Below are 57,671 nucleotides of genomic sequence, written 5' to 3'. Positions count from 1 at the left end.
CTGTGCAGTACAAGGGACATTTGCTCCTGTGCCCCAGTAGAGGAAACGGGGTGACTCAGCCATACCCCAGATCTGGGCGCCGTTGCGTTTTGGTTCACCCGCGGAGCAGACGCCATCAACCAGCTCGGGGTAGGGTTCACCAACGCCATTAAAGCACTCATCCACTGGGGCTTTGAACAGCTTATCGAACCGGGGTTTAACCCTTTTACAATGCTTGCCAGGGTGCCCCAAGGATTCTTCGCCGTTTCCGCTCCATTGTGCGTTGGCACCGGGTGCAACCAATGTCGCCAGAAATATTGAGAGTGCAAAACAAGATGTGACTTTCATAAGCATCCCTTCCTCTACTACAGACCGCTATGGCGGGTGATACTACGGGTCAAAAGGCAGGTTTGAGTAGAATATGCCAATCCACATGGGAGAGTAATATTCCCTAAAAAGTAGAGATTAGGATGTCACTAGAGGCAAGAATATTGGCTAGATTATTTCCTCCTCAATAGTACCAGTCAGATTGATATTTGAGATAGCAGGATACTATAGCGATGATGCGCTTGTTAAAATTTTGTTACTTAATGAGGTGGTCGCCAATTTTAGTGTGGGCTTGCCGATCTTTCTTAAGGCGGCTAGTACAACAGGTTGGTGTGTTATCAAATAGGGAAGGTTGTATTAGGTGCTTTATAAATTTAATTTGGTGTAACGGGAAGAGTAAGGAGTATGGTATTGGCTGTCCCTAAAATTCTCAGTATATTTTTAATCCGTCTAAAAACTGGTTTTCACTAGATAAAATGAAAGAAGAAACTGGATTCTTTGTAGGCAAATCGCTGGCTTCTTGGGATGAGGCCGGCTCCATTCATTGGGAAGTCAATAAGCAGCTGCTCGAACAAGTCTCAGACTCTAAATTTAATGCTTTGGAGAAGGATTTCGATACATTAGTAAGTGGTTATGATATTTGCGGAAAATCAGTGGTACAAATTTGCTGCAACAATGCAAAAGATCTGATATCCATAAAAAAGAAAGGAGCTGGCCGCTGCGTCGGTATTGATGGATCTCAAGCCTTTGTCGATCAAGCCAAGCTTCTGGCAAAAGCCGCGGGATATCCAGGTATGGAGATTGTATGTTCTAACATCTACGAGTTACCAGAAAAGCATATTGGTCAATTTGACTTTGCAGTTATTACCATTGGCGTACTCAACTGGATGCCGGACCTAAAGCGATTTATGCGTATTTGTGCTTCGCTGCTGAAGCCAGGCGGCTATCTTTTGATGGAGGAGATTCATCCTGTTTTGAATATGTATGAAGAAGGTAACCCTTCACAAATTGCGATGTCATACTTTAATCGAGAGCCACAGCGGGATGATCAAGGGTTGGATTATTTTAGTGGTAGGAAGTATCAGGCAAAAGAAAATTATAATTTTCACCATACATTGGCCGATGTGCTGATGGCAGCAATTGCTTGTAATCTATCATTGAAAAACTTTATAGAGCTGGGTAAGAATATTGGGAATTGGTGTGGAGATCTAGAGGAATCTGAGTTTGTGCCGCCTATGGCAATGCTGGCCAGCTGGCAGAAGCAATTCTAAATGACAAAACCGTGGCTATTGGAGCCTTATTGTTAATTACTAAGGAAAGCGAATGTATCAGTTGTTTATAGCAAATAAAAACTATTCATCATGGTCACTGCGGCCCTGGTTGTTAATGCACCACCTGGAAATTCCCTTTAATGAGCAGTTGGCGACTTTTGAAGAGGGGGGAAGCTGGGAGAAATTCCATAGTTTTTCCCCTACTGGATTGGTGCCCTGTTTGATTGATGGCGATATTACCGTTTGGGATTCCCTTGCCATAGTGGAGTATGTTGCAGAAGATTTTCCGCAGGTTTGGCCCATCGATAGACTGGCAAGAAGCTGGGCACGGAGTGCTTGCGCTGAGATGCACTCTGGTTTTTCGGTTTTAAGGAACATCTGCGCTATGAATTGTGGTTTGATTGTGGAGCTGGTTGAGATTCCACCGCAACTACAGAAAGATATTAGTCGCATTGATGAGCTTTGGCAGGAAGGCTTGCAGCGATTTGGTGGGCCTTTCCTTACCGGGGGAGAATTTACAGCGGTGGACGCCTTCTTTGCGCCAGTTGCTATCCGCGCACAGAACTATGGGTTGCCATTTAGTAATGCAGCTAAACAGTATATTGATCAGTTGCTAAGTTTACCTTCTATGAAAAAATGGATCTCAGATGCGCTGCAGGAGCCCTGGAGAGAAATGCTGCATGAGGAAGAGGCTCGAAATATGGGTGTTGTGATTGAGGACTTGCGTAGCTAATAATTATTTTTAATATTGATGTAGCATGTCACAAGCGTGATTACAGCTAAAGTCGCGTTTGTGACTGTTAAGGAAGTTTTTTTACTCAAATAGAAAGTCTTTTTCGTGGTTGTTTTACGCATTTGGGGCTTCGGGTGAGAAACACATTATTCGCCCAGTTGTTTGAAGAATCTCATACCTCTGATTCGAATGGGTCATAAAGATCAAAGATGGTATGAGCTAGCACTACATTTTTATTATCAGTGGCTCCTTATTCCGATGAAAAATTGTGGGATATTTAGTTTTTCTTTTTAGAGTTATTTAAATGTTAATTTGAGATTTAATACTCGATTTTTAATTTATTCACTTATATCGATCATTGAATCTTTGAACTGGGATTGTTTTGCCTGGTAAGGCTTCTTCACTTTTAATAAATATTAAGACCCTGCACTTTAATGGCGGAAGTAACTTCTTTAACAGTGTGTTATGTACAGTGTGTATAAATCTTCTTGAATTAACCTCTCTAAGGCCCGGGGGTGCGATTCGCTGTGTAATCAGGAGATATCAGGCCTGCTTCTTCCTTCTTTGAGCGGGAGCTGAGGCTTTGTACTGACATTTGATGGGTACAAAGAAGGCCTGAGGCTTCTTTGGTAGATAACGGATCAGCTATTTGACCATAAAGTCATACTTTTGATGCATTATAAACTATTTACTTAAAAAGTCGTTATCAAGAAAGCAGACGGAGTACTTGCCTGGGCGGCGTTTCATAGGTTGATCAGGTGTTGGAGGTTGTCGTGGAAATCTCTCTGTTTACCGCAGCTTCAGGCATCTGAGGCGGTAAAGTTGGCCTGGGTGGGGCATCTGGGGTTAAACTCTCGACCTTAAAACTATTACAAAACTCTATCTTAGAGGAGATAGCAAATGCGTCAGACAATGATCGCACTAGCCGTAGCCGCATCCCTGGCGGTTGTGGGCGGTTGTGGTGAAAAGGCAAAGCAGGCTGAGGTAGCTAAAGACACTGTGAAAGCTGAAGAGTCCATGGCTGTAACTCCAGAGCACGCCAGTAACATGCTTCTTGCTGAGTGGACTGGTCCCTACGGTGGTGTACCTGCGTTTGACAAGATGAACCTGAAAGATCTCAAGCCCGCGATTGAGAAGGGCATTGAGATCAATTTGGCTGAACTTGAGGCCATTGCTGCCAACCCAGCCAAGCCCACCTTTGCCAATACTATCGTGCCGATGGAGCGCGGCGGCGCCGAATTGGGCCGTGCTACTGCTTACTACGGAATCTGGGCCGCTAATATGTCCTCTCCAGAGTTTCGTAAGGTCCAACAGGAGTTGGCACCTCTGTGGGCTGATTACGAGTCCAAAATTTACCAGAATGAAGCTCTGTTTAATCGTATCAAGGCCATCTACGACCAGCGTAACTCGATGGATCTGGATGCTGAACAAAAACGTGTTGTTGAGCTGATCTATACCCAGTTCTCTACTAACGGTGCCACGGTGCAAGGTGAAGCCAAGGAGCGCTATGCTGAGATCAATAAGCGCCTGGCGGAGCTTTACACCAAGTTTTCCAACAACGTGCTGGCGGATGAGGAAGGCTACGATATCTTCCTGACCAAAGATCAGTTGGCCGGCCTGCCGGAGTCCTTTGTTGCAGCTGCCGCAGCGCTGGCAGAAGAGAAAGGCGAGAAGGGTAAGTACGCGATTACCAATTCCCGCTCCTCTATGGACCCATTCCTGACTTACTCCGATGATCGCGAGCTGCGAAAGCAAGTATGGACCAACTACTACAGCCGTGGCGACAATGGCGATCAGCACGATAACAACGCCATCATCGCTGAAATCCTGAAGCTGCGTGATGAGCGAGTAGGCCTGCAGGGCTTCGATAACTACGCTCAATGGCGTCTGCAGGACCGTATGGCGAAGACTCCTGAGCGCGCTATGGAGCTGATGGAGGCAGTATGGCCAGCAGCAGTTGCCCGAGTGAAAGAAGAAGTGGCTGATATGCAGGCCGTAGCCGATGCCGAAAAAGCCAATATCACCATTGAGCCCTGGGACTACCGCTACTACGCGGAGAAGGTTCGTAAAGCCAAGTACGACCTGAACTCTGATGAAGTGAAGCAGTACCTGCAACTGGACAACTTGCGCGAAGCTATGTTCTACGTGGCTGGTGAGTTGTTTAACTTCAAATTCACCCCGGTAAAAGAAGGCTCAGTGCCGGTATTCCATGAAGACGTTAAAGTCTGGGAAGTGAACGATAAGACCAGTGGCGAGCATATCGGCCTCTGGTATCTGGACCCATTCGCTCGCGCAGGTAAGCGCTCCGGTGCCTGGGCTACTATGTATCGTGACCACTCCACCTTTGATGGCAAGAAGAATGTACTGTCGTCCAACAACTCCAACTTTATCAAAGGCGCACCCGGCGAGCCTGTACTGGTAAGTTGGGATGATGCAGAGACGTTCTTCCATGAGTTTGGCCACGCGCTGCACTTCCTCGCATCCAATGTGACCTACCCAACCTTGAACAGCGGTGTACGTGACTACACCGAGTTCCAGTCTCAGCTGTTGGAGCGCTGGCTGTCCACCGATGCGGTAATCGACAACTACCTGGTGCACTACAAAACTGGCGAGCCGATCCCTGCTGATCTGGTAGCCAAGATCAAGAAAGCAGCCAAATTCAACCAGGGCTTCGCCACTACTGAGTACCTGGCTTCTGCCTTGATTGATATGAAGTTCCATACCGCTAATCCTGAAGGTATCGACCCCGACAAGTTTGAGCGTGAAACACTGGACAAACTGGGTATGCCGAAGGAGCTGGTAATGCGCCACCGCACGCCGCACTTTGGTCATATCTTCTCTGGTGAGGGTTACTCCGCCGGTTACTATGGCTATATGTGGGCTGATGTACTGACCTCTGATGCGTCTGAGGCGTTTGCTGAATCTAAAGGTGGTTTTTACGACAAGGGCGTTGCTGCCAAGCTGGTTGAACACCTGTTTGCACCGCGTAACGCTGTGGACCCCGCAGATGCTTATCGCGCTTTCCGTGGCCGTGACGCCAATATCGAAGCGTTGATGCGTGATCGTGGTTTCCCGGTACCAAAGAAAAAGGAAGGCTGAGAACTTAGTTTCAATAGCTCGTTCACGAAAAAGCCGCATCTTTTGATGCGGCTTTTTTATATGTGGCATATGGAAATATTTGACTCGCAAATAAATAATTCGTAAGCCAATAAGGGGGGCGTGAGTTTATATGCAAGCCTGAACGGGATATTAAAATTCAGGAGTTAAGCAGCAGTTTTTTCGGGCCCTCCAGCAGGCTCTGTGAATCTAGCACTTGTGCTCCTATAGTAGTTGAGCCATGAGTTGAGCCATGGTGAAATAATTTTGTTTTAACAATATAAGTTGACCAAACGTATGGCCAGGGTATAACAAGTAGGTCGGCAATAATCCCGATTGTATTGGATCATATGCGTCCTGCTGCTATAGGGCCAATCTTTCCAGCTGACCAGAGTTTCAGGCCAGCTGCCAGCATCCAGGTTGTTTTATAAGTTGATTATATAAATAGCAGGGGAGGTATTATATCTATTGTAATTTAGATAGTTCTATTGTCGTGAATTTAACCAATATTGTTGAAGCGAAAGCTAATGCTGCTGGAAATGGCAGATGAAAATATGGCTAGGATAAAATATATCCGGCTTAACTCGGAGTTTCCTTTGATCCCTTCTTTCGAGCTGCAAGTACAACCGGTGATATCAAGGCTGTAATAATAACAAAAATAAATAGATTGCCGCTCATAATATTGAAAACTTGATTGATTTCATCGATGGTCATGTTTTGTATGTAGTAACCAAAACCATACTCAAACAAAAATGTGAGAAAAGCCCAAAGTGAACCAAGTATAAAGCAGGTAATTATAGAATCTAACTGAAAATATTTTACAGCCCTGTAGGCTATTGCAAATACAAGTGCTGATAGAGTCAATCCACTTATTGGTAAAGATAGTTTCTCTCCCAAATATGGATTTAAAATACTCTCTCTAAAAAATCCATTTGCAATTGCAGCCATAACCATGACAATCCAAGCAGTAGTGGCTTTAATGAGGAACATGGCTTGACGCATTGTGTGCTATTTTATCACAGGATTCTTAAAGAGAAACTATATTATTGAATGCTTGTTTGAGCAATAGTTTTATCTGGTTCAATTTGAAAACGTTTCTTCTGAAGTAAAATAGATAAACTATCCTTAATTCCGCACTTTTTAGTAAAAATATATATTCTTGATGTCAACGATATTGGCTTGAGCTCTTCCAGTGAAAAAGATCTTGAATCTAAGGTTTTCTGATGGTATGGGTTTCAACTTAGCTGTTTAATTCTATATAGAGCCTAAGCATGTCCTTGTGTTGCAAGTCATTTTCAAAAATTGGCTGATCATAATTATTTAGGAAATAATCCCTGATGACAGCTTCCACTCTAAAGCCATGGCGCTGATAGAAAGTTAACTGATAGCCAAAAGTGCCTGTGCCGAGTTCAACTCTATGGATTCCTTTTGAGGTTAGTTCCGAAAGTGAGAATTCCAGGAGCTTAGTGCCAATTCCTTGTTTTTGTTTCTCTGGGGAAATAGAAATATTGAAAATCTCCGCAATGAATGTATCAACTCTATTTGCAACGCAAATGCCTTTAATATGGTTAGTGTCAATGGCTGCAAAGCACCAGGAACCTGGCAGATAGGAGCGTATATGTTTTTTGGATGGGTCGGCCTCAAGTAAAAGTGAGAGGGGGACATCCTTTTCTGGTATTTGAGTATATTCAATCGTATTTTGATACTTCATATTGTCATATCGTGCACTAGGGTATGTTATCGTTGTCAATGCTTGAAGAGGCTCCCCTTTCCCAGTAATTTTTTTTGCTGGATCTTTTATGGCAAAGTTACTTATCAAGTTCGACAACTTTGCCAGCATTAACGATTTCCTTATAAAAGGGGGGTAGGGTTAGGCCAGTTTCTACAGCTTGCTGCAAAGCTGCTTCGTCATTTTTTACTTTTTGGAGTTTACTGCTTATGGCGTTCAATTGCTGTAAGGGTACGACAATAACTCCAGCTCGGTCTGCAATAATAATGTCACCTGAGCAGATATGGGTTGAATCAAGGTTTACAGGGAGGCCAGCTGATGCCGGGCCGTTTCTAGCTGGTGAATTCGGTGTAACCCCTTTGCAAAACACAGGAAGTGAAAGACGTTCTATTCCTTCTAAATCTCGAACCAACCCATCAGTGACAAATCCTATCACCCCTTTGTTTTTCATCATGCCCAGCACTAAATCGCCAATTACCGCTGTTTGAGTATATGAATCTGTTGAGGCAACCACTATGTCACCAGGTTGCGCTACGTCGAGCGCTCCCAGAACACCAAGATTGTCCGCAGGGCCACATTCGCAGGTGACCGCTATACCGACTATTGAGGAGTCCATTGGTAATATCGGTTTAATAGCATGGTGTAGAGATCCGCGACCATCCATACAGTCGACAATAAATTCTGTTGGCGTATTGCGTAACACATTTATGTCGGCCTGAGATGGGCGGGTAAAGTTACGGTGTAGCTTGAGGGTTGGGCTGTCTTCTATCATGGAAAACGCAGCTATTTAGGATTGATAAGCAAAGATATAAGTACATCAATACCAAAGTGTCAAATTACTTAATTTGTTCCTGCCACTCCTGGGAAAGCTAGTAGTAGCATCGTAAAGGGTTGGCAGTGTGAAGCATTGGATCTGTGATTAATAATTGGGAGTAAAGCTAATATGCTTATCAAGTACTTAGCTCTTCTGGATGCACTCTTCGAGAAACTCTGGATTCGATCATCTTATTATTTCCGGCTTCAGTCAAAAGCCAGTTTCCATCTCTATCAATAGATATCAAGCTTAACGCTATAAATTGAACTCGTATAGAGAATAATACTTGTTGATCTACTTTGAAATCTGAGGCATTCAGTTTACTTGATGTGGATCTATTAAATTCAGTTGCAATGAAATTGCTTACTAAATTTTCATGTGGTGAGCGCGTCAAGTATGGTGAGATGATTGAGAATAATTTACTCCATGTAGTCTCTGTTTTCCAGGTTTTATCAAGTATTTCATAATTGATACTACTTGCGTTAACAGAGTAAGTTCCTGTTATATTAATAGAGTCATGCCAATCTGCTAAGTCGGATAATGGAATAATAAACGAGCTTCTATTTAGGTTTTCGAGTTGCAATTTGAGTGAATCATTTAGCTTTCTTAAATTGTTGAGTTCTATAAGTAAATCTGGTGAGGCTGTTGAATTAGCTCTAACCCATCCTGTAGAGGGGAATATTTTTATTGTTTTATTTAAGCTAAGGGCGACTTCGCCTGGTAACTGCCTTGGGTCTGACCAAAATCGAACCAGTCTCCCACTACTAACTTTTTCTCTAAATTTATTTAGCTTTCTCTCAAGCTCTTCACTTTTTTCAGTCTTTGCTCTGGGTAGTAATTCAGGGGAGTCATGTAATAGAGCAATAACTTTGATTCCTTTGATAACAGCATAGTCAAATTCTTTCTCAGTATAGCTAAGACCGTTATCGGCTATTGATCCATAGCGACCACCAATTATAAGCAGGTAATAGTCACAATCATCTATAACTCTCTGAATGAACTCCCATTGTTCTTCGTCTGCTGCAGGAAATAGCTCCATTCCAGCAGGGATACAATCCATTTCCATCAGGGTCTGAAGAACTTTCTGTCTCTCTTCTTTTAAATCAACATAGGTTGAGCTGACAAAAACTTGATATCTTTTATCCATACTTTAGTGTACTCAGGCTTTTGAAAGATGTTTAAATAGATTTCTGATTAACGACTGTAAAAAAGGATGTAAACATTTTGCAAATGTATGAATATTTTATAAGAACCGAAATTTGTTGCTTAGAATTGCACTGTTTTTAGAGTGTAGGATCGGTTGGTGGTAGTAAAGATATTTAATATCGTGGCTGATCACTGGCTTTATATTCAAAGAACACACTGCAGTTTTATTGCAATTCTTGAGGGAGTAAAAAGCGGTTGTGACATCTAGCACGATTTTTTCTTCCTTGTGTACTTACATTGAACATATTAAGGGGTTCAATGTATCCCCCAGATTTTATCATCAAATGGAAATCATTTGGAGACCAGCAAACTCTATCACTGTCGGCCACTTGTTAAAAGGTCCCATCTGAATATCCTGTAATCTGGTGGGCTATTTTCATCTGTTGATAATCTTTTGAAGGTGGTAAGTCAGCTTTTTCTTACAGACAAACTGTTATTGAGCTTTTTGATGTATGGCAAGATGGTTGCTATCTGCAATATGTCCAAAGTAATATCTAGATCTGATATTTGATGAAGTTAGTTGTTGATCACTTACCTTTAAATTCTGTTTTTAATAATTAGATTTATTTTTTTGGGGGGGGATTAAAGTGGATTTTGATACTTTTGGTTTTATACAATCCAGGTAGGCTTTTATGAGATGGCCTGGCCGCTGAGTCAAAGACTAGGTAAGCCTGGAACCTGAAGTAGAAATGACCTGGGTATTCGAATTTAGAGTACCTAAGATTATACATGAAAACAAGTTTGCTCATTACGCTATAGCATTTGGCTTTTTTAGGTCGTTTGCGGGCTCTTCCTAAAATTCTTGAGTGCTTACTGTAACTTATTGCAAAGGTAGTTCTTCAAAAAAGTACTTTAAGCCACTGCTGTTAAGAAAAGCCCATTATTCTTATCAGAAAGTGGTTTTATAAACCCTTTCCCCCTCAACCCAGGTTTCCATTACTTTTGCTTTCCAGATTTCTTGAGGGTCTATCTCAAAGATATTCTTGTCCAGTAAAATAAAGTCTGCGAATTTTCCAGCTTCAAGGCTGCCAATCATTTTCTCCTGGTGGCTGGCATAGGCTGCGTCAAGGGTGAATGCACGTAGCGCCTGCTCCAGGGTCATTGCTTCCTCGGTGCGCCAACCATCAGTGGGATTTCCCTGGCGGTCACGGCGGGTTACTGCTGCATGGAGTCCGAAAAGGGGATTGGCGGGCTCTACAGGGAAATCGGAGCCGGCAGCGATTGGTGTACCTTGATCTAATAGGGTTTGCCAGGCGTAAGCACCGATCAGGCGTTTCTCTCCCAAACGATCACCAGCCATGTTTTTATCACTGGTGGCATGGGTGGGCTGCATCGAGGCAATCAGATTAAGCTGGGTAAAGCGAGGAATATCCTTCACTTCTATGACCTGTGCGTGCTCCACACGGTGGCGAAGCTGCTTCTGGCTTTCAGCCTTATCCAGTGTCTCCAGGTGATTGAGTACGATATGGTTGGCTCTATCGCCGATGGCATGGACATTCACTTGAAAATCGTTATCGGTAGCTAATTTAAGCAGAGAGAGCATTTTGGTTTCTGGGTAGAGTAGAAGCCCTTTTTCCGATGGACGATCGTGATAGGGTTCCAGTAGCGCTGCACCACGACTGCCCAAGGCACCATCGGCCGATAACTTAATACTGCGCATATACAGTCGATCTTCGGGACCGCCGATATGGCCGGCTTTTAGCAATTTGGCATAGTTGTGGCTGTCTACTGACAACATAGGGTACATCCGCATGGGGATAGCACCTTCTTTAGATAGTTCTCTATAGGCGTTAAGAGTTTTCTCGTTAATACCTGCATCATGCACGCTGGTAAGGCCCAGAGAGAGCGCCTTGGCGAAGGCATTCTGTAGGGATTTCTTTTCTTGGGTGAGAGTGGGGGCTGGAATGGCCTTTTGTAAAAGACCCATTGCATTGTCAATCAAGATGCCTGAAGGTTCGCCTTTGCTATTCCGCAGAATCTCACCGCCTTCCGGCGATTGGGTATTTTTATCTACGCCGGCGAGACGCAGCGCTTTGGCGTTGGTCCAACCGGCATGGCCATCTACCCGCCGTAGCCAGATCGGATGATCAATTTCCAGGGCATCCAATTGGTCGCTCGTGGGAAATTGTTTGCCTGGCCAGGTGACCTGATTCCAGCCTCTTCCTAGGAGCCACTCATTGGGCGCCAAGTGTTCGGCGTGGCGCTTGATGGACTTCAGGGCTTCCTCCAGTGATTGGTCGCGCAGGTCCAGCATAGTATTGAGCTGGCCCAGGCCCAACATATGGCCGTGGGCATCAATTAAACCGGGTAGTAGAGTTTTGCCATTGGCATCAATCTTGTCTGCATCAGGATACTTCTTATTCAGCTCGGTAATGCTGCCAGTTTCCAATACCTTCCCTTGATCGAAGGCCATGGCGCTGAACTGGATCAGGGCTTTATCGGTGGTTTGATAGCCTGAAAAATTGTGTATCACTGTTACAGCTTGGGCGCTGACAGACGAAGCGGCGAGGAGTGCTACAGCCAGAACGCGGGAAAGTCGCATAGTTGATAGCCTTTTTGTTTTAATTGTCAGCTATTCTATGGCGGCTTTAGCTCTTATGGAAAGGCAAACACGGGAAGCGGAATTTACTTCCCGTTGGTGATTGCCAGCTCTCTTATTGATCGGGGTCGATACGCAGTAACCTGCCTTGAGGGCCATCGGTGATCACATAGAGGGTACCATCTGCCCCGATTTCAGAGTCGCGGACTCTCTCGCCAATCACGATGCGTTGTTCACCGGTAAGCGCATCGCCCTCGGGGTCAATGACTCTTAAGTCTTGAGTGACTAATCCTGCTGAAAGCAGGTGTCCACGCCATTGAGGGAAGGCTTTGCCTGTATATACGGTGAGGCCGCCAGGGGCATGGGTATCTATCCAGGCAAGAATAGGGGATACAAATTCCGGATCGGCAATTTTGAAGGAGATATTTGAGCCATCGCGGTAGTCCCTGCCAAAAGTGACCCGTGGCCAGCCGAAGTTGGCTCCTTTTTCAAGTCGATTCAGTTCATCGCCCGCGGCGGGGCCATGTTCATTCGACCATACCACTTTAGTCTCTGGATCAATGGCGAGCCCTTGGGGGTTACGATGGCCAAAGCTCCAGATTTCCGGTTGGGCGCCTTTCATATCAATAAAGGGGTTGTCGTCAGGTACTGAGCCGTCAGGCTTGATACGAATTACAGAGCCAAAATGCGTATGTAGGTTTTGCCCCTGTTCGCGTGCAAATATATCCAGGTATGCCTGCGGGGGATTTCCTCCATCGCCGATGGTCGCCAACAGAGTACCATCGGGTAGGAATGCAAATCGTGAACCGAAATGCCGGTCATTTGTTTTCCCCTGGGCGGCTTTAAATATTTCCTCAAAGTCTTGTAGAGTGTCGTTCTGCCACTTGCCTCGGCCGATGGCAAGACGGTTGTCTTGCGTATTGCCGATTGAGTAACTGAAAAAGAGCAAATTATCCTTTGCAAAGTTGGGACTGGCTGCCACATCCAGGAGGCCGCCTTGGCCCTCAAAGTAAACCTGAACGGGAAAGTCTACGGGATCTGAGAGGTTGCCATCTTTTATGGTGCGTATTTTTCCATTACGCTGAGTGATCAATAAAGCGCCATCCGGCAGCAGTGCAATACCCCAGGGATATTCGATAGGGCCAGCTACCTGGCTCAGCTTTACATTATCAATGACAGGAATCGCACCGCGGGATATGCGTGTATCAGCAAAACAGTTACTTGCGATAATTGCGTAAATAAGTACAACTGTTGTCGCGATTGAGATCCTTCTCACTTTGCCTCCTGAAAAATGTTTCTGGAAGTGGGGTAGTCGGTGGGCGGAAACTCTTGAAGTATATCAGCGGTGAGGCTTCCAATAGATGCGGCAGGGTTGTATGAGTAGCGCCCTCAGTATTACGCTTAAATGTATATACGTCGGTTTAGACTTCCACTGATTGAAATAGCTTGAGGAGGCGGGATAAATGGCCCGCTGGATGATTGTTGCAGGGTTTATCTTGGTGGTCCTTGGTGTGCTGTTGCATTTTGCGCCCGGGCTGTTTAACTGGTTTGGGCGTCTGCCAGGAGATATCCGCGTTGAGTCCGGACGTACACGATTTTACTTTCCCATCGTGTCCATGATTATTATCAGTTTGGTGTTAAGTTTGCTGGTGAATCTCTTTAGACGTTAGTTTTTAAATTTAGCTTGGTAATTGATAAGACAGAACGTAGATAGTGAAATGTAAGAGGAAAGTCCCCACCAAATGAGTAATTGGTGGGGAGGGTGGCTTTAGTGCATATAGCGGAAGCGCATCAGCTTGTAGGGCGGTTTTGCGTTACCAAGACCTGAACTGAAGGCCGGGTGCTGGTGCAGTTGATCCTGAGTGATATAAACCCAGCCGTTGCTTACTGCCAAGCTGTCGGGCCATGAAAGCTGCTTGTCTTGCACCAGAATTTTATAATCGCCTTTTGTGGTTAAACCTATCGCATTATTTTGCAGGTCAGTAACGAGAATCCCATTCCCCGGTGCCATCACAATGCCATCGCTTGGATTCTTTGGTCCAAATTCTTCAATGTTAGAGGCAAGCTTCTTATTGGAAATTCTATGGTCAGCCAGTAGTGCTGCAGGTAAGCGGTATAGGGTATTACCACTTAAGGTGCCGAAATATAACCACTCACCCTGATCATCCAATGCTATGGGGTTCAGGCCAAAGCGTAAGCTTTTACTGGAATTTTCTTTGGTTTTTGCTGATAACAGTACGCCATCAATCACGACATCCTGGTTGGGGGGCATAAAAGCATCGGCGCTCTCCAGTACCCGTCGTGACTGCCCTGTCTTAAGGTCAACTACAATGATCGCCGGTTTAGTAGCGCCGTTGAAGTTACCAAAAGACATATCAGCGATATAAATTTTCTGACGCTTCTCATCCAGGGCAAAATCTTGTGGGAAAGAGTTGGTGAGTAGTGAAGATCTAGAAATTTCCAGTTGCCTGTGCAATTTATTATTTACGCTATCCCAGGCAACTAATTGAGTGGGGGAATTCTCACTACCCATATCCAAAATCCAGACAATCCCTTTACTGTCGGAGTGTATGCCAATAACTGAAGTAAAACCGACCTTACCGGTTTCTGGCCCATCGGCCCAATCGCGGTTGGGGAATGGCTGTTTGGTTCCGTTGGCCATTACTTCCATCACTTTCAATTTTGGTGCATCCAAAGGGTGCATGCTTACCAGAATTCGACCACTGGGAGTGACTGTAACGCCCGCCGCACGGGAGTCCGTAAACTCTGTAACCGTCTGCAGGGCCCCTGACTCAACTGCATAGCTCGAGTAGGATGCAACGCTGCCAATTCCGAGTAGGGCAAATGCAGCAATTAAACTGTTCAGAGATTTCATATTTAACTTTCCAAGTTTGAATTTCGAGAGGTTTTATTGGGTTTTTGATCGTGTGCGGAGCTCGTCCTCTAAAGCGCTCAATTTGCTATTGCCAATGTAAAGCTGTGAGAGGTCTGCCATGGCAGCATCACCAATTCTCTGTTTGGCATCTTTGCGGACGATAAGGGTCGCTTCATCTTGAGTGCCCAATAGCCCTTTGGGTTCTTTGAGGGCACGGATGGTGTAGCGGTTATGTAGAAACTGTGGATGCCATAGAGGAATGACAGTCCACCGGTTCTCTGCAACTGCCTGCTCAAACCGGTCGAAGCAGTCTTCCTCAGATCCGGGGCGAAATTCGTAACCGGCTTTGTCGAGCCCATATGCCTGGATCATCTTTGCGGAAAAACGGCTGATGCCGGCTCCAGGATTGATACCTTGTATCAATCGCTCCATACGGTTCAGTGCCGGTTCATGCAAAAGATCTTCGATAGTGGAAACCGCTTCTTCAGGCACATACTCAGGAACTCCCCAAATACAGTAGGGCTCATAAAGCACAGACACTTTTTCTACCTGATCAAGGAAGGGGTTTAAGTAGATCTCGTGGCTGGACGGCAGCCATGCCGAAGCCAGTAGATCGATTTCCCCTTTATTTAACATGTCGAAAGCGGCCTCGTGAGAGGCAGACTTGAAGCTCACCTCGTGGCCATAAGATTGAAGAATTTTGGCGACTTCCAGAGCGCTGGCCTCATGGAATGACAATGCGATGTGACCAATACGAATGCTTTTATCCATATCTCATCTCCCTGCAATATGCGTTGCTGACCGGATAGTAGTAACTGCTGATAGGAGTATTGTGGTCTCCTATATTTGCCGGATAAACTGTCATTTATCGAAATGAATATCCGGTTTAGACGTACAATGCTTCTTGCTAACCTTTCGCTGTTTCTTCAGATTGTCGAGAAAGGCAGTCTTGTATCCGCTGCACGTGACTCGGGCCTCTCCTCCAGTACAGTATCTGAGCGTCTTGCGGCCCTAGAAGCTCATTTTGGTGTCGTCTTGTTAAACCGAACCACGCGGGCGATCAGTCTCACCGACGAGGGGCGAACTCTGGTTGAGGGAGCCAAGTTGGTTCTTGGCGAAGTTGAGGACCTGGAGTCCCGTATCCGCTTGGGGGCGCAAACCCTTTCGGGAACGATACGGATTAGCGCACCCTGTGACCTTGGGAGGGCAATTGTTGCGCCCGAAATAGACCGTTTCTTACAGGACCATCCGGCGGTTTCGATAGAATTGCTGCTGTCCGACGGCTATGTAGATACCGTTGGTCAGGGTATAGATGTCGCGTTGAGGTTTGGATCCATCACTGACAGTTCACTGCGGGTCAGAACCTTAGGCAGTAAGCAGCGTATTGTTTGTGCCTCTCCGGCCTACCTGGAAAAGTATGGCTCTCCGAAAAAGCCTGAAGATTTAACAAGCCATAACTGCTTAGTAATGCGCTTTGGGGAGAATCTGGACAATAGCTGGCGCTTCAGAGAAGAGGTTAAAGGACAGAAAAGTGAAGTTTCAAGAGCGGTCACGGTGCGGGGAGACCGGATTACCAATGACGGTGAGCTAGCTCGACAGTGGTGCTTGAATGGACTTGGTATCATTTTGAAATCTGAGCTGGATGTCGGCTCGGATATCCGAGCTGGGAGGTTGGTTAGGTTGTTAAGCGAGTACACACCCTCCGCAATACCGCTGCAAATGCTCTTTCCACCGAGTCGCGCTCAGCCCAGACGTGTGGGTGAATTTGCAGATAGGTTGGCGCAGCGCTTTAAATCAATTGAAGTCGCTAATACTTAGTTCCTGAACGGATCTTATGGGAGTGCCGGAGTATTGAATATTTAGAAAATTTCAAAAACTTATATTTTTAGAAAACAGTTAACAGCTAAAAATATTTTTTTAATCTAAATTAAAAAAGGCCGCATGGGGGCGGCCGCAAGGGACTTATAGGAGAGTAGGAGAAAGACTTCTCCAGTAATCAAAAAAAGGTCATCCGTGACCCAGTTGATTACAGCCCCCGAAATTGCGCGAAGCGCAGAGTGACTTGTATTTCAGGGGCTTTGCTGGCCGTGACCAGCGACGGCGCTTCCTTGCGCCGCATCAATCCGGCTATCCACTAATTAGCCGGATTAATAACTTAGAAATCGTACTTAACGGATGCAGAAAAAGTGCGGCCCGGAGCAGAGTTTACGTAGATATCACTGCCTTCCTCCCAGCCAGCTACATTCAGGTAGGGCACATACTCTTTGTCGAGTAGATTGTTGACGGCCAGGTTGAGAGACATCTGCTCCATCAACTGATAACCCAACGTCCAGTCTACAGAACCATAGCCTGGAGCTTCTGTTTCTCCTTCATTTACCCGATCCATACGGTCCGCCCAGCGTACCAGTACCTGGCTGGAAAGTTGTGCGCCTGTGTAGCTGGCACCAATGACACCGGAAAGCGGGCTGATACTGGTGAGGTATTCGCCGGTGGTGTCGTTTTCACCGCGTTGATAGCTGGCATTCGCAAATAGCTCGAACGCTGGAGAAAGGTACCAATTCGCACTTAGCTCAACCCCTTTAATCGTCACTGAGTCGATGTTTTGGTACTGGTATTGCTCAAATACGTGAGAGAAGCTGCCATCATCGTTGAAGAAAGTTTCGCTGTTTATAAGTGCAGTTTCGAGGAAGTCATCGTACTCGGTGTAGAAAGCGGCAGTGCTAAAGGCAATCGGACCCAGATGTCCACGCAGACCAAGCTCGAAAGAGTCGCTGGTTTCTGGAGACAGGTCGTCAGCTGGCAGCACCTCGTAAGCATAGGTAGAGGTTGGTTGCAGGTAGTGCTCGATATAGGCCAAATCGTAGGCCGGCACTTTGAAACCCTGGCCGTACTGGGCGAAGACAGACAAGCGAGCGTTGAGTTTGTACAGGGCTCCCAGGTTGAAGGAGGTATTGCTTTCTTCAATTGTGGCAAAAGGAGTCCCGTCAGTTTTCTCAGCGCCGTTGGGGTCCATCTCGTACCAGTCGTAGCGTATCCCGGGGGTTACAACCAGCTGGCCATTGGCAAAAGTCATTTCGTCGTTCAGGAATAAGCCCGCGCGGGAAACTTCGTTTTCCGGGAATTTGTCAGTAGTCACGTCCATGGTGGAGCTGTCTTCCACTTCGCGGTACTGGTGTACGGTGCGGCGGCTTTCGGTTTTTTCCAGGTCGAGGCCATATCCCAGGGTGTGGGTTTCGCTCAGGGTCTTGCTGGCATTGGAAAGGAAGCCAATGGTGTCTTGACGGTAAAGGCTGGTCTCCCACATATCACGGATTTCGAAAACACCGAACATAGGAGCATTGATGTCCAGCTGACCATATTGTTCGTCTTCCTGTTCGGATTTGTTTTGGTACAGGCTGATATTCAGTTGGTCATAGACTGCGCTTGGGGTTTCGCTGTGGTAACGCAGTTGGTAAGCGCGGACCTTTTTATCAGAAACCGATTCTTCCTTGACGATGTTGTAGCCGTAATCAGCTAGTCCGCGGAAATAGTGGAGCAGGCCATCGGCGCTGTCGCCGGTACTTTCCTGGTTCCAGTGATCGATGCTGAAGCTGATAAAGTCCTCACCACCAAGGCTGTACTTGGCCTTGTATAGCAAGCTCTTCGACTCAATTTCGAAGGGGTCCTGGCTCTCATTGAAATTTTGCTGCTCTTCTCCTTCGCGGAAGGTGGTATGCAGCAGTTGCTCAAAATTGCCGGTGCGCAAGGCAAGAGCAGGTGATATGTGTGATTGATTGGTAATACCTGTGTACCCGGTTTTGATCGCGCCGCCGAATTGCTCACCATCCTCCAGATAGTCGCTGGCATCTTTGGTAGTGAAGACCACGATGCCGGCGAGCGCATCAGAGCCATACAGGGAAGAGGCAGCACCCTTGGCGACTTCTACCTGCTTGAGAGTATCTATTTCGATAAAGCCGCGGCCGATGATGTCATTCTGGCCATCGGCCCCATAGCCTTCGTTAACCCGCATACCGTCTTTGATAATCAGTACCCGGTCGCCACCCATGCCGCGTACCAGAATGTTTTGTGCACTGCCAGCAGCGCCGGTTACTTCAACTCCGGGCTCGTATTGGAACAGCTGATTCATATCGTTCAACTGAAGCTGTTCAATTTCATCGGTAGTGACAACAGAAACACTTCCTGCGACATCTTTTAGCGGCTTTTCCGCGCGGCCGCTGACCACGATCAGCTCCAGTTCGCTGCTGGCTGCCGAACCTGAAGTTTCGGCATGCAGGTTAGCGGCGGATGCCAGGCCGAGTAGGGCCGCTGCAATTGGGCGAAGTTTCATGGTGTTGTCCTTGAGGTAATTTCTGTACTTCTGCTCTGGTTGGTCGGCTGTGAAGGTGTGGGTACTCACCAATGGAGCCAATTGGGGGAGGATTATAGGGATGATTTTTATAATGTAAAGCCAAATGCGAATCACTATCAATTAGATTAAATTTGACGTTGACAGGTAGTTCCGCTAGTTTCCGCGGCCATTGATACAGAGCGAAAGTGCTGGGCTGAGGAGGCTTGCAATGAATATTTCGATAATTGAGAACCTGATGGCCGATGTGGCTGATTTATTTATGGCCCCGGTATTGCTGGCGATTCTGGTCCTTTTTATCTACTCGCTTTACGCAACGGGACGCTTCATCTCTCTATGGATGCTGCGCCGGCGCAATGCTGTCGCTTACAGTTTGGCTCTGAAGCAAGGTCGGAAAGAGGGCCTTCCAGGCTACCAGGTGCACAATTATTACGTGCGACATCCTTTGGCATGTGATGACGAGCTGGAAGTTTTTGCACTTAAAAAATTGGAAATGCTACGCATGGTCACTCGTATCGCGCCCATGCTGGGCTTGATTGCCACCATGATCCCTATGGGGCCGGCGCTGCGTGCCTTGGCCGATGGCAATATCCAGGGTATCAGTGAAAACCTGATTATCGCTTTTGCTGCTGTGATCTGGGGTCTCGCGATTTCCACTCTGACCTTCTGGCCGGCCTCGGTAAAGAAGCGTTGGTTTGCCGCTGAGCTGATTAACATTCGCAAATTGAAGGAGGCCGCCTGATGCGCTTCCTGGATGAAGATGAAGAACTTAACCCGATTCTGAGTGCGGTTAACTTGATTGATGTCTTTCTGGTGATTATTGCCGCACTGCTCATCGCTATTGCACAAAACCCGTTAAACGTTTTTTCCAACGAAAAGGTCACGGTGATCAAGAATGCCGGTGAGCCCAATATGGAAGTTATTGTAAAAGATGGGGAAGAAATCAAGCAGTACAAATCCACCGGCGAAATTGGATCGGGAGAGGGCACTCGCGCGGGTGTTGCTTACCAGATGGCAGACGGCAGCCTGGTTTATGTGCCGGAAGGAAAAGAAGAGTCCGCAAAAGACAAGGCTGTAGGGGGTAAATAGTCATGTTGAAGAAGGTGTGCATGCAATTGGTATGCTTCATCGTAATAGCCTTCACTGCGATGATGGTGCAGGCCAGCGATAAGCCCAAAGTTTTGTTGATGATGTCCAGTCATACAGCGAAAGCCAAAGGGGAGCTGTTATCTGATTTGGCTGCAGATCAGCCGTTTACCCTGGAGATTTTTAATAGCAAAGGTAAGAGCGAAGAGCAAATAGCGCAGGCTTGGGGTTCCTCCAATTTGGTGATGCTGGATGGTATCAATCCGGCACTCTCCCAATTTATGTTTGGAAAATACCAACCTCTGCTAACCCAGTACCCCAAAGTGCCAGTGGTTTCCCTGGGGGATGCCGATAACGCCTCCATGAACCAGGGGCTGACCTCTGAACAGCACCAATCCATCGCTGCGTATTTCAATAATGCTGGGCGTCAGAACTACCGGCATTTGATGCAGTTCCTCTCCGCGGGAGTCTTTGGCCTTACCGAGCTGCCTGTAGCCGATCCTATTATTGTGCCCAAGGTGGGTTTTTATCATCCGCGCCTGCCAAACCTGGTGACTGACAGCGAAGGGGATTTCTTTAAGTGGCTGCAGGTATCAGGAGAGCAGCCGGTTATAGGCCTGGCTATCCATCGCTCAGTAGTGGATTACGAGCAGCAGCAGGTTGTAGATGCAATTTTGGCTGGCCTGGAAGAAAAAGGTGCTAAGGCTTTTGCCTTTTTCTTTGAAGGTGAGGACCTGCCGCTTTCCTACCCTGATTTATTACAGGACGAAGCAGGGCAAACACGTATTGATCTGATGATCAATTACCGCTCTCTCCATTATGTGAGTAAACGTCGCGCAGAGTTCGAAAAGCTGGGCGTTCCAGTTATTCACGCTCTGAACTATACCGAGGGTAGTGAAACGGATTACCTTGCTGATAATAGTGGGGTTTCCCCTTCATTAACCCCATTCTTCCTGGTAATGCCTGAAGATACCGGCAGTATCGACCCGGTAATTGTTGCGGCAAGCGAAGATGGCAATAAGGTTGTGATGGCAGATCAGCTCAATGCGCTGGTGGAACGCGCGTGGAGCCATGCTTCTCTTGGCTATAAAAAAAATAGCCAGAAAAAGGTGGCTACCTTTATCTGGAACTACCCTCCCGGTGAGAAGAATATTGGCGCGGCCTTCCTCGATGTACCTTCCTCCATCGAGTCTATCGCCAAATCTATGGCGGAGCGTGGCTATCAAATAGAGCAGCAGGACTCCAAGATCCTGATCGACTGGGCCGGCCAATTGCTACGCCCCTATTATCGTCGTGAAGACAGCACTGCGCTGATTGATAAAGGTTTGGCTGACTGGATGCCACTTTCCACCTACGTCGATTGGTTTGATAGCTTGCCGGCCTCTGTGCGTGACCCCATTGTGGAGCGATGGGGTAAGCCGGAAGATAATGCCATGTTGGCAGACCATAATGGTGAGCGGGCGTTTGTGATCCCACGTATGACATTGGGTAACCTGATTGTCCTGCCGCAGGGGGTGCGCGCGGATAATGCAAAAGACCATGCATCCCTATATCACGATATGAAAACCCCGGTAAACCATGCCTACCTGGCGGTTTATCTCTACGCGCGTAAAACTTTCGGGGCCGATGCCTATATTCACTTAGGGACACATGGTTCCCAGGAATGGTTAACCGGTAAGGAGCGCGGGCTCTCTGTGTTCGACGCCCCAAATTTGGCTCTGGGAAATATCCCGGTATTTTATCCCTACATTATTGATAATGTAGGCGAGGCTATGCAGGCCAAGCGTCGCGGACGTGCGACTATGATCAGCCACCTGACACCGGGCTTCGCTAAAGCGGGTCTTTATGCCGAAGTGGCCGAACTCTCTGAGTTGATTGGTAATTACCTGATTCTGGAAGAAGGGCAAACCCGGCAGAATACCCAGGAGCGCATTATCGCCCTGGCGGACAAGCTGAATATGCTCAAGGATCTGGAAATCAGCGCTGAAACCCTGCGGGCTGATTTCGGTGGCCAGCTCAGTCATCTTCAGGACCACTTGGCCCAACTGGCTGAAATGAGCCAGCCACTGGGTATCCATCGTTTTGGTCAGCTGCCCAAGTCAGAGCATCTCACCAGCACCATGCTGCAAATGCTGGGTGAAAACTTTATCTCCGCCGCCGGCCAATATGAGAGCGACCAGGGCCTGAGTTTGCCGCAGGATCAGGTGCTGGATGAACGCAATGTAGTCGCCTTGGAAGCACAGCCGGGTTATCAGCTGTTAAATGCCTACCTGGCTGGCCGCAAGTTGCCAGAACTTTCTGAAGAACTGCAAAATTACCTGCAGCAGGGCCGGGAGTATGCCGATAACTTTGCCGGTATTGCTGAGCTACAAAACCTGATGCTGGCGCTCGACGGTGAGTACATTCCGGTGAGCTATGGGGGTGACCCTATTCGCAACCCGCAGGCAGTGCCTACCGGTCGCAACCTGATTGGATTCAACCCTGCCAAAGTGCCGTCCAGGGAGGCTTATGAGGCCGGCGTTCAACTGATGGAACAAACCATTGCCGACTATCGGGAAAGACACGGCCGTTTCCCGGATAAGCTGGCATTCTCCCTTTGGTCCCTGGAGACGATGCGCCACCAAGGTGCGTTGGAAGCGCAAATACTGCATGCGCTGGGTCTCAAGCCCAAATGGAATCAGCAGGGCAATGTTACTGGAACTGAGGTGATTCCCTATTCAGAGTTAAAGCGCCCTCGTATCGATGTGGTGATCTCTGCTACGGGCCTTTACCGCGATGCTTTCCCTAATGTGATGCTGTGGCTGGCGGAAGCCATCGATAAAGTGGCGCAGATGAAGGAGGAGAACAACTTTGTTTATCGCCACAGTCAGGCCTTACTGCAACAGCTAAAGGAAGAGGGCAGCTCCGAGGAGGATGCCCGCTATCTTTCTTCCGTGCGTATTTTCTCCAATGAAAGTGGCAATTACGGTACCGGCCTGAATGGTGCCAGCCTGGCTTCCGACAGCTGGGAGACAGACGACAAGCTGGCCGATCTGTATATGCGCCGCATGGGGTTTGCCTATGGCAAGGATGAGTCCCGTTGGAGCGAGGACCAGCGTAATGTTGCACTTTATGGCAAGGTGCTTTCCGGTACTGATGGGGTCATTTTCTCACGTTCCACCAACCTCTACGCGATGATGACCAATGACGATCCTTTCCAGTACTTTGGTGGTATGGGGCTAGCGGTGCGCAATCTCGACGGTAAGACGCCAGAGATGTACGTATCCAATCTGCGCCGTAAGGACAACATTAAAACCCAGACCCTGGGAGAGTTTGTCAATCAGGAAATGCGCAGCCGTTACTTCCATCCCCGCTGGATTGAGGCGATGCAGGAATCCGGCTATGCCGGCGCAACGGCAATTCTGGATCGTGTGAACAACATGTGGGGCTGGGAGGTGATGACCCCGGAAACCATTCGCGACGACCAATGGCAGGAGATGTTTGAAGTCTACGTGGATGATAAATACCAAATGGATATGCGTGAGTTCTTTGAGGAGCACAATGCGGAAGCCTTGGCGCAAATGCTGGAGCGCATGCTGGAAGCCGTGCGAAAGGGTTACTGGCCTGCCGATGCAGAAATGCTAAGGAAAATGGTTGAGACTTACACCGAACTCGCCAACCAGCACGACGTAGCAACAGACAATGAAAAATTTACTGATTTTGTGAATCAGCAGGCCCTTGGATTTGGTCTTGCCCCGCTTGTAAGTGGCCAGACGGTAGATAATGTCGCTAACAGCGCTCCCGCGTCTCAGCAAGTTAGTGGGCAGAAACTAGAAGAAGTAAAAGAGCCCGCAGCTCAGGACAAGCCCCAGGACTTCTTGTGGTTATTACTGTTGGCAATTGTTATCACCGGATTTATTAGTGTATTTTTTGAGCGCTTTTTTGAGGAGGGAGGGCAGCGAGTGACCCATGCCTAGGCATTGGGCATTACCCTTGGCAATAAAAGCCAATCCTAAAGTCACTTTTTGATCAGTTAAGGCCAGCAATTCTTACCAGTGTTGCTGGCTTTTTTCTTTTTCGGTAAAAAAATTTTTGAGCCAATGTTGTTGTCATTTTTCAGGAATCTGTCGATATTTTTTCTTATCCAGCAGGTAAAGTCAGAGAATGCTCACAGGCTACCCATACGTGGATGACATTTTTGTGAAATATTTCTGAAAAATTAATTGCGTGGAAATTAGCATTAAGCGTCTCAGCATAGTGGTCCATGTTAAGAAAGGTTAAGTCTCGATTTTGGTGTAGCTCATTAAGTAATCAGCACTATTGGGATTTTCTCTGAACTAACATAAATATTTTGCAGTGAGAAGCTAATGAGAAAAATAATTCCACTGATTGCTCTCCTTTGTGCGGGAGGGTATTTCTTCTGGGCAAAGAGTCAAACAGATAGCCCACAACCAATTACTGAAAAACCAGTCTCACCTCCCTCCAAGAAAATTGTTCCAGCTGAAACCAAATCCACTGAAGAAGTGGTAGAAATGCCTTCCGCCAATGAGCAAGAGGTGAACTCTGATAGTGCCTTGATGTGGGCAGAATCGGATGTCGCAAGGCAGTTTTTACGTGAATCAGGACGCTTGCCGATCGATTTAAATGGAGAGACATATCTTGAGGTCGATGTAGAAGCTCTAAAGAAGTTATCTATTGGAGACTATGTCGATATAGAAATGCCTGGAGTGGAGGGAAGCTACGATGCCCAGGTGGATAAAGTCCAGGAGCATGCCAGTGGTAATAAAAGTGTGCAAATGAACTTGCCCGGTTATGGCAGCGTGTATTTTGTAAATTTCACAATTGGCAAAAACTCGGTATATGGCAATTTAACATTGCCTTCAGGCTCATACTCCCTAGAGGCGCAGGGAAATTATGCCTGGGTGGCCTCGAAAAAAGATCTAACCAGGAGTCACTTGGAGGAAGAGGTAAAATTAAAGTGAGAATTTATCTAATGTTGGGGCAGGAGTTTTCTGGCCTGGCTAACAGCAAAGGGAGTGCTGTTTGAGGTACCTGTTACTGCCAGAAGCAATTGCTTTTACAGGTGGAGAAGAGAGCAGGGAGTAATCTGTTTTCCAGTTAGGGCAAGTAAATTTTGTGATTCGATCAGTTTAACTGAAGATGTAACCGGTTTCATTGGTCGGATTGCAAAGATTGGGGTAAATAATTTAATAATAAAAGGAACTGCTATGAAGCTAAGAAATAGTTTGGCTGCCGCAATAATGGCTCTCACCATCTCTGGGGCGGCAAGTGCGGAGACGATAAAAATTGCGGTTTGGTATACCGATCCTGCGGCTCAGTATACCGGGGATATTTCCGTAATGGTCGATAATCTGATCAGTACCTCTAACCGTATCTACGAAAATAATGGTCTGGATATTCAGCTGGAATTGGTAGACTCTAGAGAGTATTCCAAAGAAGATCTCCTCATTAATGGGGACAACCTCAATGAATTTTCTGGCTTAGCTGAGTACTTTGCCCAGGATAGTACGCCGACCTACGATGAAATTGCGCAAGTTGCTCCTGGCCCAGTTGGGGTGCAGCGTCAACTTTTTGAGGCCGATATGGTTGCTCTGTTAGGCAAGGGAGAACCAGTTTGGGAAGATGGGAATTTTCTTGGTACTCGTTGTGGGGTAGCCTGGGGCGGAATAGGTAGTCGCGGTGTTATGGACCCTAGTGCCAAGCGCTTGGCCTATAGTTTGACCGCAGTTGATTGTGGGGGTACTGATCTTACATTTATTCATGAGTTGGGTCACAACATGGGACTGACTCATTCTCGCCAACAGGGTGATACCAGTGGTTATGTTTACCGCTGGGGGCTTGGCTACGGTGTAAATAACAGCTTCTCCACTATTATGGCGTATCCGTCAGCATTTGGAAGCGCTGAAAGACTGGATACATTTTCTGATCCAGACAAACTCTGCAACGGGTTACCGTGTGGCGAGAGAAATCGAGCTGATGCTCACAGAGCATTGGAGCCGATTATTGATGATGTAGCTGGCTATTATTAATCTACTTTTACTTTCTTGATCTGTTAAGAAGTTATTGACCGTTAACTCCATTGTTTTGGGGAGGGCTTTGCCCTCCCTTTTTTGTTCCCTTGCTTTTTGGCTGGCTTGTTTGATAAGTGTCTTTTTATCTTTTGGTGTAACCAATCTATTTTTTGGTTATAGATTTATAACCATTTAACGTTGTTAAGTGGGTGAACTTCTCAATTTTTTTAAGGATCGATATTTGTTGGTTGCGATGAGGCTTGCAGTTTCTTAAGATTTTGTTGATGGCTTCAATTTTGGTTATTTTTTATTTTTCTTATCTGTGAAGTGTTTTCAAAAAAATATCTTGAGGTCTTGATACCATTCTTCGTCTGAAGCTGGTCGGGTGCGTTGAACGTTAGGTGCCTTGAACGTGGGTGATGAATTACCTGAGGCGGAATGAGTGGTCGCGGTGTTGCGGATCCAGCGCTAAGTGCCTGGTCTATAGTTTGACCTGAATTGATTGTGGGGCTACCTAACTTACGTTTATTTATGAGTTGGGCTACAACATGGGGCTGACTTATTCTTGTTATCCAAGTGATGCCATTGGTTATGTTTACAGCTGGAGGCTAAGCTGCAGTGTAAATAACAGCTTCTCCACCATTATGGTGTATCCACAATATACGGAGGCGCTGAACAACTGAATGCATTTTTAAATCCAGATAAAATCTTCAAAGGGTTGCCGTGTAGCGAAAAAATCGAACTGACTCTTACAGAACATTGAAGCCAATTATTGATGATGTAGGCGGCTGTTGTTGATCTAATTTTACTCTCTTGATTTGTTAAGAAAGTACTGACTGTTAATTCTATTATTCCAAGGAGGGCTTTGCCCTCCTTTTTTTGTTCTGTTTTTCTGCCTGGTTTATTTTGCAAGTACCTTTTCTATCTTTTGGTGTAATTAATTCGCTCTTTTTTTGGTTATAAATATATAACCATTTAAGGTTGTTGAGCGGATGAACTTCTCATTATTTTTATGAGCCCATGTTTGCTGGTTGCGATGCGGTTTGCAGTTTTTTAAGCTTGGTTTTTATGATTTTACTTTGATCATTTTTATTTTTTTCTTATCTGTGAATTATTTTCAAAAAAAATTTTGAGGTCTTGATACCATTCGTCGTCTGAATCTGGTCGGGTGCGTTGGATGTTGGGTAGTGAAAATTCCTGGCTGAAAATTACGGGAATTTATTACTTCTGGAAGATGGGGTTTCAGAAGTTTATTTTAATAAGTGAATTTTGGGGTGTGAGTCGTGAAAAAGTTGATATTTCCTATTTTGGTGGTCTTGCTGGGAGCTGGATATTATTTTTGGCCTAAAGGGCAGTCTAATACTGAAAGACAGGTCGCAAAAGTTTCAGAGCCTAAGATATCTATTGATAGAGCTCCTGTAGAGGACTCCTTAGATGAAGTTGTTGAAGGTGAGGCGCCTGCAATGGATGAGCCTCTAGATGAAGTTGAAAGTATTCTTTGGGAAGAGTCAGAATTGGCCAAGCAGGTTCTTCATGAGAATGGTCGCCTGCCAAAAGATCTTAAGGGTGAAACCTATCTTGAGCTTAACGTGGATATGTTGAGGAGTTTAGAGATAGGCGAGTATGTTGATATGGATCTTCCCGGTGTGGAGGGTGACTACGATGCACAGGTGGGCAATATCCAACAGCACGCAAGCGGAAACAAAAGTTTGGAATTAAATTTTCCGGGGCATGCAGGTCTGTTTGGGGCCACAATAACGCTAGGAAAGGATGTGGTCTATGCTCAGCTGAACCTGCCGTCGGGCTCTTACACTATGGAGGCGCAAGATGGTTTTGCATGGATTGCGCCTAATGGTGCGTTAATACAAGGTCATGTAGAAAAAGGTGACCTACGTAGAAAGCCATCCTCTCAAGGAAAAAAGTTGGAAGGCGGAGATCTTTTAGTAGAGGATGAGCTGTAAAGAATCTAAAGGTGAGGGACATATGGTTTCGAATCTTTAGGTCGGCAAGGGATATGTCTAGATGTAGCCCATAATTACCAAGAGTTTATTTTCTCGGTAGGTTAGGAAAAAAGGATAATTTCTTTTTGGGTTAGGGTGCAAAAGCACGTTTTTTGGGCTGTTAATATATTTCTCTAACTGCCAAAAAAGCACGTGCATTAATAATATAAAAAGGAAGACTATAATGAGTCTCAAAAAAAGTTTAGCTGCTGCTGTTGCAGTTGCTTCAGTTTCCGCCTATGTGAATGCTGAAACTGTAGATGTTGGTATCGTATATACAGATCAAGCGGCAGCTTATACTGGCGATATTTCTGCAAAAATTGATCAGTATATTGCTTATGCCAATAACTCTTTTAAAAACAACCTTGTTGATATCCAGTTAAACTTGGTAGGCACAGCGAGAACTTCTACAGATCGACGCCCTACAGAAAGTGACATTGATACTATCACCGCGAGTAGCAGCTACCAGAACTGGCGTGCCTCAAAAAATGCGGATATGATAATTTTGCTGGGTATGGCCGAAACTGATGGTCGTTATACAACTTGTGGTATCGCCTGGGTTGGTCAAGGTAGCAATGGCACAATGTATGCTTCTACCCGTGATGAAGCTTATAGCATTACTGCCGTAGACTGTGGCTACAATACTTTTGTCCATGAGCTTGGTCACAATATGGGCTTGAGTCACTCTACTGCTCAGCAAGGTACTCCTGGTGTGTACTCCTATGGCTATGGCCACGGTGTACAAAATAGGTTTACTACGATTATGGCTTATCCGCATGTATTCGGTACTACAACCCAGTTTGATATTTTCTCAGATCCGGATTGGGTAGCCTGTGATGGTTTACCTTGTGGTGAAAGAAGAAATGGTGTTGATATCTCAAACGCATACCGTGCAATTGGCCCGATCGTAGACGATATTGCTGGTTATTACTAATCGGTTAATTTATCTCGCTGGATCATTTCATGTAAGCGCCTGTTAACACTCAGGTGTCTATATGCATTTAGTCTCACAGGCTAAAAGGAAACCAGGAGATCTTCTCCTGGTTTCCTGCTGTAAAAAAGAACAAAGTTATTTATAAATGAAATACTGATTGGGTAGCACGATACTATTTCTTTATTGGCTCCAATAAAAAATAATATTAATTAACGCAAATACTCACAGTACTAAAAATCCTATCCCAAAAAAATCAAGGTGGTACAAACAATAAAAATCCCCTGACTTATTTGTCGTGCACAACATCGACTGGCCCGTGATCATCGCAGTGATCCCCGTGGACATGGTGTAATCTCCCTTCCACGAGGTAATCAAAGTGGTCGCCATGGGGGATACGTTCGTGCCCACAGTCCTCCCCATGCACGTGGGTTGCGTGAGTGGCGGTCTTAACTGGATTGCAGGCATCTGGGTTTCTCTTGCTTATTTCCAGTACATGTTCATCGTAGTGACCCTGATGAGGGTGATGCAGATGCCCGTCGTGTACATAACATACGTGGTCGCCGTGCTGGATGGCGGCATGGCCGCAGTGGGGGCCGTGTTTGTGGGAATGGTTGTGTGCCTGCTGGCAGTGGTTGTTGGCCATAACAGATCCTCGTATGAGATGGTGCTCAGGGCTCTTAGCATCTACTCACTAAATAGACAGCCGGATACCACCCGGTCACGTCCATTCATTAGGTGCTTAATAAAAACTGTAGGAATACCGGTGATCTCTTTCAAAGGGATAGTTGCTGATTTACTTTTCTAAACTCGGCGCTGCCTGGGCATTCTGGCCAAATACGTGAGCCCTCTAGGAAGCGGTGTGACTATCGCTATAGATTTGACCTCAAATGCAGCTTGCAATCGATTGCATTGGCGGATTATAGTCATCATCGCGGTGTCGTCTCACAGGACAGGTTTGGCTGGGTTTTGCAATCGATTGCATTGTTGTGCCGGCCACCAACACCAATAAATCAGATAAGAATGACGATGAGAGGGAAGTGTTGATGAATAAGAAACCTCTGGCGCGAGCAGTCTCCCTGGCGGCAGTATCACTTGGCTTCTGTAGTATCGCGATCGCCCAAGAAGCTGTTTCTCCAAGCAGTGATGAAAATCTAGTGATGGAAGAGGTGATTACTACGGGTACCCCAGGTGGTTCCGGTATGCGCAAGCTGGATGCCAGCTTCTCAATCACCACTCTGAGTGACGATGAAATAGGTAAAGCCTCCCCATCAAGTACTGCGGATTTGTTGAAGTCCATCCCAGGCCTTTGGGTTGAAAGTTCTGGTGGTGTGTCTGGTGCGAACATTGATGTTCGAGGCTTTCCTGGTGGCAGCGATGCACCGTTTGTTACGGTTTCTATGAATGGTTTGCCGTTATATCCGGCTCCGACACTCTCTTTCATGGAAAACTCCTCCTTGTTCCGTGTGGATGAGACCATCCAGCGTGTAGAAGGCCTGCGCGGTGGACCCAATCCGGTATATTCCAATGGCCAGCCTGGTCTTACTACCAACTTTATTCTGAAAGAGGGTACTGAAGAGACCGAGGGCCGCTTTAAATACACCACCTCTGATTATGATCTTCAGAGGGCGGATGCCCTCTTGACGGGGAAGCTCAGTGAAGATGTGTACTTCATGATGGGAGGCTATGTGAGCTCTTCTCCCGGCATTCGCGATGCTGGCTTTGATGCCGAGGAAGGCCACCAGTTTACCTTGCACCTCACCAAGGAAATGGATAATGGCAAAGCCGGTTTCTATATACGCGATACTAAAGATACCGGCACCTGGTACCTGCCAAATGCCTCTTTTTTGGCAACTGATTACACTCAAGTTGGCCCCAGCAATCGCAAGGTTTCAGTACCTGTTTCCCAGGCCGACGGGAATGGCGGCTCAGAAACAAGCTGGGAAACCTTCGATATGGGTGAAGGGCGTGGCTGGGATGGCAGCGTAGCCGGTGCCTACCTTGAGCTGGACCTGGGTAATGGATGGAGTCTTACTGAAAGATTTGGACTTACCAGTGGCAATGCCGACACCCTGGGCTTTGTACCCAATGGAGGTCCGGTCTCAATCGGTGATCTGCGATACACCGATGGTACAGCTGTAACTTCAGCTACTACAGTGTCTGGGGCAGAAGTCAGCGACGATACCCTGTTACAACAGTTTGGCGCCTGGGTAGTGCGGAAGGATATCGAGGCAACTACCAACGATATCAGCCTGTCCAAAGAATGGGACAGCTTCAAGGTTACAGCGGGCTATTACACCTCTAGCTGGGAAGTAGACGAGTGGTGGTCCCTTGGAAATCAGGATTACTATGTACTTGGTCACGATGGCGAGCAAATTGCGGAAGATATCTCCTGTGATGATGAGGAGCTGGATCCCATCCTCTGCTGGAGCTACGACCTTGAAGCTGTGGGTGATGCCCGCGAAAACGCCTTTTATCTCGCCAGTGAATTCTACCTGGGTGATTTTACTTTCGACTTAGGGGTTCGTTCTGCCAACCGTGAGACCAATTACTCCGTTGACGATGGAGAGCGCAATGGGGTCTTTACCACTTACAAGGCGGATGAAGATGGATTCGCCTACACCGCTGCAGTGGATTGGGCCTTTGCGGAAAATATGGGAACTTTCTTCCGAATTAATTCCGGCTTTAAATTCGCGGACTTTGATAACTATCGCGAGTTTGGTGAGAGCTTCCTTGCCGGTTCCGATCTAATCATCGACATCGACCAATACGAGCTGGGCTACAAACTGCAGGACCAGGACTACTCGCTGTTTGCCACGCTCTTCTACAATGAAACCCAGGGTATGCCAGACTGCATTATTGGTAGTACCACTTGTACCCGCCTGGAAACAGAAGCCCTAGGCCTTGAGTTGGATGGTAAAGCCCATTGGGGTGATTTTACATTAGGCCTGAATGCAACCCTGCAAAAGCCGGAGATCACCAGTGGGGACTTTAAAGGTAATCAGGTGATGCGCCAGCCCGAATACCAGGTTCGCCTGAGCCAGAACTATGATTTTACCATTAACAACATTGATATGGCTGTTTTTGGAGGAATCAGTCGGGTAGGTGACCGCTTCAACGATAGCGAAAACTCAGTAACTCTACCCGGTTATACGAAAGTAGACTTGGGGGCCGTAGCCTATCTCAATGATATTACCGTACAACTGGCGGTGGATAATTTGACTGATGAGGATGGCATTACTGAAGGTGATCCCCGTGATCCCCTTGCTTCCAATGTTCGCTATATTTTGCCGCGTAATATCAAGCTAAGCGTGGCCTACGATTTTTAATCCCATACCTCTCCCAAAGGTATTTTAAGCTTTGCCGCACGAACTCCAGCGTGCGGCTTTTTTGTATCTCCCCCATCGGGCACCCTTTCGGCTTACCTTCCTGATAAGTAACAGCTAGTGCCATCGCGCTCTTTTATGGATGCCTTTGCCTAAATTGGCTTCCCGCCTGTATAAAAGTAATATAAGTTTCACGCTCTTTTGGGATATGAAATAGATAGACAGGAATTTTATATTATCTGTGTTTGTTATTTACTGTAATTGAATCATCAAAAATAGAGTCCATTTTTGTGATGAAATATGAGGTTTCTCTGGGGTAAAAAGCTTGAATTGTGCCTCTTAGAGGGGGTTCTTCTTAAATGCACAAGTCAGATCAATTAGCAGAACCCTCACTAGGTTGTTGTTATGCTGGTTGCTATCCTTCAGATAGCTATTTAAATGTTATTCACCTATGGTGCTAAAATAATAAAAATAAAATTGTACGTTCCCACCGAGAATGGGAGTTATATTTATGAGCACGATGGTATCAATGCGCCTGCAATTCATAGTGCAGTGAGAATCAACCCTGATAATGGAAAGGTATTCATCGTACTTAGTAGTGGTGACGTTAACCTGGCATCGAAGCTAGGATATCACTGGACCCTCTGGCAAACAGGCTACCTGGATTTTTCTCTGTCGAAAGAGCCCTTCATATTTCTTTGGGTCTATTCTCTATTGGATTACTATTAATTGTAATATTTTTTCTTTTAAAGAATTTTATTGCTGCTAGGAGAAGTAAAGGGTCTGAAGCTGCGTATAAAATTAATGGCGAAGCGCTGAAGTTGGTGTTCAAATTTTAGGCCTTACAGGGGATATATTGCGTAGGTTTTTAATTGGTATAAGCACTTTAAAGAATTGCCTTCAATACTTGAAATAGAAATATATTTTGTTGGAAGTTTATTTTTAAATGCTGATACTGTTTTTAGTAGTGAAGCAATGAATTTAAAGATTGGTGGATTTTCTATATAGGATAATTATAATTTATACTGTGGTAAGGTTTATATTTGATAAGCTAATAATTTATATAAAATTAAAGGTGGTTTTGAATATATGGGAGCGTGGATTAGCTTGTTCGTAGCGGGGCTCTTTGAGATTGTGTGGGCTGTGAGTATGAAATATTCGGAAGGTTTTACCAAGTTGTGGCCATCCGTAATTACTGTCATGGCTATGTGGATTAGTTTTGCCTTTCTGTCATATTCGCTTAAATATATACCAATAGGCACATCTTATGCTATATGGGTTGGTATAGGAGCAGTAGGTGTCGCAGTACTTGGTGTTGTATGGTTCAATGAGCCAATAACGCTTGCGCGTATTGCTTGTATATCTCTTATAGTGCTAGGTGTGGTAGGCCTCAAGTTGGTTGCATCTTCGGATGTGTCTGTTTAGGGCATTATCCACTAATGAGCAATTTTGGTATCGCTGCCCGAAACTTCCCAGGCTTAAAATTACCTGGCAGTAAGCTCAGGCCTTTTGGATGGCAAACTACTGATAAAACAACAGATGCAGGATGGAATTAATGTTACCTAATAAAATCTATCTAATAGATAGGTCAAAAGACCTGGTGGAAGCCTGGCGTCAGGTTTTTGAAGGAATTGATATTTTTGAAATTGTAGAGGGAGATTATTTTTCGATATCCGCCGATGCCATGGTGAGTCCGGCCAATAGCTTTGGAATTATGGATGGAGGTTTGGATCTTCCAATCCGGAATACATTGGGTTTTGAAGTTGAGGAGAGGTTACAGGAAAGAATCAAGTCTGATTTCCATGGTGAGCTACCTGTAGGGGCGGCAATAATAGTTCCAACATCTAATGACAGTTGGCCGTACCTTATAGCTGCTCCAACAATGCGCGTACCAGAAGATATATCCACTACGTTAAATGCTTATCATGCTTTCAGGGCTGTTCTAAATTCCGTTCAGATGTTCAATCAGTCACCTAATGGCTGTCAGATAAATTCAATTGTATGTTCAGGATTGGGCACGGGAATAGGCAACTTATCAGTTAGGCGCTGTGCGGGACATATGAGGGCGGCCTATAGTTATCTGTCCAAGCCTTCCAGGATTCCAAGTTATAATGAGATTCATGAGTCCCATAAAAAGTTACAATTAACATACTAAGATTTTTTGATAAATTTTATTGAATTGATGCTGGATTTTTGTAGTTCAATATTAATGGTAAGTATTTCCGGAGCAGCTAGTTATGAATACAGTCGAATTCAGGAGGCTCAACGCTATAAACCAGAAGGAATTATTAGCTGTTCTTAATGAAGATAAACTTAGAATGCATCTGATTGATCACGCATACTTTGATGACAATTCTCTGAAACACTGGGTCGAGGCCAAACTTATAGTTGACTCTCTTCCAGGTTGTCGAGTTAGAGCTGTCTGCATAGAGGGTAAAATTGCCGGGTGGTGTGGGATCCAGCCAGATGATCATGGTTATGAGCTGGCAATTGTCTTATCCCAGAAATTTTGGGGGCTAGGGATAAGTTTGTTCAAGATTTTGATGCGTTGGGCAAATGAATTCAAACATAAAGAAGTGCTATTTCATTTGTTGGATACCAGGCCAGATTATAAAGTATTGAGTAAAATTGCGAGTCGAGTGATTAAGACATATCAACTGGGGCGCAGCTTTAACACCTATTTTATTGATGTAAGGCGTAGCCTTATGGATAGTATTTAATAATCTGAATGGTATCCCCTAGAAAGCCCGATTATAAGGACAGTTATAAATTGGGGGGGATGGAACTAGATGGCCAATACTAGCAGTGGTGTCACTCAACGCCGAAGATAGATACTCATTATCTTCAAAGAATTAGACCGATCCAATGTACTCACCACGTGCTGGATAATCGTTTTCTTGGACAAATTCGAGTGCTCCGATCATTTCTTTGAAATGTGGACGCACGAAAGGCATGGTTTGCACTATGGCAAAATAGAGCGTGCTATCATTCCGAACCAGAAACACACCTGGTTCAGAGAAAAGGATAGGCTCTTCGATACCTACAGAAGTGGCTCCATGACCTGATGAAAGGTAAAGGCCCCACTCTTTTGCGACTTGCAGGGGCAAATTATAGCCAATACGTAAATCAGGGTAAGCAACCTTTTCAGCCATCTTTATGGCATTATTTTTGTCGTCTGAGGATACTGCTATTGTTTTAACTCCTTTCGCAAGGAATTCAGGCGTCAAACGGCCAAGTTCCTTCAAGTAAGAAACGCAGATAGGGCAGTGAAAGCCACGATAGAACACAACCAGAGTTGCATAACCGGGGGCGTCTTTAGATAAGTCAAATGTACCGGATGATAAGGTTTCCACGACCAGATTAGGTACAGGATGTTGGGGGGATTCGCTTTGTTTTCTTCTCATTATCATTCTGTAGAATGTGTTGCAGCTGTTTGAACAAGTAGATTTTAAACTGTAAAAGTTTGGTTTAGAATCTAGACAGGCACTGTGATTTCATTGATTGTGAAGTTTTGTATAACCATAAATACATCAAGTTACCTATTTTCTGGTGAAGCGCAATTAATACTGTCGACATAGCTGTCAATATAGCTGAAATTCGGTCAGCCAGAGTAAGTGTATTTGGTTTGGTAGAAAGAAAATTGGCGCTTTTTTGGATGTTTTTTTTAATCAGTAACGCGAGATAGTATTAATATCCGTTATCGATTTTGAATTAAGGGTAAGCAGAAGTCATCATAAAATGAAGAAAGTAGCGATATTTGGAAAGCCTGGGGGAGGAAAGTCTACTCTTGCCATGAATCTGGCTGCTGTTACGGGTCTTAAATATTTCCCACTGGATACGGTAGAGTATAATAAAAATGGTGAGCGTATTTCTCCTGAAGATTTTTTGGGCGAACACTCTAAACTAATTGAATCTGATAACTGGATAATTGATGGCTTGGGTACGATGGAGTCGTTTTGGGCACGTATTGATGCAGCCGATACGCTCATTATTGTTGACTTGCCATATTATATTCATTACTGGTGGATTACTAAAAGGTTGTTAAAAAGTTGTTTTGTGAGGCCCGTAGGTTGGCCTGAGGGCAGTTCCGTTCTAAAAGGTACATTCGCAAGCTGGCAATACTTGCGATTATCACCCGGATTCTGGAGTGATGAATTATTTGATAAAATACAATCTCTAGGCGAAAACAAAAAGATATACAGGATTGAGAAGGTAGGTGAGATTAATAGTTTTGCGCATCGATTTGCGAGAACTGATACTAATATTTAGCCGGTAAACTTATCAAATAAATAGGCGTATTTATGTCTAAAATATATGGTTTTGCCCATATTCAATTTTGCTTCGATTGCTTGATTGTAAAATTTTATAAGTTGTCATTCTTTGCTGCATACAAATTGATATCCCGGGTATTGGGCAATGTCTAAGTGTTTGAGCCGGTGTTGTTTTATAACTGCAGGCCATTCTTAGGCATTAAACTCTTCCTTTGTCTATCTCAATCAATTTCTCTTAACGGTGCTATGCTTAGTGTTTTTATTATCGGAGCATTGCCAGGTGACTCGAGACATCTTTCTAAAAGTTGGGCTTATTGTGGTACTTGCCCTAAATACTACGGCTCAATCAATTGCTTTTACGACTAAGGAAGATCGGCATAAAGCGGAGAGTTTGATCCAACAGCTTGAAAAAAAATACCTTAGTAATGAGGTGCCCATTATTATTAAAAAACTTGAGAACAATGTATTGCCAGATTCAGTATTGCAAGCATTTGCGTTGGAACAGCATTTGATCATTCAGTCAGATCTTCGTAGCAATGCATTATCTTTACATCGATTTGGAGGTTCCTCAAGTCAAATAGTTCGACAGTTCTTTACTCGGCTGGTCACCGGTGAGGTTATGGCCAGTGAGCAGTTGCCAGCTCTTATCAAGGCCCTAGAGATCTCTGATAAACAAATTAACGAGTACCAACCATTAGCCGGAGCACAAGCATACCCAGCTTATACTACGTGGTTGGCAAATTATGCTATGCCTGCGGAAATTGCTGCTGCATTGTTGATCAATTTTCAGAGTTTTGGTAAAAATGTTGGACGCATGGCTAAGGCGCTTAAACAGAATAAGAAAATGTCAGACAGCCAGCTCGCATTCTTAATCAGTTTTAGAGAGTTGCCCCCTGGATTTCGAGAGCAAGTAATAGATATAGTTGCCAAGGGTTTGGCTTCAGGAATAGGTGAGTTAAATATTGAAACACGTGTTAGGCTTATTCAGTCCTATGAAAAGGAATTCTGGCGAGCACTGGAAAATTCTGGTGATACTAAACGGAATTCCAATTAACCAGTTTATTGGTTCTTTATGGTAGAGAGTATCGGTAATAGATGAATTGACTAATATAATAAACTTGATATAAACAATATATTGGCTTATGAAAGACATAAAGTATTTCAATGATATGTGTGCTGGGAGGTTGCCTGAATTACTTGGTATAAAAATTATTAATTTGGATGAGTTAAAAATATGCGCAGAAATGGATATTACAGCGTCGCATTTAGCTCCAAATGGATACCTGCATGCCGGTAGTGTTGTTTCATTGGCAGATACTGCTTGTGGTATTGGCTGTATTGCAAATTTACCAAAGACTGCAACGGGTTTTACTACTTTAGAACTGAAATCGAATCACTTAAGTACTGTACGGGAGGGAAGAGTAGAGTGCATCGCGAGCCCTATACATAAAGGGCGCACTACTCAGGTTTGGGATGCTGTAGTGCTTTGCCTAAAAACTGGTAAAAAAATTTCTCTCTTTCGCTGTACGCAAATGCTGTTGTACCCATAGTCCCATCTGTAGGATATTGTAGAGAAGTACCTTAATGGAGAAGTATTGATTATGTCATGGACATATTGAGAAAAAATACTTTTTTAAAATCCCATGGCTATTAGCCGGCTTAACTGTGGCTCATAGGTAGCTTTATTCTATGTACCAATATGATTCTGGTGTGAGATTTGGTACCGCTGTGAATTTTTCTAATTTAGTCATATTTTATAAAACTTTGTATGGGTTCCCAAGTCATACCACCAGTGAAGTTAATATCAAGTATATAGCCCTGGCGTTCTTTCATGATTAAAATTCTATTGTTGGTACTCACTCTCTTATTGATTTCTTTATCAACTGTTGCTGACGACCCGAAGCGAAATCAAATTGGTAGCTGGGGAGGTGTCATATTCAAAAGTGATCCTTTATTGAATTTACATCTTTTCCTGTATGAGTTGGCAAGAGATAGGGATGCTCTGGAGGAGTTCAAGAGTAATGGTGCCATCACTTCTAGTAAGATTTCCATCTTTGAGAAGGCGATTAAAGATTATCGTAAACTTGGGGCGGAAAATAATATTCATATTGTTAGGTCTGAATCTGAAATAGCAAATTTAACTGAAGCTCTGATGACCGGTAAGGGTATTGACAATAGTGAGGCAGAGAATACGTTGGGTCACCATATAAATGAGATTGCTCCATTATATAATGCAACCCTGTGGGGGAAGCACTTAGAGAAGAATCTGGAGTGGCACCAGGAGTTGCAATTTAAGCTAAAGAGGTATGGCAATAAAATATCTGCAGATCTTGAGAGATTGTTTGCTGAAGATTTAATAGTTAATACTCATACGATCAATATTACTTACAAGCCGGGCTTGCTCCAGGGGGCGACAACTTCTGCAAGAAGCCATCAAACTATCATCAATAGCACCTATCCAGATTATAGTGGCTGGTTGGCTTTGGAAATGTTCTTTCATGAACTGTCTCACGTTAGTAGTGTTGGAAGAAAAAGTACACTCCGAAGACTGATTGATAAAGAATTTGACAAGTTTGGTGTGGCTGACAAAAAGGGGATATGGCATCCGATTCAGTTTTATACAGTTGGCGAGACTGTGAGAAGGGCTGTTTCAAGGGTTGAGCCTAATTATACGGCCTATGCGAAAGCAAATGGGTTATATAGAGGACACTGGGACTATAAGGTACTTCTTGATAAATATTGGATGCCGTATCTTGATGGCTTGGTCTCCATGGATGAAGCTATAACCAATATTGCTAAAGCCCTTTCAAAAGAGAAGAGTAAAGAATTGACTAAATTTAAAATGTGGGGAAATAAAAGTGCAACCTAAAAACCTGTCTGAACATCCTGAGGGTGGAAGATATCTTGAGGTATTCAGGTCTAATACTGTAGTTACCAATCAAGATGGGCAGAAAAGGTCTGCCCTTACACATATTTATTTTTCATTGAATAATGGGGAGGTTAGTCGTTTTCATAGGGTGCAATCAGATGAAGTATGGAACCTGTATCAAGGCGCTGGATTGTATCTCTATACCTGGGATGGGTTAGGTAAGGAAGTTAAGCGAACTGAGCTTTCTACACAATGTAATACTTTCTGTGATGTTATTCCTGCTGGTGTCTGGCAGGCAGCTGAACCTATCGGAGAATCGGTTCTGGTGGGTTGTTCGGTCGGCCCCGGCTTTGATTTCTCTGATTTTGAGATAATTGAACCACGGTCAGGTACGGCCAATAAGCTACGAAGTATAGACTCCGGTTTTCAAAAGTTTATAGAGCCATAGCAATACATATGAACTGACTGGATGTAGAGGGAGTGGATAGATATGTTTGAGCTGGGAGTAAATATTTCCTTAACTTTACTTTTTGGCTGGTCTTTAATTTGGGTTTTCCTTGCCTGGGGATTGGGAGTTGCCAACTTTGCGCAGGCACATGATAAGTTTGTAAGCTGGTTGGGCTATTGTGTTTGGGGCTTGTTAATCTTGCTGCATTTTTATGCAATATATGCTTTGTGGATGAATCTATTCCCGGCCTATTGGATGGTTATTATTCTGTTCATATCACATTTGCTCTTTGGGTTTGTTTTTGGTCGAAACCTCAGTGCTCGTTAAGAGCTCAAGTGAGATTTACCGAAGTGTACTTGCCCCTAACATGGATCTTTTCCCTCTCCACACAGAAGTGACTACCAAATATGACTATGCTCCGGTAAAGCTGAGTAGCCAGTTTCCAAACCTGCTACTCAGCTTGTATAGCGATATCTAGGGACCTTGGTTAACTAACAGCAGCTGCTCTAATTGCCGAGAGAAAGAAGTCTTTTGGATCGAACATCTCTAGGCTGCCGACAATATAGTCGGCACTTCCAAGCGTACTCTCACTTCCTACACCGACAGCAGTCATTCCCTGTGCGGCCTTGATAGCCGTAACACCGGCTGCGGCATCTTCAAAGGCAATGCAGAATTCAGCTTCAACCTGCAGGCCTTGTGCGGCTGCGAGAAAAATTTCCGGAGACGGTTTGGGGGCTGATTGCTCCGGGTCTGCAATGTATGAGAAGAAATCTGATATTCCCAAAGCTTGCAAAACGGCCGGAGCATTTTTACTTGCGGAGGCCAGAGCGATGGGAATTTTTCTCTCGTATAGCCAAGCCAGGAGTTTACCTGCACCTGGCAGAAGATCTTCTGGCGAGAGGCTGCGAATCAATTCCTGATAGCGACTATTTTTACGGGAGGCCAGGGCGAGCTTTGCTTCCTCACTGAAATTACCGCTCTCCCTCCCGAGAATGACTTCCAGAGAGGCCATTCTTTCAAGTCCCTTTAGTTTTTCCTCTGTGTCGTCAGCCCAGGGGCGTTGCAGGGCCTCAGCGAGTTGACGCCAGGCTTGCAAATGTAATCGGGCTGTATCTGCTATTACGCCATCCAGGTCAAAAATTGCCGCACGATAGATCATCAAGATACCTCCTCCATCGCTGCCATTTGGAAAGTTTGCTTTTGTCCGGCTGTGCTCAGCATTACTACCTCTTCGCCGTGATACAGGGTGATTGCCTCTCCGCTTACCAGGGTATAGTTGGCTTGAAGGCGATCGATTTCCAGGGCAAGCGTACGACCGCGGAATTGAAGGCGGAAACGATAGCCGTCCATCCCCTCGGGCACGTAGGGATTAAAGTTCAGTTCGTTGCCGTGCAGGCGCATTCCAGCAAAACCTTGCACCATGCACATCCAGGTACCGCCCATGCATGCGGTATGAATACCATGCTGGGTATTATTGTGATGGTTATCCAGGTCCATACGCGCTACCTGCTGAAAATAGCTGAGAGCTTTTTCCGGATAACCGACTTCGCTGGCAATAATGCTGTGTATACATGCAGACAGGGTGGAGTCGTGGGTGGTGAGAGGCTCGTAAAAATCGAAATCGCGGCGCTTTTGCTCTACTGAAAATTCGGAACTTTGTAATAAAAGCCCAAGCACAACATCTGCCTGCTTACAAACTTGATGCCGATAGATAACCAGCGGGTGATAGTTCAGCAATAAGGGGTACTTTTCTTCAGGTGTCTCGGCAAAATTCCATACCGGCTTGTTCAGGAAGCCATCGTCCTGGGGATGGATACCTTCAGATTTGTCAAAGGGAAGGTACATGGCCTCGGCTGCGCGGGCCCAGTTTGCAGGTTCTTCCGACTCCAGCTGGATTTTTTTAACCAAAGTTTGGCAGGCTTCCGGGTCGAAAGATTGTAGCCATTGGAAGACCTCTTCCGCATATTCCAGATGCGCACGAGCCATCAGGTTGGTGTAGAAATTGTTATCTACTAACGCGGTGTATTCGTCTGGTCCGGTGACTTCATTGATGCAGAATTGGTTGTTACGACGCGGATTGAAGTGGCCGATCTCCATCCACATCCGCGCGCCTTCAATGACTACTTCCGCACCTTTATCTCGTAGGAAATCAGTATCGCCAGTTACCCGGCAGTAGTTACGTACCGCATAGGCGATATCTGCATTGATATGGTATTGGGCGGTACCGGCGGGATAGTAGGCTGAACACTCTTCGCCACCAATTGTTCGCCATGGGAAGAGGGCACCTTTTTGAATGGCCATCTGCCGCGCGCGGGAACGTGCAGACTCCAGAATTGAGTGCCGGTATTCCAAAAGTCCTTTTGCCAATTGTGGCTGGGTATAAAGGAAAAATGGCAACACATAGATTTCTGTATCCCAGAAATAGTGGCCGTCGTAGCCGTCACCGGATAGGCCTTTCGCAGCAATATTAGTGCGCCCATCCCTACCCAGTGATTGGAATAAGTGAAACAGGTTAAAGCGAATCCCCTGTTGCAAGGCATCGTTGCCGCTGACCTGGATATCCGATTCCCGCCAAAAATTCTTCATTTCCAAGTGTTGAGCTTGAGCATGTTCTGTAAAACTATTACTCGCACAACGTTGAAGGTAGTTTTGTACCTGTGAGGCGGTTAAAGGTGCTTTGTTCTGCTCGGCAAAGTAGGCAACATATTTTGTGAGGCGAATTGGGGTATTCCGGTGCGCGCTAAAGCGGTAATCCACCGAGACGCAATCTTCACTGCGGAGATTGCTGGAGGTGAAATCATTATTACTTTCACAGTGGTGTAGTGCCCCACTACAGATAGAGAAGCCGCTGCTTTTAACGAATAATGGCAAAGCGAGATAGTCGCCATCGGCAGTACTTTCAAGCCACTCAATATCTCCACTATCTATAGGTGAGGCTATGCGGGGATCATCACTGCGATCCGCCTGGGCCAAGTCTCCGTCCAAGCGAGATTGCAAGCGTATTTCGCCATCAAAATCGAGGGGAGTTATTTCCAGGCTGACGATAAGCAGGTGTTTTTCACTCAGGGAGACCAGCCGCTGGGCGGTAAGCTCAATGGTCTTGCCGTGAGGTGAACGCCAGGTCAGCGTTCGTTTGGATATGGCGGTGGAGATATCCAGGTGGCGCTCATAATTGATCAGCTCGCCTTCTGCCAAGCTGAAGCGCTCACCGTCAATCCAAATGTGAATCGATTTGCCATCCGGAACTGTCAGCATGCGCTGGTTGTTGCGAGCATAGCCGTAAGCGGATTCGCCGTAGCTGATCGGTTCACTGGCATAGACACCGTTGAGGTAGCAACCATCGGTGAATGGTTCCGGTTCATAGCCCTCTTCAAATGCGCCACGCAGACCGATATAGCCGTTACCGAGAGAGAAGAGGGTGGCGTTGAGGCAATAATCCTCGGGTTGGAAGCTATTTTCTACCAGGCTCCAGGGATGAATCTCGTGTTTGACTTGTTGTTCTTGCTTCATACCACATCACAGAATCAGTTATTTAGGTTCCCCCCCAAGCGGTTGCTTTTCTTGGGCAGGCAGGTTTCAGTCTATCTCCAATTGATATTGTTTTGCAATCGATTGCAATTGTGAACATGTAAAGGTTATAACCATGAATATCGACTGGATCTCATAAACAGATATATCCATAAGTGATTGATATTTATAAATAAAATAGTTTATTAGAGTGATGATCTGATTGGTTTTGTGACTGGATTGGAAGAAAGGTATCCACTTAATATTTCACATTAAATGCAATCGTTTGCATTAAGTGAGTACTTTAAGCAATACTGAGGCCTCAGGCGATGATCACACAGGTTTCATTAGCCTCACAAAATTAGATCAAAAAATGTACAATAACAGGCTGGTACGGCTTAGCGCCTGAGCCATAGACCGATGAAGAATTTGTTATGAATAATCAGCGCATACTGCTTTCCCTATTCGCCATTTATTTTGTGTTTGCCATTCTGCTAAACAGCGTGGGCACAGTAATCATGCAGGTAATCAATACTTATGGTGTGAGTAAATCTGCCGCCAGTGTATTGGAGGGTTTTAAGGATATCCCTATCGGTGTGGTTTCATTCCTGGTGGCTTCACAGTTGCCACGCTTGGGATTCAAGAAAGCGATGTTGATAGGTCTGGCGATTGTTGCTGTGGCTTGTACCTCTATGCCGATACTGCCGGGGTTCTGGACAGCCAAACTGCTGTTTCTGTCTGTTGGTGTCGCCTTCGCTTTGGTCAAAGTCGCTGTTTATTCAACCGTTGGTTTGCTTGCGAGAGATCGCAAAGAACATGCGAGCCTGCTAAATACCCTCGAGGGGGTTTTTATGGTGGGTGTGTTGGGGGGCTATTGGCTTTTTAGTGCGTTCATTGATTCCGCCAACCCTGGCTCAACTACCTGGTTAAGCGTCTACTGGGTATTGGCAGCTATTTGTGCTATCGCCTTCGTCCTGCTGTGGACTACTGAAATGAATGAATCGGGGACTCGTATTGAGGGGGCCAGCCCTCGTCAGGAGTTCCTGGCAATGATCAAGCTAATGGCCAAACCGCTGGTATATATCTATGTGATTTCTGTGTTTATCTATGTGCTGATTGAGCAGGGAATCGGCAGTTGGCTGCCTACATTTAACAATGAGATTCTTAAGCTGCCGGCTGCTATGAGTGTCCAGGCGGCCAGTATTTTCGCAGCAGGCTTGGCGATAGGGCGGCTCGGTGCGGGGGCTATCATGCGGCGTCTGCACTGGTACCCGGTTCTCAATGTCTGCCTGTTGGCAATGGCGCTGTTGGTAGTATTAACCTTGCCATTGTCGAGTAATGTCCAGCCAGATCCAGATATCAGCTGGCTCAATGCGCCGATAGCCGCATTTGTCCTCCCATTGATAGGCCTGTTTATGGCCCCCGTATATCCGGCGATCAACTCAGTGATGCTGAGCTCACTGCCTACACACCAACACTCCGCAATGACCGGGTTACTGGTGATTTTCTCTGCATTGGGGGGGACAACGGGCTCACTAATAACAGGAACCGTTTTTGAGGTATTCGATGGCCAGGTGGCTTTCTATCTGTCGCTGGTTCCTATTTCAGTGATTCTTATTAGCTTATTCTTCTTCCGTCGTGCAGTGGAGCGGCAGGTACCTGGTGAGCAGGCGCTACCGGCCAGCCCGGTGACCTGATCGAAATTTGTCCCTGTTTTACAAATATTTACCACACCCCTAAGATGGCGTATTTCCCGTGAACAAGGTGAAGTACGTCATGCCGAAGGATTCCTCCTCTCCCGTATCCATGTCAGATATTGCACGGTTGGCGGGAGTCTCAGAATCCACGGTTTCCCGCGCTCTGAACAATAATCCGCTGATCAACGAAAAGACCCGTGAGCGTATTCAGCAGATTGCGCGGAGCATGAATTACAAGATTAATGAGAGCGCGCGCAACCTGCGTTTGAAGCGTAGCCATACCATTTCAGTGGTGATCAATACCGGTTGCGCGGGTGGCCAGACGTTTTCCGATCCCTTTATGCTGGACATGATTGGTGCCATTGCCGATAAATTGGCACAGTACAAGTACGATTTGCTGTTCTCTAATAGTATTGCCAGCAATGACGATTGGCACTCCTACCTGATGGGTTCTCGTCGTGCCGATGGGGTCATAGTGATTGGCCAGGGCGTGGATGACAACCCGCTGCGGGAGTTACAGAAACTGGGAGATCCCCTAGTGGTTTGGGGGGGCACCACCAAGCCGGGCTCGGAATACTGCATTGTAAGCAGTGACAACCAGATGGGGGGGCACCAGGCAACTAAGCACCTGCTTAGCCTGGGGCGCAGAAAAGTGATCTTCTTGGGCGACACCGCTCACCCGGAAATCAATGGTCGCTACGAGGGGTACCGCACGGCATTGACTGATACTGGGCTGGGTAAAACTGAACGACAGATTCCGGTGTCTTTCTCTAGCGAGAGTGGTTACCAGACAATTATCGATTTGATTGGTCGGGAGGGGCTGACTTTCGATGGGGTGTTCGCAGCCAGTGACAGCATCGCCATGGGTGCAATCAAGGGCTTGCAGGCATTGGGCCATAAGGTGCCAGAAGATGTAGCGGTGGTGGGCTTTGATGATATTCCCATCGCGCCTTTCTATACCCCACCTCTCACTACAGTGCGCCAGAATATTCACCGCGCTGGCGAGTTGATGGTTGAGAAGGTTATGCGGCTTGTAGGGGGGCAAAGTGCTGAGCCAGAAGTTTTGCCCACTGAGCTGGTGGTGCGGGCTTCCTGTGGTGCAAACCCCGAATACCAGCCGGTTCAGGAGTTCTTTCAAGAGGGGCATGGTTAAAGTAACCTCTAGTCCCTTATCTTTGCCAGTTATTACCCTCTCCTCAGAGGCTTCTCTACTTGGTCCCGCAATTGAGGCTCCGCAGAAACGGTGGAGCCCATTTATCACCTCTTAGGTGGATTCCAATCGTATTTTGGTGCCGTTGGTGTCCGATGCCTACAAGCTGGGCGTGATTACCAGCACCGCTGCTATGGCAGACATTGTACCCTCATAAATATGTTGGGTACTTAACAGTATTCGTTATATTTTCGGCTTATCTATACAAATTGCGGTTGATAAAAACACCTTATAAAAATCCTCAGCAGCATGTAACTCAATGTTTCAATTTCAAGGAAGGACATAGATTCAATTGCAACCAGGATTAGATAAGTAATATGGATGCGGGAATCATCTCCTTGAGCCACACTTTCGAGATAACTTTCCTATCAAGTTGATACTTTGGTAATTAATATGGCGGAAGAAAGAACGCCTCTCACAAAGACCCAATTCTTGGGCCTGACAGCGTTAAGCCTGGCTGTATTTCTAATTGCGAATGATTTCACCGCTTTCTCTGTGGCAATACCCGCCATGGAAAAAGAGTTTAATTCTGATATCACTACGGTCCAGTGGGTAATCAATGGTTATACCCTGGTTTTTGGTGTTCTAATTATTTCCGGTGGTCGTTTGGCAGACATGTTTGGGCGCCGACGAATATTCTTTATAGGTACCGCTATTTTTGTATTTTTCTCCCTTCTGGGCGGACTGGCTGTAGATGTTTGGATGCTATTGATTTCGCGAGCATTAATGGGTATCGGCGGAGCAATGATGTGGCCGGCGATACTGGGAATGATTTATGGTTTGATGCCCGAGGATCGCTCAGGTCTTGCTGGTGGCTTGATCATGGCGGTGTGTGGAGCATCAAATGCGATTGGCCCCATGCTGGGGGGGACACTGACAGATTTACTGAGTTGGCGTTGGATCTTCTTTATTAATGTACCTATAGCAATCTTGGCGTGCTTTGTCTGTTGGCGGGTTGTAGCTGATGACAGTCCTGAAGAGGTGCGTGAGCGTATAGATTATGCCGGAGTAACTGCTCTTACAGTTTCCCTATTTGGACTGCTGGTTGCCCTGGATCTCGCTGTGGATTTTGGTTTTAAGAGCCCGTTAATAGTAGCGCTGTTTTCGATATTTTTATTGTTTATGGGCTTGTTTGTGATCATTGAGCGCAACGCTGGTAAGGATGCACTGATTCCTCAGGATGTGGCGAGTAACAGCAAATTCTTTGCTGCTGGTATTGCTACTCTACTGCTTTCAGTGGTCTTCTTTGCTGCACTTTTGTATGTACCGCAATTTTTAACCAAGGTTCGCGGCTACTCGGCAATGGCGTCAGGTATGGGATTATTGCCGATGATGATTGTATTTGGCCTGGTATCTTACGTTTCTGGAAGTTTGTATGAGCGGTTAGGGGCCAAGATCATCGTTTCTGCCGGTACGGTGTGTATGTGTGCCGGAATGTTTATGTTATCGCACCTACATGAAGACACCCAATATACCGGTATGATTCCCGGACTAATGATACTGGGAGCCGGTATAGGGCTCTTTTATTCGACCATTACCACAGCTGCAATTACTGTTGTTGATCCATCCAGGTCAAGCCTGGCCGGGGCGATTCTCTATATGTTCCAAATTGCTGGTGGTGCTCTCGGACTGGGAATGAATACCACTATTGTAGTTATGGCACCGGATTTACCAACAGGTATAGACCGTGCATTTACAGTCAATGCTTACTTGGCTCTTGCGGGATTGATAGTTTGTATTCTGTTTGTGAGTGGTAAAACTATAGAAGTGGAGATAGAGGAGGAAGGCATCCTTTAGCAATAGTAGAATTCCTTCCAAAGCCAACTATTAATTTACTTTTCTTTCGGCTGTGTCTAATTGAAAGTCGCTAATAATCGACGTGTATTGAAGTAAAATAACGTGATAGTTTGAATCCTGCCAAAACTATTAATTACCCCTTGGTGAGTGGCATGCGGCCACCCGCTGTAAGGGTGGCCTTCACGATGATTTATTGTTAGTAAAATCTAGTCACTATTGAGATATGTGTAAAGCAGATAATCATGGTACTCCTCATCTGATAATTCGGCATCTTCCTTCAGCTTCTTAATCAGTGCAATTTGTGCTGGATTATCAAAAGTTAAAGGTGCTTTTTTCAGACTTTTGGGTCTTGGCTTGATTCTTCCATCGGACCCCGAAAAATAGTACCAATCATGGGGGATTGCCACTTTTCGGTTATCATTCCCTTCGACTACTCTGGATGTTAAACCTTCGTGGTAGGTAATCATTCTCCCATCCCTCCCCCAGGTGGTCTTCCATGGTGAGAGAGATGGAATGGCTATCAGCCTTTCATCAAAACCGGAGTCTGTTAGCCAGCCTGCAGGATAAGCTATCAATCTTGAATCGCGTCCTTGATCGGATTCCCAGCCGGGGGGTACTACAACCTTGCGGTAATCACTGCCTGCTCTGACATTTTTTCCCCACAGTCTGTTACCGTGTTCATCTACATCCCAATCCCTTGGAATTGCCACGCCGCGACCATCTCTTCCTTCAAAGTAGCTCCATTTACTATAAGGATAGGAAATTATCCTTCCATCATCTCCTTCTTGTGTGTAAAAACCGCGGGGATAGGCAACAATTCGGCCATCCGAACCCTCGCGGTGATCCCACTCATGGGGAAAAGTGATCCAACGACCATCGCTGCCTTTCGCAATTCGCCAATCGGCAGGGTAATGGAGTACACGTCCATCCCAGTCATCTTGATGGTCATAATTCAATGTTTTCCAAAACGGAACATCTTCAGTATTGACATTTACACCCAGATGAACCGGCCCTGGCACTACAGCCTCAAAACCAGACTGAGCATTAACTGTGGAGGTAAAACAAAGGGAAATAAGTATGAGTAAAAGAGCTTTTCCATACAGGGCTTTAATTTTCATAAAATTGCATTTCTAACCGTAAATTTTTTATTTGTTCTTAATAGTGTGAAAATTTAGTCGATAGATAGGGTAGAGAAAGATCACATAAACCTATCATGTGGCTTTTTGGATAAAAATTCTCCTTGCTAGAGTTCATAAGGTAAAAAATCCACCCTAATATTGCATGCATAAATGCAGCAGGCAATAAGGAGTCGAACAATCGTACTTGATTTGTGGGTAGAAGGAGAAGAAACACGCTCAAGAATTAATATTTATAATTTTGTATTTTGTCACGAAAGCCACATTTGTTCTTCTTTAGCAGTTTTCCTCTCTGATGTCTAAAAATCTTGATATCTAGGTGTGGGAAGGAAGGTAAATATTTAGGGGGTTAACCCTGCTTTGTATTTTTTAGAATGTTAGAGTTTAGAGGTTCTTTGAAGGCCATTTCTGATAAATGGTTTTTAGAAGTTTATGTTGTTGGTCTTTTGGATGCTGCAACTAGGGAAAATTTCTATTTGTTGTTTAATTTTTCCTTGGGCGAGGAAGTAAGGTATGGTCGTTACGAATTGAAGAAAGGTTGCAGTCCACAACGTCACATAGTTTTAAATTATTGGGTGGGCAAAACTAATACTTGCAGGGCTTTACTTAGCTACTCTTGCCCCAGATAGAATGCTTTGGCATTCTTCCAAAGTACTTTGCTGGATGCAGCTTCTCCCAATGTATCCTGAATTAATGTAATGTCTCCATACTTGAAGGGTCTTGGAGCTCTGGTGGAGGGGAGGTCAGATCCGAACATCAGGCATTCTGGGTTTGCTTTATATAAATCAGCAATAGCCGAGGCCGGTTGAAAATCCAGGCGTCCAAACCCTGTCGCTTTTACTCTTACTCCTTGCTCAGCAAGCTGTAATACTGATTTGAAACCTGCTTTTCGTAGCCCTAAATGATCGATTGAAACCTTGGGCAAGGCCAGCAAGGTTTGAATGAGTGCATCTAATTGCTGTGAATCTATATATAGCTCGACATGCCACCCAGCAACCTCATAAATTCTTTGGGCAAAGGGTGTAATTTTGGAAATATCCTCTGAACCTCCACGCCTTAGGTTAAAGCGTACCGCACGAATACCGGCCTTATTTAAGCGAAGAATAGTATTATTGTCTGTACTTGATAATAATTGAGTTACTCCAACGTAGTTTTTTCCCAATCGTGCCAGGGCATCCAAAAGGTAGGTTTGATCCTGTTTCTGGAATGATCCAGAAACAACTGCACCACCAGCCAGTTCATAATTATCGAGCTTGCTTAGGTAATCAGCAGTAGTGAATGGCTCAGGGGTGAATCCCTGGTTTGAATAAAGAGGGAATCCTGGTGCGATAATATGTAGATGACTATCGAAAATTGTAATTCTACCTTGCTTCATGTTCCCATCTAATATCTTAGTATTTAGGTGATTTTTATAAGTTTAGTCTGCCTACATTTGTAGGTCTTGTCTATATGTAAGTTTGGCACTCATTTAAAACTCTGAGGGCGCAAGACTAAACACTTCAATAGCTTTGATATTGCTTAGCATTGTTAATCTAGGCAATCTGGATTTGATGTTTTAAAAATATTGCCTGTCCATAGATTAATGCCTGTACAGTTTGTGTCGGAAAGATCCTGTAAATCAAAGGCATTATTATCTAGTGAGGTGTTTCCAGATATTTGATTGTTGGTGCTATTGAATCCAGATATATTTATTCCAGCACGATCTGAGAAACCGCTAGTTCCATTCTTGGTGACGAAATTTTGACTAACAATATTGTTTGATGCACCATCGGTTATTTCAATTCCATTGCTGTAGTTGTTGGTAACAAAATTTTGAGATACTGTTGTATGGTCTGCATTGACTTGGATTCCACTGGCACCATCAATGGCTCCCACAATGTGGTTGAGATTGACTAGGGTGAATTCTCCATTAATCGTTATTCCCTGGTCACCAGCTGACTCTATATAATTTTGCAGTATTTTGTTTTTGTCGCCTCTTATATCAATTCCGTCGTCATTGCCAGTATCAATAATATGATTTCTTACAATGGTATTGCTGTCGCTATCAATAACGATGCCTTCCCTAGGGGAGCTTAATATTTTGATACCTTCTATTATGTGAAATCCATCACCCTCCAGATTTAAGCCGTCAGGGCAGTTAGTAATTGTCCCCCCGGAGACAAGCCCCGAAAATCCATTAACCAGAATGCCTGCAATACCATGCTGGCTGGCTGTGTCACATATAATTTCTCCATCTCCAACCATTTGTAAGTTTCCATTTGGGCCAAAAACAGTTAGTGCGTAGGGCGAATCTTGTGTCAATTCACAAGTAAGCGGCTCAGATAGCACAGTAGTGGAATTTATAACGTAGCCACATTCCACAGCAAAGACAAATGGCGATATGGCAAATACAGCAGCTAAAATAGATGATGTCTTACAAGTATCGATTAATGTTGAATGTTTGAATTTCACCTTGATGTCCCTCTCAGAGATGTAAATGGAAAGAAGTACTTGAGTGTCAATTTTGTCTTACATCATAGTTGAGCTGCTATTTTTCTTTAAATATCTATTCGATATAGTTTGAGTTTTATATATTCCCATACAGTTATCGTCTAAATATTTTTTCTGGGGGAGTGGTCGTTTGGCACTGTAAATTGGATCTATGATTGAGATGGTAGCGGTAGAGTCATATTTGCAAGTGAGCCCTTATGTATCGCTGTCGGGAAATACCTTTATAGTGAAATTCTTTATGAAAATTATTTTTTAAGATAATGATGAAATTGTGGTGTTTGAACGACTGATACTAATTTTTATTAAAAGCACATATTGAATTTAAGGGACCATTGCTTTGCCTCCGCAGTTTCTATAGATGATTCTTAAGTTGGCCAAAAAAACTGGTACTTTAGGGTGTCATGTTGTTCGGTCTAGGCCACTTGAGATGGTATTTATTTATGTTGTTGGTCCGAATGGATAAACAATTATTGTTTTAGGTTTCAACTAAGAATTACCCTGGTCCAAAGGCTATTTTGATCGCGTGGGTATCTTTTATCTGGTTAGCTCTCCGTTTTATCCTATAAATATAATTTTGAGTCCTCGTGGTTATACTGTTGTTTTTAGTCAGGTTGTATTGTTTCGATTCTCAAAAATGTAAAAATTGAAAGGCTGGATTTTTACCTAGTCTGAATCAAGTTAAGAGCGCAAAGGAAGTAATATGGGCTTGCTTAAAATTATACTGCCGTTTACAGCTACATTCTGGGTGGCGTGAATTGTGATCGCTTTACCTGCGATAGATGTAGATAGTTGGTAGGAAATGGATGTACTCGTTGAGCAAAATGCTAATTGCCCCCCCCCTGATCGGAAGGTCCAGCCAATCAGGGGATATGGCTAGTCTTTATATCGATTGAATCGCTCGTATTCGGTCTTTGTGAGCGCGTATTGATACAGAGATTTCAGGGGCAAAAATTTCCCATGAATGAATTACACCAGGGTGAACATGTAATTCTGTGCTGACCCCTGCATTACCTAGAAGTCCAGCATACTGAATATCTTCATCTCGAAAAATATCCAGCTCTCCAACATCGATATAGGCTGGCGGTAAGTTGGTGGCATCCTTTAAGCGTGCAGCTGCAGCATAAGGACTCACTTTGTTGGAACCAATGTCTTTGCCAAGGTAGGCTTGCCAGGCAGTAAGGTTGTCGTCAAAGGTCCAAAGCACAAAGGGAGCCAGACTGGGGTTGGATGTTGTGGTTCGATCATCTAGCATGGGGTAGATAAGGATTTGTTTCGAGATGGCAGGTCCACCGCGATCTCTACTCATAATGGCTAGTGCTGCTGCCAACCCACCACCCGCACTATCTCCCATCACCGCGATTCTAGTGGAATCGACCCCCATTGATTCAGCGTGCTTAACCAACCAGCTGAGTGCGGTGTAACAGTCTTCAATAGGTGTGGGGTAGGGGTGCTCGGGTGCTTTGCGGTAGTCGACGGAGAGGAATGGCACTCCACTATCAGAAACATACTTGGCAACGGCTTTATCGTATATTTCCACATCATTGTAAATTAAGCCGCCCCCATGGATATAGAGGATTGCAGGGCCTGGAGTGGAATCTCTTTTGTGATACCAGCGTAGCAGGAGGCTTGATTCATTTGAGGCCTTGACTAGAAAATCATCTTTTAACACGTCATTGGGCATTGGATAGGTATTAAATACCATTCTTAAAACCCCTTCACCGATTTCCCGCCTTGTAATGACATCTCCTGGAGGAATCGGCTCAATTGAGTCTATCAGATCTTGGTATTTTGCAGTCGCCTGAACGAATTCCGGATCAAATGTAAAAGCCATGATCGTTATCCTTATATTTAATCTGATGAAGTATAGATAACTCTAAGCAATTGATGAGCTTTAAGCCGAGCTTGGTATGCAAGTGGTAACCACATAAGATTGACTTGATTACGATCAAGGATTTAGCGGGTTTTGGATTGCCGATCGGGATAAGTATTTCGGCTTTGTTTATATAGAGAAAGAGATCGCGCAGGCACTTAGGTGTTCGGGTTCATTGGCTTATTGAGGTGTAAGAGATTGAGAGTTGCTTCAAGAATCTGGAAAGTATTATAGCCATAGCTGGAAGGTGGTGATGCTGTTGCTTATTCGACTGTGAATATCAACATTATTGGAGTGGAAGATCTTTTGCCCGGAATAATACTTGCCTACTGTAAGCAATCGCCACTGTCATCACATTACAAAAATGTTTCATTTGCGTATGTCTCTTTGCTAGAATCCGCGCCGACTTAAGATACAGCGATTTCATGGAGGATTTTGAATGAAAACCGTCGCTACATTTTGTGCAGCAATTCTGGCTGTTGCTACCGTAATTCCTACCCAGGCAAGTGCCACCTTTGAGCTTCCAAATTTTAGCCAATGCGCAAAGGTTGCAACTCAAAGTAATACTAACGATCGTGAGGTATACCGGTTTTTTTCTGATTTCTATTATGAAATAGAAGATAAAAGAGAGTATGCGATTACTGCCGTGAGGGAGTGGGCTGAGACTTATGCTCCTGGCTGCCTGGGATCAACTACTCCGGTTGCCCTTGAGGAAATCCAGTGTGACAACTTTGTTGGCGGCGCACCGGTGTGTCGTATAGAGAGTGACACAGGAGACTATGTGATATCGAAAGATTATGTAGACTCCACTAATGTAGTGCTCTCCAAACATGACGAGCAAAATTGGCCGCAAATCTATGCTTCCAAGGATATGGATATGCTATGGATAGCAAAGCCAGAGCTGTGTTATTCAGAGCTTTTAGAATCTGGAGGTGATTCACAAGCCTATTATCTGGATGCATATAATTACCGTTACTTTGGTGATTACCGCTATGTCTTAGCCCGAACAACTCGCGATTTGGTTCAAAACATAGCAGCTCAGCCTGGCCAGTGTATGTACGACACTGTGGGTGTTGAAGCCTATAAGATGGAGTGTTCAGAGACTTCCAAAGGCACCAAAGTGTGTGCTTCAAGGCATACCAACGGCGGTTTCTTTGTCTTTGTAAGTGATGACAACCATGGAATGCATGTTATTTTCAATCGCTGGGACTAGCATCAGGCTATGACTTTAAAAGGCTTCCCTTGCCAGGGGAGCCTTAATTTTATATCTGCCAACCTCTTTTCTTATCTCCTGTTTACCGCGCGCTTCATATCCCTTAGGTAACTAGAATGGTGTTAGTCTCGCCTTGATTGCGTTAAGCGAAGGGACTTGCTTCTTTTCCAATCTGCTGATAATTTAAAAATGTGATCACATTTTTAATACACCCAAAAAATGTGACTAGAGTCATGTTTATGGGGAGGAATAGTAAGAAGGCAAAGGAATACGACTGATGCTCGATGGGATTATAAAAGCCTCTGCGGAACATAGTGTTAAGGTTGCCAGCCTGGTGGCTAAGCTGTTGCAGGCTCTTGTAGGTCATAAGCGGGAGATTGACTTAGAGCAGTTAACGGCTGTTTCCAAGAGCCTCCTGTCTGAAGGTAGTGGCTTCCATGTTTTCCTATATCTGGTTGAAGGTATTGAGGTTGGGGTAATTACTGTGTCACAGTCTGCAGCTATTTATGCTGGTGGGCACTATGGTGTGATTGAAGAGCTTTATGTTGAACCTGAATACCGCTCTAGATTGATCGGCAAGGCTTTGCTCAACAGGGTTGTGAGCTTTGCCAGGGAGCAGGAGTGGCCGCGACTGGAGGTAAGTACACCAGAGAAAGAGCACTGGCAGAGGACGATAGATTTTTACCGAAGAGAAGGGTTCGTCGATAATTCCATCGGGGAAAGACTGAAACTAAATTTGTGAAGTAAGAAAAACTCAGGGCCTGTGCTGGATAATCATCTGTTTATCTTCTTTCTGTTTATTGCTATTAAGTGTTGGCCTACAAAGTGAGGTCCTCTATTGCTATATTGAAGATCTTGCCGTTGTAATTTGACTTTTTGACGTAGAGGTTCGCATTGGTAGTTTTCTTTGGGGGAGCCTGAAATATGGTTTTGGAGCTATAGTATTCAAAAAAGAAGAGGTCAATAGAGTAAAATTTCAGGCTATAGCTAGAGTCAGGCTTTCTACTTGATTCATGCTGCCTTGCCCAATCAACTGAAAATGAATTTCTATCTGTTGTCAGCTTTGCGATCCGTGGAATAGTTACCGCAAAATTTATATATAACTACCTGTAAATTGTAAGTGGTATAAAGGAAGGAAACTGCCAGCATAACTTTTAGACGGCGAGTCGTTTTTGTTGTCGTTCTAAAATATATTTTTCCTGGATGAATGGCTGAGTGAAGCTGAATAGTGCAGATGGAGCTAATGTCTATGATAGAGGTATAGCGGGCCGTTGAGCTTTCGAGTTAGCAATAAGCTAATCGGCAAATAGGGTATCAGGTACATTGCCTGAAATTTCTGTCAATAAAAATTAACACATAAATTTCCACTTTTTCCAAGCCTCTTTTTAGATTCTCGGCACATCTATTACTCACAAAGTTTGTGGTGAATAAAATTTCTCTTGATGGTTGTATCTTTGTTTGAAGTTGCTTTGTAGAAATGAAGGCTTGATAAGGTTTTAAAACCATCAGGGGCTCTATTCAAGGATCATGCTATTTTTGTAATGACACAGAAATCAACGTCGAGATTCCTGTTTGAGCTTCCTGGTGCTTCAAATTTATTTCTTTTTGGGTGGCGGATAATTCCTTTAATAGCTTGTTTGTGTAAGTCTTGCGGGTGAGTTGCTTTTCTTCAAATTTACGAAAGTTATGATGTTATAAGCAATGGTTGCTCTTTAAAATCTTTAGATAAATGGTATTTTATTGGATATCTATTGAGGACCGATCTCTTTAATGGAGTTGTTTTCAATATTCATTTGCATGACTGTATAGTTCATTTTTAATTAATTTTTAACTTTCTCTTTTGGTGGTTTCTGTCACAGTTCCAGTCTTGATTTTTCCAGTTTAATATATTTAACTGCTTCGCTATTGTGTTTGGCAGAATAATATTTTTGTAAATATTTCTTGATTGAGTAATAAGAAATATAAAATTATCTCTCGCTGTCTGAGATCTAATTTTTTCGTTAACTGGTTCAAATAGTCCATTAAACATTGGGTCAGAAAGGCAGTCGGCCGTTTATTCAGGGAAAGTAATGAAACGTCGCGATCTTTTGAAAGCTGCAGGGGCTATCTCTGCATTACCACTTGCTGGTATGTCCTCAATGACAGCTCAGGCACGTAGCAAGATAACTGATACCGATTTTCCAGAATCCATTATGTATGGCAGCCTGGAGGATTCATCTGGACATTTATCGGTAATCCAGGGGAATTTGCCAGATGATGTTACGGGTCATTTATTGATGGCTGAGGGAATCCCCATCGCTCCTAATCACCTGACACCAAACGGAAAAGGAGCGCTTACACGACTGGATTTTAGCGGCCGAAGTAACAACTCCAATGTTGCTTATACCCGAAAAATGATTCGAACTGCTTCTGCCATTATGCAAGAGCAGGATCTTAGTGGCTTTGACAAATTTAACCTCTTGGGTGGAACTATTTATTCCAGTCCAAATCTGGGCTTCATGAATTATTGCAATACGGCTCCCAATTATATGGGGGATAATCGCTTTGCGATGAGTTATGAGGGCGGTATGCCGTACGAGTTTGACGCAACCACTCTGGAGATGATCACGCCTATTGGTGAAGTGGATGAGTGGGAATCCAGCCTGCCTCCACTACTTGAGAATCTCACACCTAAAAAGTGGCTGTTTCCCCAGATTCGCACGACAGGGCACCCTTTCTTCGACTTGGAAACCGGAGAGTGCATCACTATTAATTATGGTGGCAGTATGGGTGACTCAGGTCGCTCTGGGTTTATCCGGCTGATTTCCTGGGATCAGCAGGGAGCTTTCAAAAGCTGGAATATTCGTGATCGCCAAGGGAATAATGCCTATATTGCTGCCAGCTCACACTCCCTGG

The 57,671-nt window shown here is 45.0% G+C and carries 46 protein-coding genes (2 of these 46 only partly in view); 28 read left to right on the top strand and 18 right to left on the bottom strand.

Translation table 11 applies throughout. The features are described from left to right. Nucleotides 1-327 carry the beginning of a hypothetical protein gene (locus ACJJIP_RS12530; RefSeq protein ID WP_282950983.1) on the bottom strand. Its footprint begins 1,470 nt before the window's first position, so the window shows 327 of its 1,797 coding nt (coding positions 1-327); its start codon is at nt 325-327; its stop codon lies beyond the left edge, outside the window. 455 nt (nt 328-782) lie between these two features. Here ACJJIP_RS12530 and ACJJIP_RS12525 point away from each other — a divergent pair, with 455 nt between their 5' ends. The 3 genes from ACJJIP_RS12525 to ACJJIP_RS12515 all read left to right on the top strand — a co-directional run bounded on the left by ACJJIP_RS12525 (nt 783) and on the right by ACJJIP_RS12515 (nt 5,409). Next, a complete protein-coding gene (locus tag ACJJIP_RS12525; RefSeq protein WP_444945265.1) occupies nt 783-1,577 on the top strand; it encodes a class I SAM-dependent methyltransferase in 795 nt (264 codons plus the stop codon). A 52-nt stretch (nt 1,578-1,629) separates the two neighbouring features. After that, nucleotides 1,630-2,310, top strand: a complete 681-nt coding sequence (locus ACJJIP_RS12520; RefSeq protein WP_353375147.1) for a glutathione S-transferase family protein — start codon at nt 1,630-1,632, stop codon at nt 2,308-2,310. Between the two features lie 900 nt (nt 2,311-3,210). Further along, a complete protein-coding gene (locus ACJJIP_RS12515) occupies nt 3,211-5,409 on the top strand; it encodes a M3 family metallopeptidase (RefSeq protein ID WP_020414938.1) in 2,199 nt (732 codons plus the stop codon). Between the two features lie 576 nt (nt 5,410-5,985). On the opposite strand, the gene ACJJIP_RS12510 is transcribed toward ACJJIP_RS12515, so the two are convergent. The 6 genes from ACJJIP_RS12510 to ACJJIP_RS12485 all read right to left on the bottom strand — a co-directional run bounded on the left by ACJJIP_RS12510 (nt 5,986) and on the right by ACJJIP_RS12485 (nt 12,970). After that, complete coding sequence (locus ACJJIP_RS12510; RefSeq protein ID WP_444945264.1) at nt 5,986-6,408, bottom strand: hypothetical protein; 423 nt, start codon at nt 6,406-6,408, stop codon at nt 5,986-5,988. Between the two features lie 238 nt (nt 6,409-6,646). Then, complete coding sequence (locus ACJJIP_RS12505; RefSeq protein ID WP_353375150.1) at nt 6,647-7,246, bottom strand: GNAT family N-acetyltransferase; 600 nt, start codon at nt 7,244-7,246, stop codon at nt 6,647-6,649. After that, complete coding sequence (locus tag ACJJIP_RS12500) at nt 7,215-7,907, bottom strand: RraA family protein (protein WP_444945263.1); 693 nt, start codon at nt 7,905-7,907, stop codon at nt 7,215-7,217. Before ACJJIP_RS12500 ends, ACJJIP_RS12505 begins: the two co-directional genes overlap by 32 nt. Before the next feature lie 178 nt (nt 7,908-8,085). Beyond that, entirely contained in the window at nt 8,086-9,096 is a 1,011-nt protein-coding gene (locus tag ACJJIP_RS12495; RefSeq protein ID WP_444945262.1) for a DUF4062 domain-containing protein, read from the bottom strand. A gap of 948 nt (nt 9,097-10,044) precedes the next feature. Then, complete coding sequence (locus tag ACJJIP_RS12490) at nt 10,045-11,697, bottom strand: amidohydrolase (RefSeq protein ID WP_444945261.1); 1,653 nt, start codon at nt 11,695-11,697, stop codon at nt 10,045-10,047. 112 nt (nt 11,698-11,809) lie between these two features. After that, nucleotides 11,810-12,970, bottom strand: a complete 1,161-nt coding sequence (locus ACJJIP_RS12485; protein WP_020414944.1) for a PQQ-dependent sugar dehydrogenase — start codon at nt 12,968-12,970, stop codon at nt 11,810-11,812. A gap of 187 nt (nt 12,971-13,157) precedes the next feature. Here ACJJIP_RS12485 and ACJJIP_RS12480 point away from each other — a divergent pair, with 187 nt between their 5' ends. Continuing rightward, complete coding sequence (locus ACJJIP_RS12480; RefSeq protein ID WP_020414945.1) at nt 13,158-13,364, top strand: DUF2905 domain-containing protein; 207 nt, start codon at nt 13,158-13,160, stop codon at nt 13,362-13,364. A 98-nt stretch (nt 13,365-13,462) separates the two neighbouring features. On the opposite strand, the gene ACJJIP_RS12475 is transcribed toward ACJJIP_RS12480, so the two are convergent. Continuing rightward, nucleotides 13,463-14,569, bottom strand: coding sequence for an L-dopachrome tautomerase-related protein (locus ACJJIP_RS12475; RefSeq protein WP_444901802.1), 1,107 nt, complete (start codon nt 14,567-14,569; stop codon nt 13,463-13,465). A 33-nt stretch (nt 14,570-14,602) separates the two neighbouring features. After that, nucleotides 14,603-15,340, bottom strand: a complete 738-nt coding sequence (locus tag ACJJIP_RS12470; RefSeq protein ID WP_020414947.1) for a glycine betaine ABC transporter substrate-binding protein — start codon at nt 15,338-15,340, stop codon at nt 14,603-14,605. 126 nt (nt 15,341-15,466) lie between these two features. Here ACJJIP_RS12470 and ACJJIP_RS12465 point away from each other — a divergent pair, with 126 nt between their 5' ends. Further along, the gene (locus ACJJIP_RS12465) at nt 15,467-16,387 is read left to right on the top strand and encodes a LysR family transcriptional regulator (protein WP_444945260.1); all 921 of its coding nucleotides are present in this window, start codon (nt 15,467-15,469) and stop codon (nt 16,385-16,387) included. A gap of 337 nt (nt 16,388-16,724) precedes the next feature. Here ACJJIP_RS12465 and ACJJIP_RS12460 read toward each other — a convergent pair whose 3' ends face one another. Continuing rightward, nucleotides 16,725-18,896: a TonB-dependent hemoglobin/transferrin/lactoferrin family receptor gene (locus ACJJIP_RS12460; RefSeq protein ID WP_157533690.1), complete on the bottom strand. Its 2,172-nt coding sequence runs from the start codon at nt 18,894-18,896 to the stop codon at nt 16,725-16,727. 229 nt (nt 18,897-19,125) lie between these two features. On the opposite strand from ACJJIP_RS12460, the gene ACJJIP_RS12455 reads away from it, so the two are divergent. The 7 genes from ACJJIP_RS12455 (at nt 19,126) to ACJJIP_RS12425 (ending at nt 28,945) form a co-directional block, all read left to right on the top strand. Continuing rightward, nucleotides 19,126-19,656 (top strand): MotA/TolQ/ExbB proton channel family protein, encoded by a 531-nt coding sequence (locus tag ACJJIP_RS12455; RefSeq protein ID WP_020414950.1) that lies wholly within the window; start codon nt 19,126-19,128, stop codon nt 19,654-19,656. After that, nucleotides 19,656-20,003 carry a DUF2149 domain-containing protein gene (locus ACJJIP_RS12450; protein WP_020414951.1) on the top strand — a complete coding sequence of 116 codons (348 nt, stop codon included), beginning with the start codon at nt 19,656-19,658 and terminating at the stop codon, nt 20,001-20,003. The genes ACJJIP_RS12455 and ACJJIP_RS12450 overlap by 1 nt, the downstream gene beginning before the upstream one ends. 2 nt (nt 20,004-20,005) lie before the next feature. After that, on the top strand, nt 20,006-23,956 hold the full coding sequence (gene cobN, locus ACJJIP_RS12445; RefSeq protein ID WP_444945259.1) for a cobaltochelatase subunit CobN: 3,951 nt from the start codon (nt 20,006-20,008) through the stop codon (nt 23,954-23,956). Between the two features lie 390 nt (nt 23,957-24,346). Then, complete coding sequence (locus tag ACJJIP_RS12440) at nt 24,347-24,961, top strand: protease inhibitor BamI-like protein (protein WP_444945258.1); 615 nt, start codon at nt 24,347-24,349, stop codon at nt 24,959-24,961. Between the two features lie 246 nt (nt 24,962-25,207). After that, the gene (locus ACJJIP_RS12435; protein WP_444945257.1) at nt 25,208-26,029 is read left to right on the top strand and encodes a reprolysin-like metallopeptidase; all 822 of its coding nucleotides are present in this window, start codon (nt 25,208-25,210) and stop codon (nt 26,027-26,029) included. 1,265 nt (nt 26,030-27,294) lie between these two features. Next, nucleotides 27,295-27,972 carry a protease inhibitor BamI-like protein gene (locus ACJJIP_RS12430; protein ID WP_444945256.1) on the top strand — a complete coding sequence of 226 codons (678 nt, stop codon included), beginning with the start codon at nt 27,295-27,297 and terminating at the stop codon, nt 27,970-27,972. Nucleotides 27,973-28,195: 223 nt separating this feature from the next. Further along, nucleotides 28,196-28,945, top strand: a complete 750-nt coding sequence (locus tag ACJJIP_RS12425) for a M12 family metallo-peptidase (RefSeq protein ID WP_444901795.1) — start codon at nt 28,196-28,198, stop codon at nt 28,943-28,945. A 286-nt stretch (nt 28,946-29,231) separates the two neighbouring features. Here the strand turns inward: ACJJIP_RS12425 and ACJJIP_RS12420 are convergent, their stop codons facing one another. Continuing rightward, nucleotides 29,232-29,588, bottom strand: coding sequence for a hypothetical protein (locus ACJJIP_RS12420; RefSeq protein ID WP_083922811.1), 357 nt, complete (start codon nt 29,586-29,588; stop codon nt 29,232-29,234). A 400-nt stretch (nt 29,589-29,988) separates the two neighbouring features. Between ACJJIP_RS12420 and ACJJIP_RS12415 the strand changes: the two genes are divergently transcribed. The 4 genes from ACJJIP_RS12415 (at nt 29,989) to ACJJIP_RS12400 (ending at nt 34,988) form a co-directional block, all read left to right on the top strand. Then, entirely contained in the window at nt 29,989-32,271 is a 2,283-nt protein-coding gene (locus ACJJIP_RS12415; RefSeq protein ID WP_444945255.1) for a TonB-dependent receptor, read from the top strand. Nucleotides 32,272-33,357: 1,086 nt separating this feature from the next. Then, complete coding sequence (locus ACJJIP_RS12410; RefSeq protein ID WP_444945254.1) at nt 33,358-33,693, top strand: DMT family transporter; 336 nt, start codon at nt 33,358-33,360, stop codon at nt 33,691-33,693. A 121-nt stretch (nt 33,694-33,814) separates the two neighbouring features. After that, on the top strand, nt 33,815-34,423 hold the full coding sequence (locus ACJJIP_RS12405) for a macro domain-containing protein (RefSeq protein ID WP_444945253.1): 609 nt from the start codon (nt 33,815-33,817) through the stop codon (nt 34,421-34,423). 82 nt (nt 34,424-34,505) lie between these two features. Continuing rightward, the gene (locus ACJJIP_RS12400; protein WP_444945252.1) at nt 34,506-34,988 is read left to right on the top strand and encodes an N-acetyltransferase; all 483 of its coding nucleotides are present in this window, start codon (nt 34,506-34,508) and stop codon (nt 34,986-34,988) included. A 132-nt stretch (nt 34,989-35,120) separates the two neighbouring features. Here ACJJIP_RS12400 and ACJJIP_RS12395 read toward each other — a convergent pair whose 3' ends face one another. Further along, a complete protein-coding gene (locus ACJJIP_RS12395) occupies nt 35,121-35,672 on the bottom strand; it encodes a peroxiredoxin-like family protein (protein WP_040629214.1) in 552 nt (183 codons plus the stop codon). Nucleotides 35,673-36,006: 334 nt separating this feature from the next. On the opposite strand from ACJJIP_RS12395, the gene ACJJIP_RS12390 reads away from it, so the two are divergent. The 6 genes from ACJJIP_RS12390 (at nt 36,007) to ACJJIP_RS12365 (ending at nt 40,183) form a co-directional block, all read left to right on the top strand. Further along, nucleotides 36,007-36,537, top strand: a complete 531-nt coding sequence (locus ACJJIP_RS12390) for a P-loop NTPase family protein (RefSeq protein WP_444945251.1) — start codon at nt 36,007-36,009, stop codon at nt 36,535-36,537. A 282-nt stretch (nt 36,538-36,819) separates the two neighbouring features. Then, nucleotides 36,820-37,593, top strand: coding sequence for a thiaminase II/PqqC family protein (locus ACJJIP_RS12385; protein WP_444945250.1), 774 nt, complete (start codon nt 36,820-36,822; stop codon nt 37,591-37,593). 88 nt (nt 37,594-37,681) lie between these two features. Continuing rightward, on the top strand, nt 37,682-38,089 hold the full coding sequence (locus ACJJIP_RS12380) for a PaaI family thioesterase (protein WP_444945249.1): 408 nt from the start codon (nt 37,682-37,684) through the stop codon (nt 38,087-38,089). A gap of 281 nt (nt 38,090-38,370) precedes the next feature. Then, nucleotides 38,371-39,408 (top strand): hypothetical protein, encoded by a 1,038-nt coding sequence (locus tag ACJJIP_RS12375; protein ID WP_444945248.1) that lies wholly within the window; start codon nt 38,371-38,373, stop codon nt 39,406-39,408. Beyond that, a complete protein-coding gene (locus ACJJIP_RS12370) occupies nt 39,398-39,856 on the top strand; it encodes a cupin domain-containing protein (protein ID WP_444945247.1) in 459 nt (152 codons plus the stop codon). The genes ACJJIP_RS12375 and ACJJIP_RS12370 overlap by 11 nt, the downstream gene beginning before the upstream one ends. 42 nt (nt 39,857-39,898) lie before the next feature. Further along, a complete protein-coding gene (locus tag ACJJIP_RS12365; RefSeq protein ID WP_020414971.1) occupies nt 39,899-40,183 on the top strand; it encodes a hypothetical protein in 285 nt (94 codons plus the stop codon). A 160-nt stretch (nt 40,184-40,343) separates the two neighbouring features. Here ACJJIP_RS12365 and pgmB read toward each other — a convergent pair whose 3' ends face one another. Together pgmB and ACJJIP_RS12355 are read right to left on the bottom strand one after the other, a co-directional pair. Further along, nucleotides 40,344-41,015, bottom strand: a complete 672-nt coding sequence (gene pgmB, locus ACJJIP_RS12360; RefSeq protein WP_282953599.1) for a beta-phosphoglucomutase — start codon at nt 41,013-41,015, stop codon at nt 40,344-40,346. Then, nucleotides 41,015-43,366 (bottom strand): glycoside hydrolase family 65 protein, encoded by a 2,352-nt coding sequence (locus tag ACJJIP_RS12355; RefSeq protein WP_444945246.1) that lies wholly within the window; start codon nt 43,364-43,366, stop codon nt 41,015-41,017. Before ACJJIP_RS12355 ends, pgmB begins: the two co-directional genes overlap by 1 nt. A 431-nt stretch (nt 43,367-43,797) precedes the next feature. Here ACJJIP_RS12355 and ACJJIP_RS12350 point away from each other — a divergent pair, with 431 nt between their 5' ends. From ACJJIP_RS12350 to ACJJIP_RS12340, 3 genes are all read left to right on the top strand, one after another. Next, a complete protein-coding gene (locus ACJJIP_RS12350) occupies nt 43,798-45,060 on the top strand; it encodes an MFS transporter (RefSeq protein WP_282950954.1) in 1,263 nt (420 codons plus the stop codon). A 79-nt stretch (nt 45,061-45,139) separates the two neighbouring features. Next, on the top strand, nt 45,140-46,213 hold the full coding sequence (locus tag ACJJIP_RS12345; RefSeq protein WP_020414975.1) for a LacI family DNA-binding transcriptional regulator: 1,074 nt from the start codon (nt 45,140-45,142) through the stop codon (nt 46,211-46,213). Nucleotides 46,214-46,663: 450 nt separating this feature from the next. Continuing rightward, nucleotides 46,664-48,067 carry an MFS transporter gene (locus tag ACJJIP_RS12340; RefSeq protein WP_444945245.1) on the top strand — a complete coding sequence of 468 codons (1,404 nt, stop codon included), beginning with the start codon at nt 46,664-46,666 and terminating at the stop codon, nt 48,065-48,067. Nucleotides 48,068-48,273: 206 nt separating this feature from the next. Here the strand turns inward: ACJJIP_RS12340 and ACJJIP_RS12335 are convergent, their stop codons facing one another. From ACJJIP_RS12335 to ACJJIP_RS12320, 4 genes are all read right to left on the bottom strand, one after another. Then, nucleotides 48,274-49,185, bottom strand: a complete 912-nt coding sequence (locus ACJJIP_RS12335; protein WP_444945244.1) for a hypothetical protein — start codon at nt 49,183-49,185, stop codon at nt 48,274-48,276. A gap of 628 nt (nt 49,186-49,813) precedes the next feature. Continuing rightward, entirely contained in the window at nt 49,814-50,578 is a 765-nt protein-coding gene (locus tag ACJJIP_RS12330) for an amidohydrolase family protein (RefSeq protein WP_020414979.1), read from the bottom strand. A 152-nt stretch (nt 50,579-50,730) separates the two neighbouring features. Beyond that, complete coding sequence (locus tag ACJJIP_RS12325) at nt 50,731-51,654, bottom strand: right-handed parallel beta-helix repeat-containing protein (RefSeq protein ID WP_444945243.1); 924 nt, start codon at nt 51,652-51,654, stop codon at nt 50,731-50,733. A 919-nt stretch (nt 51,655-52,573) separates the two neighbouring features. Further along, nucleotides 52,574-53,524 carry an alpha/beta hydrolase gene (locus ACJJIP_RS12320; RefSeq protein WP_020414981.1) on the bottom strand — a complete coding sequence of 317 codons (951 nt, stop codon included), beginning with the start codon at nt 53,522-53,524 and terminating at the stop codon, nt 52,574-52,576. A 478-nt stretch (nt 53,525-54,002) separates the two neighbouring features. Here ACJJIP_RS12320 and ACJJIP_RS12315 point away from each other — a divergent pair, with 478 nt between their 5' ends. The 3 genes from ACJJIP_RS12315 to ACJJIP_RS12305 form a co-directional block, all read left to right on the top strand. Then, nucleotides 54,003-54,776 carry a hypothetical protein gene (locus ACJJIP_RS12315; RefSeq protein ID WP_282950946.1) on the top strand — a complete coding sequence of 258 codons (774 nt, stop codon included), beginning with the start codon at nt 54,003-54,005 and terminating at the stop codon, nt 54,774-54,776. 277 nt (nt 54,777-55,053) lie between these two features. Beyond that, nucleotides 55,054-55,518 (top strand): GNAT family N-acetyltransferase, encoded by a 465-nt coding sequence (locus ACJJIP_RS12310; RefSeq protein WP_020414983.1) that lies wholly within the window; start codon nt 55,054-55,056, stop codon nt 55,516-55,518. A 1,327-nt stretch (nt 55,519-56,845) separates the two neighbouring features. Beyond that, nucleotides 56,846-57,671 carry the beginning of a carotenoid oxygenase family protein gene (locus ACJJIP_RS12305; protein ID WP_444945242.1) on the top strand. Its footprint extends 1,043 nt past the window's final position, so only the first 826 of its 1,869 coding nucleotides appear in the window; it begins with the start codon at nt 56,846-56,848; its stop codon lies off the right edge, out of view.

This window comes from Microbulbifer variabilis, assembly GCF_052467165.1.
This window is presented reverse-complemented; position numbering and strand designations above follow the sequence as displayed.

Bases quoted from the DNA above. Each gene is read 5' to 3' on its own strand.
- ACJJIP_RS12375 (WP_444945248.1), top strand. From the start codon at position 38,371: ATGATTAAAATTCTATTGTTGGTACTCACTCTCTTATTGATTTCTTTA.
- ACJJIP_RS12390 (WP_444945251.1), top strand. From the start codon at position 36,007: ATGAAGAAAGTAGCGATATTTGGAAAGCCTGGGGGAGGAAAGTCTACT.
- ACJJIP_RS12420 (WP_083922811.1), bottom strand. From the start codon at position 29,588: ATGGCCAACAACCACTGCCAGCAGGCACACAACCATTCCCACAAACAC.
- ACJJIP_RS12410 (WP_444945254.1), top strand. From the start codon at position 33,358: ATGGGAGCGTGGATTAGCTTGTTCGTAGCGGGGCTCTTTGAGATTGTG.
- pgmB (WP_282953599.1), bottom strand. From the start codon at position 41,015: ATGATCTATCGTGCGGCAATTTTTGACCTGGATGGCGTAATAGCAGAT.
- ACJJIP_RS12350 (WP_282950954.1), top strand. From the start codon at position 43,798: ATGAATAATCAGCGCATACTGCTTTCCCTATTCGCCATTTATTTTGTG.
- ACJJIP_RS12470 (WP_020414947.1), bottom strand. From the start codon at position 15,340: ATGGATAAAAGCATTCGTATTGGTCACATCGCATTGTCATTCCATGAG.
- ACJJIP_RS12435 (WP_444945257.1), top strand. From the start codon at position 25,208: ATGAAGCTAAGAAATAGTTTGGCTGCCGCAATAATGGCTCTCACCATC.
- ACJJIP_RS12475 (WP_444901802.1), bottom strand. From the start codon at position 14,569: ATGAAATCTCTGAACAGTTTAATTGCTGCATTTGCCCTACTCGGAATT.
- ACJJIP_RS12355 (WP_444945246.1), bottom strand. From the start codon at position 43,366: ATGAAGCAAGAACAACAAGTCAAACACGAGATTCATCCCTGGAGCCTG.
- ACJJIP_RS12365 (WP_020414971.1), top strand. From the start codon at position 39,899: ATGTTTGAGCTGGGAGTAAATATTTCCTTAACTTTACTTTTTGGCTGG.
- ACJJIP_RS12330 (WP_020414979.1), bottom strand. From the start codon at position 50,578: ATGAAGCAAGGTAGAATTACAATTTTCGATAGTCATCTACATATTATC.
- ACJJIP_RS12345 (WP_020414975.1), top strand. From the start codon at position 45,140: ATGCCGAAGGATTCCTCCTCTCCCGTATCCATGTCAGATATTGCACGG.
- ACJJIP_RS12520 (WP_353375147.1), top strand. From the start codon at position 1,630: ATGTATCAGTTGTTTATAGCAAATAAAAACTATTCATCATGGTCACTG.
- ACJJIP_RS12455 (WP_020414950.1), top strand. From the start codon at position 19,126: ATGAATATTTCGATAATTGAGAACCTGATGGCCGATGTGGCTGATTTA.
- ACJJIP_RS12335 (WP_444945244.1), bottom strand. From the start codon at position 49,185: ATGAAAATTAAAGCCCTGTATGGAAAAGCTCTTTTACTCATACTTATT.
- ACJJIP_RS12525 (WP_444945265.1), top strand. From the start codon at position 783: ATGAAAGAAGAAACTGGATTCTTTGTAGGCAAATCGCTGGCTTCTTGG.
- ACJJIP_RS12465 (WP_444945260.1), top strand. From the start codon at position 15,467: ATGCTTCTTGCTAACCTTTCGCTGTTTCTTCAGATTGTCGAGAAAGGC.
- ACJJIP_RS12425 (WP_444901795.1), top strand. From the start codon at position 28,196: ATGAGTCTCAAAAAAAGTTTAGCTGCTGCTGTTGCAGTTGCTTCAGTT.
- ACJJIP_RS12310 (WP_020414983.1), top strand. From the start codon at position 55,054: ATGCTCGATGGGATTATAAAAGCCTCTGCGGAACATAGTGTTAAGGTT.
- ACJJIP_RS12440 (WP_444945258.1), top strand. From the start codon at position 24,347: ATGAGAAAAATAATTCCACTGATTGCTCTCCTTTGTGCGGGAGGGTAT.
- ACJJIP_RS12505 (WP_353375150.1), bottom strand. From the start codon at position 7,246: ATGCTGGCAAAGTTGTCGAACTTGATAAGTAACTTTGCCATAAAAGAT.
- ACJJIP_RS12495 (WP_444945262.1), bottom strand. From the start codon at position 9,096: ATGGATAAAAGATATCAAGTTTTTGTCAGCTCAACCTATGTTGATTTA.
- ACJJIP_RS12490 (WP_444945261.1), bottom strand. From the start codon at position 11,697: ATGCGACTTTCCCGCGTTCTGGCTGTAGCACTCCTCGCCGCTTCGTCT.
- ACJJIP_RS12480 (WP_020414945.1), top strand. From the start codon at position 13,158: ATGGCCCGCTGGATGATTGTTGCAGGGTTTATCTTGGTGGTCCTTGGT.
- ACJJIP_RS12515 (WP_020414938.1), top strand. From the start codon at position 3,211: ATGCGTCAGACAATGATCGCACTAGCCGTAGCCGCATCCCTGGCGGTT.
- ACJJIP_RS12315 (WP_282950946.1), top strand. From the start codon at position 54,003: ATGAAAACCGTCGCTACATTTTGTGCAGCAATTCTGGCTGTTGCTACC.
- ACJJIP_RS12510 (WP_444945264.1), bottom strand. From the start codon at position 6,408: ATGCGTCAAGCCATGTTCCTCATTAAAGCCACTACTGCTTGGATTGTC.
- ACJJIP_RS12405 (WP_444945253.1), top strand. From the start codon at position 33,815: ATGGAATTAATGTTACCTAATAAAATCTATCTAATAGATAGGTCAAAA.
- ACJJIP_RS12395 (WP_040629214.1), bottom strand. From the start codon at position 35,672: ATGAGAAGAAAACAAAGCGAATCCCCCCAACATCCTGTACCTAATCTG.
- ACJJIP_RS12500 (WP_444945263.1), bottom strand. From the start codon at position 7,907: ATGATAGAAGACAGCCCAACCCTCAAGCTACACCGTAACTTTACCCGC.
- ACJJIP_RS12460 (WP_157533690.1), bottom strand. From the start codon at position 18,896: ATGAAACTTCGCCCAATTGCAGCGGCCCTACTCGGCCTGGCATCCGCC.
- ACJJIP_RS12415 (WP_444945255.1), top strand. From the start codon at position 29,989: ATGAATAAGAAACCTCTGGCGCGAGCAGTCTCCCTGGCGGCAGTATCA.
- ACJJIP_RS12340 (WP_444945245.1), top strand. From the start codon at position 46,664: ATGGCGGAAGAAAGAACGCCTCTCACAAAGACCCAATTCTTGGGCCTG.
- ACJJIP_RS12320 (WP_020414981.1), bottom strand. From the start codon at position 53,524: ATGGCTTTTACATTTGATCCGGAATTCGTTCAGGCGACTGCAAAATAC.
- ACJJIP_RS12450 (WP_020414951.1), top strand. From the start codon at position 19,656: ATGCGCTTCCTGGATGAAGATGAAGAACTTAACCCGATTCTGAGTGCG.
- ACJJIP_RS12380 (WP_444945249.1), top strand. From the start codon at position 37,682: ATGAAAGACATAAAGTATTTCAATGATATGTGTGCTGGGAGGTTGCCT.
- cobN (WP_444945259.1), top strand. From the start codon at position 20,006: ATGTTGAAGAAGGTGTGCATGCAATTGGTATGCTTCATCGTAATAGCC.
- ACJJIP_RS12400 (WP_444945252.1), top strand. From the start codon at position 34,506: ATGAATACAGTCGAATTCAGGAGGCTCAACGCTATAAACCAGAAGGAA.